The organism is Micromonospora sp. IBSANI012 (assembly GCF_052814045.1).
Window position 1 is genome coordinate 5553155 of record NZ_CP199933.1, and the last position, 55692, is coordinate 5608846.

Sequence of the window (55692 nt, forward strand, 5' to 3'; positions counted from 1 at the left end):
CCCCGAGGAGAAGGCGCCGGCCAAGGCCGCCCCCGCCGAGCCGGCCGGCCAGCCGGAGGCCGCCGCGACCGTGGCGCAGCCGGCCGCGCCCGCCAAGCCGGCCCCCGCCGCCAAGGCCCCCGCCAAGCCGGCGCCGGCCAAGGCCGCCCCGGCCAAGCCAGCCGCCAAGGCGCCGGCCGTGAGCGGTGCGGGCACCACCCCGCTGCGCGGCGTGGCCGCCAAGATCGTGCAGAACATGGACGCCTCGCTGGCGGTGCCGACCGCGACCAGCGTGCGCGCCGTCCCGGCCAAGCTGCTGGTCGACAACCGCATCGTGATCAACAACCACCTCGCCCGCGGGCGCGGTGGCAAGGTCAGCTTCACCCACCTGATCGGGTACGCGCTGGTCCGGGCGCTGGTCGAGCACCCCGAGATGAACAACTCCTTCGCCGAGGTCGACGGCAAGCCGGCGATGGTCCGCCCGGAGCACGTCAACCTGGGCATCGCCATCGACCTGGTCAAGCCGGACGGCTCCCGCAACCTGGTGGTGCCGTCCATCAAGGCCTGCGAGCAGATGGACTTCCGGCAGTTCTGGCAGGCGTACGAGGACGTGGTCCGGCGCGCCCGCCGCAATGAGCTGACCATGGAGGACTACGCCGGCACCACCATCTCGCTGACCAACCCGGGCGGCATCGGCACGGTGCACTCGATCCCCCGCCTGATGCAGGGCCAGAGCGCCATCATCGGCGTCGGCGCGATGGAGTACCCGGCGCCGTACCAGGGCATGAGCGAGGCCACCCTGGCCGAGCTGGCGGTCAGCAAGATCATCACGCTGACCAGCACGTACGACCACCGGATCATCCAGGGCGCGCAGTCCGGCGAGTTCCTCAAGGTGATGCACGAGCTGCTGCTCGGCGAGCGCGGCTTCTACGACCAGATCTTCACCTCGCTGCGCATCCCGTACGAGCCGGTGCGCTGGGTGCGCGACGTCGCGGTCGACTCCGAGGGCCAGATCAACAAGACCGCGCGGGTGCACGAGCTGATCCACGCGTACCGGGTGCGCGGCCACCTGATGGCCGACACCGACCCGCTGGAGTTCAAGATCCGGAAGCACCCGGACCTGGACGTCCTCCAGCACGGGCTGACCCTGTGGGACCTCGACCGGACCTTCCCGGTCAACGGCTTCGCCGGCAAGCAGCGGATGAAGCTGCGCGAGATCCTCGGCGTGCTGCGCGACTCGTACTGCCGCCGGGTCGGCATCGAGTACATGCACATCCAGGACCCGGAGGAGCGCCGCTGGATCCAGGAGCGGATCGAGCGCCGGTACGAGAAGCCGCCGGCCGACGAGCAGAAGCACGTGCTCAACCGGCTCAACGCCGCCGAGGCCTTCGAGACCTTCCTGCAGACCAAGTACGTCGGGCAGAAGCGCTTCTCGCTGGAGGGCGGCGAGTCCCTGATCCCCCTGCTCGGCGAGGTGCTGGAGGCCTCCGCCGAGGGCGGGCTGGACGAGGTCGTCATCGGCATGGCCCACCGTGGTCGGCTGAACGTGCTGGCCAACATCGTCGGCAAGCCGTACGAGAAGATCTTCTCCGAGTTCGAGGGCCACCTGGACCCGCGCTCGACCCAGGGCTCCGGCGACGTGAAGTACCACCTGGGCCAGAACGGCAAGTTCACCACCCCGGACGGCGACCACGCGGTCAAGGTCTCGCTGGTGGCGAACCCGTCGCACCTGGAGGCCGTGGACCCGGTGCTGGAAGGCATCGTCCGGGCCAAGCAGGACCGGATCGACCTCAAGCTGGAGGGCTACACCGTGCTGCCGCTGGCGGTGCACGGTGACGCCGCCTTCGCCGGCCAGGGCGTGGTCGCCGAGACGCTCAACCTCTCCCAGCTGCGCGGCTACCGCACCGGCGGCACCGTGCACGTGGTGGTCAACAACCAGGTCGGCTTCACCACCGCCCCGGAGTACAGCCGCTCCAGCCTCTACAGCACCGACGTGGCCCGGATGATCCAGGCGCCGATCTTCCACGTCAACGGCGACGACCCCGAGGCCGTCGTCCGGGTCGCCCGGCTGGCCTTCGAGTACCGGCAGGCGTTCAACAAGGACGTCGTGATCGACATGGTCTGCTACCGCCGGCGCGGGCACAACGAGGGCGACGACCCCTCGATGTCGAACCCGGAGATGTACAAGATCATCGACTCGAAGCGCTCGGTCCGCAAGCTCTACACCGAGGAGCTGATCGGGCGGGGTGACATCACCGTGGAGGACGCGGAGGAGCTGCTGCGCGACTACCAGGGGCAGCTGGAGCGGGTCTTCAAGGCGACCCGCGACGCCGCGACCACCCCGCGCCAGCTCAGCCGGCCGCGCCGCGAGGAGGAGCCGGAGCCGCAGGTGGAGACCGCCACCGACGCCGCCGTGGTCAAGGCGATCGGCGAGGCGCACGTCAACCTCCCCGAGGGCTTCACCCCGCACAAGCGGATCCAGCAGCTGCTCGACCGGCGGGCCAAGATGTCCGTCGAGGGCAACATCGACTGGGGCTACGGCGAGATCATCGCGTTGGGCGCGCTGCTGCACGACGGGGTCACCGTCCGGCTCGCCGGGCAGGACTCCCGCCGCGGCACCTTCGTCCAGCGGCACGCCTCGATCGTGGACGCCAAGACCGGCGACGACCACCTGCCGCTGAAGTCGCTCACCGGCGACGGCGAGCGGTCCCGGTTCTTCGTGCACGACTCGCTGCTGTCCGAGTACGCCGCGATGGGCTTCGAGTACGGCTACTCGGTGGAGAACGTCAACGCGCTGGTCTGCTGGGAGGCCCAGTTCGGTGACTTCGTCAACGGCGCCCAGTCGGTGATCGACGAGTTCATCTCCTCCGGCGAGGTGAAGTGGGGCCAGCGCTCCGCGGTCACCCTGCTGCTGCCGCACGGCCACGAGGGCCAGGGCCCGGACCACACGTCGGGTCGCCCGGAGCGGTTCCTCCAGCTCTGCGCGGAGGACAACATGCGGGTGTCCATCCCGACCACCCCGGCGAACTACTTCCACCTGCTGCGTCGCCAGGCCCTCTCGCCGAAGCGCAAGCCGCTGGTGGTGTTCACGCCGAAGTCGCTGCTGCGGCACAAGCTCTGCGTCTCCCCGGTGGAGGACTTCACCACCGGCACCTTCCAGCCGGTGCTGGCCGACACCGCCGCTCCGGCGCCGGAGCAGGTGAAGCGGGTGCTGCTCTGCTCGGGCAAGGTCTACTACGACCTGTTCCAGGCCCGGGCCGAGCGCGGCGTCACCGACACCGTGATCCTGCGGATGGAGCAGCTCTACCCGCTGCCGATCGAGGAGATCCGGGCCGCGCTGGCGCAGTACCCGAACGCGGAGGACTTCGCCTGGGTGCAGGAGGAGCCGGCCAACCAGGGTGCCTGGTCGTTCGTCGCGCTCAACCTGCTGGAGCACCTGGCCGACGTCCGGCTGCGGCGGATCTCCCGCCCGGCCGCGGCGGCCCCGGCGGTCGGCTCGGCCAAGATGCACGAGGTGGAGCAGACCGCGCTGATCGAGGCGGCCCTCCCCCGCCCGTGACCTGACCGCACCGCCGAGACCCGGGGCAGCACCGTCCGCCGACGGCGCTGCCCCGGTTCCGTCGGCACCCTCCCGACAAGGACGTACGGATGTACTTCACCGACCGTGGCATCGAGGAACTCGTCGAGCGCCGGGCCGACGAGCAGGTCAGCATCGAGTGGCTCGCCGAGCGCCTGCGCGACTTCGTCGACCTGAACCCCGAGTTCGAGACGCCCATCGAACGCTTCGCCACCTATCTGGCCCGCCTCGACGACGAGGACGACGAGTAGCCCCGGGGCCACCCCGGACAACCCCGGGACCACCCCGTCCGGCCCGGGTGGGTGGGACGGAGGTCCCGGGCGCGGGGGCGCGTGATCTCCTAGGGTGGGGGCGTGGCCCGCAGCGTCTACCTGACCAGCGTGGGGTCCGGCGGGGGGAAGTCGACCATCGCCCTCGGCCTCGCGGAACTCCTCTCCCGACAGGTCGAGCGGATCGGCGTGTTCCGGCCGCTGGTCGCCGACACCGGCGCCGATCCGATCCTCGCGCTGCTGATCGACCGCTACCGGGTGGACCTGCCGCAGCATGAGCTGACCGGCGCCACCTACGCCGAGGCGAGCGCCCTGGTCGCCGACGGCCGCCGGGAGGAGCTGATCTCCCGGATCGTCGAGCGCTACCGCAGCGTCGAGCGACGCTGCCCGGCCGTGGTCGTGGTGGGCAGCGACTTCGCCGACGGCGGCGACGGCGCGGGCCCCCGCGAGCTGGCCTTCAACGCCCGGCTGGCCACCGAGTTCGGCAGCGTGGTGGTGCCGGTGATCGACGGCTTCGGGCAGGAGCCGGAGGCGATCGCGGCGGCGGCGCGTGGGGCGTACCACGATCTGGAGGATCTGGGCGCGACAGTGCTGGCGGTGATCGCCAACCGGGTGCCCGGGCCGATGACCCTGCCGGAGCTGCCCGTCCCCGCGTACGCCATTCCGGAGGTGCCGACCGTGTCGGCGCCGACGGTGGCCGAGGTGGCGGCGGCGCTCGGCGCCACCCTGCTCGCCGGGGACGACGCCGCGCTCGACCGCGACGTGCTCGACTACGTGGTCGGCGCCGCGCACGTGCCCACCCTGCTCGACCACCTCACCGAGGGGGCGCTGGTGATCACCCCGGGCGACCGGGCGGATCTGCTGGTCGCGGCCAGCGCCGCGCACGTCGCCGGGCAGGTCTCGGTGGCCGGGCTGGTGCTCACCCTCGGCGAGCAGCCCGATCCCCGGGCGATGCGGCTGGTCGAGGGGCTCAACACCGGGCTGGCGGTGCTCTCGGTGCGCAGCGACAGCTACGACACGGTGGCCGCGTCCAGCCGGATCGAGGGGCGCCCGAGCCCGGCCAACCCGCGCAAGGTGGAGGCGGCGCTCGGCGCGTTCGAGGGCAACGTGGACACCGTCGACCTGGCCCGCCGGCTGCGGGTCAGCCGGTCCGAGCGGGTCACCCCGCTGATGTTCGAGTACGACCTGATCGACCGGGCCCGGGCCACCCGCCGCCGGCTGGTGCTGCCCGAGGGGGCCGAGGAGCGCATCCTGCGGGCGGCGGAGGTGCTGCTCCGGCGGGGCGTGGCCGACCTGACCCTGCTCGGCCGCCCGGACGACGTCGCCCGCCGCACCCGGGAGCTGGGCATCGACGTCACCGGCGCCGACGTCGTCGACCCGGTCACCAGCGCGTGGCGCGACGAGTTCGCCGTCGAGTACGCGCGGCTGCGCGGCCACCGCGGCGTCACGGTCGAGCTGGCGCACGACATCGTGGCCCGGCCCAACTACTTCGGCACGATGATGGTGGCCACCGGGCACGCCGACGGCATGGTCTCCGGGGCCACCCACACCACGGCGGCGACCATCCGGCCGGCGTTCGAGATCATCCGGACGGTGCCCGGCGTCTCGGTGGCCTCCAGTGTCTTCTTCATGCTGCTCGCCGACCGGGTGCTGGTCTACGGCGACTGCGCGGTCAACCCCGACCCGGACGCCGCCCAGCTCGCCGACATCGCCATGTCGTCGGCCGACACCGCCGCCCGGTTCGGCATCGAGCCCCGGGTGGCGATGCTGTCGTACTCCACCGGCGACTCGGGGGCCGGCGCGGACGTGGAGAAGGTCGCGGCGGCCACCAAGCTGGTCCGCGAGCGCCGCCCGGAGCTGCTGGTGGAGGGCCCGATCCAGTACGACGCGGCGATCGATCCGCAGGTCGCGGCGACGAAGCTGCCGCAGAGCACGGTGGCCGGCCGGGCGACGGTCTTCATCTTCCCGGACCTGAACACCGGCAACAACACGTACAAGGCGGTGCAGCGCTCGGCGGGCGCGGTCGCGGTCGGCCCGGTGATGCAGGGCCTGCGCCGGCCGGTCAACGACCTGTCCCGGGGCGCGACGGTCGCCGACATCGTCAACACCGTGGCGATCACCGCCATCCAGGCCGCCGCGGAGGCGTGATGACCGATCGGGTGCTGGTCCTCAACTGCGGTTCCTCGTCAGTGAAGTACCGGCTCTACGACGGCGAGACGGTCCGGGACTCCGGCACCGTGGAGCGGGTCGGCGAGCCGGGGGGCGGGCCGGCCGACCACGTCACCGCCGTCCGGCAGATCCTGGACCGGCTCGACCTGGACGGGCTGCGCGCGGTCGGGCATCGGGTGGTGCACGGCGGCCGGCGGTTCAGCGAACCGGTGCTGATCGACGACGCGGTCCTCACCGCGATCCGGGAGCTGGTGCCGCTCGCGCCGCTGCACAACCCGGCCAACCTGGCCGGTATCGAGGTGGCTCGGGAGGCGCTGCCCGACGTGCCGCAGGTCGCCGTCTTCGACACCGCCTTCCACCATTCGCTGCCCGAGGCCGCCGCCACCTACGCGATCGACCGGGACGTCGCCGAGCGCTACGGCGTCCGCCGGTACGGCTTCCACGGCACCTCGCACGCGTACGTCTCGCGGCGCACGGCGGAGCTGCTCGGCCGGCCGTACGAGGCGCTGCACACGATCACCCTGCACCTGGGCAACGGGGCCAGCGCCTGCGCGGTCTCCGGGGGGCGCAGCGTGGCCACCTCGATGGGCATGTCGCCGCTGGAGGGCCTGGTGATGGGCACCCGCAGCGGTGACCTGGACCCGACGGTCATCTTCCACCTGCGCCGGGAGGGCGGGCTGGGGGTGGACGAGATCGACGACCTGCTCAACCACCGCAGCGGGCTGTTCGGCCTGACCGGCGCGAACGACATGCGCGAGGTGCTCCAACGACGGGCCGCCGGGGACCCGGCCGCCGCGCTGGCCTTCGACGTCTACTGCCGCCGGATCACCGGGTACGTCGGGGCGTACTACGCGCTGCTCGGCCGGGTCGACGCGGTCACCTTCACCGCCGGCGTGGGAGAGCACGCCGCGGAGGTCCGGGCCGCGGCGCTGGCCGGGCTGGACCGGCTGGGCATCGCCGTGGACCCGGCGCGCAACGCCGGCGCCGGCGACCGGGTGATCTCACCCGACGGCGCCGAGGTCAGCGTCTGCGTGATCGACACCGACGAGGAGCGGGAGATCGCCCGGGAGACCCGCGCGGTGGGGGCGACCGCCGGCTGAGGGGAACCTGATCGGCTCCGGCTCAGCCCAGGGCCAGCCAGCCGGCGACGGCGACCAGCAGCACCGCGACCGCGGCCGCGCCGGCGATCAGCGGCAGGCGGGACGCCACCTCGGCGGGCGCGGCGGGCTCCGAGTGGGCGAAGGCGCGGAACTGCTCGGTGTTGCCGCTGGGGTCCACGTACTCGTCAGACATGCCGGAGACCCTAGCGAACCCGCGCACCCCGCACGATCCCGCCGAACCCAGGGTGACGCTTGCGATCCGAGCGGTGGACGGGAACCGGCCGGGCGGCGGGCGGCACCCGGGCCGGACGGTGGGGCCGGGGTGGGCCGCCGGCCCCCTACCGTGGAGGGATGGGGGTGCCGCGGCCGGTCGTCGCGCTGATCACGGCGCTGCTGGCGGGCTGCGCACCGGCCACCGCCGCGGTCGGCGGGCCGCCGCCGGCCGGGCACGCCCCGGACCGGCTCCACCCGGTCGCGGTACGCACCCTCACCATCGACCCGACCGGGCCCCGGCCGCTGCCGGTGACGCTCTGGTACCCGGCCGAGGACGGGCGGGTCGCCCCGGGGCGGTTCCCGGTGGTGGTCTACAGCCACGGCCTGTGGAGCCTGCCCGAGCTGCACGCCGGGCTCACCACCCGCTGGGCGGCGGCGGGGTTCGTGGTGGCCGCGCCGACCTACCCGCACACCAACCTGCGGGCCCGGACGTTCACCCGGGCCGACGTGAGGAACCAGCCGGCGGACGGCTGGCGGCTGGTGCGGCACCTGGCCCGGCTCGACGCGGGCCGGGGGGATCCGCTCGCCGGGCACCTGGACGTCGGCCGGGTCGCCGCTGCCGGCCACTCGGCGGGCGGCTTCACCACCGCCGGCATGTTCACCTCGGGGCACTCGGCCCGGCTCCGCGCCGGGATCGTGATCGCCGGCGGCGGGCTGGCCGGCAGCTTCGCCGGTCCGGCCGCTCCCCTGCTCTTCGTGCACGGCACCGCCGACCCGGTGGTGCCGCTGGGCGTCGGTCGGGCCGCGTACGACCGGGCCGGCGCGCCGGCGGCCTTCCTGAGCGTGCTCGGGCAGGGCCACGGCGAGTACCTGACCCCGGGCCGCCCCGGCTTCGACCAGGTGCTCGCCACCACCACGGACTTCCTCCGCTGGACGCTCTACGACGACCAAGAGGCCGCCCGACGCCTGCCGGCCGACGCCCTGCGGCCCGGCGTCACCGCCCTCGACGACCGCCTGCGTCCCTGAGCGCGGGCGCCCGGCGGCCCGGCCACCGGCGGTCCGCCGCAGGTCACACTGCGTCCAACAGTGGCCGGACACCCCGGTGACCGGGGCACAATCGGATTCATGTCCCGTCGCCCCACCCCGGTCCTGCTCGCCACCGCGCTGCTCTCCGTCGGCCTCGCCGGCTGCTCGGCGGCTCCCGCCCCGACCGCCCGGCCGGCCGTCGCGCCGCAGCCGCCGAAGGCCGCCACCCCGGCGCCGCGGGTACCCGCCGGCACCGCGCCGGCGCAGACCTTCGCCGTCGGCGTACGCCAGGTGAAGCTGAAGCGGGACGCTGACCGCCCGCTGCCGGTGACCCTCTGGTACCCGGCCCGGGGCGAGACCGGTGGCGCGCCGGAGCGGGGAGCGGACGTGGCGGACGGGCGGTTCCCCGTGGTGATGTTCAGCCACGGCCTGAACGGCCGGCCGGACGACTACGCGGAGCTGCTCACCCGCTGGGCGGCGGCCGGGTTCGTGGTGGCCGCGCCGACCTTCCCGCACACCAGCCGGGGCGCCGACGGCAACGTCCTCGACGTGCTCAACCAGCCCGCCGACGTCTCGTACGCGCTGGACAAGGTGCTCGCGCTGGACGGCAAGGCCGGCGACCCGCTGCGCGGCCGGCTCGCCACCGACCGGGTGGCCGCGGCTGGGCACTCGGCCGGCGGGGTGACCACCATCGGCCTCTTCACCGCCGGCCGGGACGAGCGCCTCGACGCCGGGGTGGTCTTCGCCGGGACCGCGCTCGGGGTCGGCACCGCCTTCGCCGGGGCCGCCGCCCCGCAGCTCTTCGTGCACGGCGAGGCCGACGAGGTGGTCGACTACGCCGCCGGCAAGGCGGTGTACGACGCGGTCCCCTGGCCGAAGGCGATGCTGAGCCTGCCGAAGGGCGACCACGGTCGGGCCCTGCTCAGCGACGGCGCGGCCCTGCGGGTGGTCTCCGACACCACGCTGGAGTTCCTCCGCTGGACCCTGTACGGCGACGCGGCGGCCCGGGACCGCCTCCCCGCCGACGCCGCCCGCGGCAACCTCGCCACCCTCGACGACCACCTCTGACCCCCGCCGCCGGCCGGCGCACCTTCCAGAGAAAGAGTGGCCATCCGACGCGGAATGGCCACTCTTTCTCGGAAACTGCCGGGATCTTGGGAGGTCAGGCGGTGTGGTCGATGACGACCTTGCCGAAGACGTCGCCGGAGTGCAGGCGGGCGAAGGCGTCCTCGACCTTGCTGAACGGCACCACGCTGTCCACCACCGGGCGCACCTCGTGCTCGGCGCAGAAGGCCAGCAGTTCGGTCAGCTCGTCCGGGGTACCCATGGAGGTGCCGAGGATCTCCAGCTGCATGGCGAAGACCCGGCGCAGGTTGATCTTCGGCTCGTGCCCGGCGGTCGCCCCGGAGACCACGATCCGGGCCAGCGGGGCGGCGGACTTCAGCGAGTGGTCGAAGGTGGCCGCGCCGACCGTCTCGATCACCACGTCGACCCGCTCGGGCAGGCGTACGCCGGGTTCCAGCGCGGTCGCCCCGAGGGCGGCGATCCGCTCCCGCTTGCCGGCGTCCCGGCTGGTCGCGTACACCCGCTTGCCGTGCCCCACGGCGAGCGCGACGGCCGCGGTGGCCACGCCGCCGCCCGCGCCCTGGACCAGCACCGACTCGGCGTCGTCGATCCGGCCCTTGGTGGTCAGCATCCGCCACGCGGTCAGCCAGGCCGTCGGCAGGCAGGCCGCGTCGGTCGCCGACAGGCCGGTCGGCAGCGGGATCAGGTTCACCCGGGGTACGGCCACCCGCTCGGCGAGGGTGCCGGCGAAGTGCTCGGAGAGGATGGAGACGCCACGCGGGTCGCCGGGGGTGGGCACCACCGGGTAGATGACCACCTCGTTGCCGTCCGGGTCGGTGCCGACCGCGTCGCAGCCCAGGATCATCGGCAGCTGGTCTGGGGTCAGGCCCACCCCGCGCAGGGACCACAGGTCGTGGTGGTTGAGCGAGCTGGCCCGCACCTGCACGGTCACCCAGTCTTCCTCCGGGTGGGTCGGCTCGGGACGCTCGCCGACGGTCAACGCGGCGAGCGGATTGTCGGTGTCGAAGCTCGAGGCATAGGCGGCACGCATGGTCGGCACCGTAACAAGCGGAGCCGCCCCCGACCCAGCGCCCGCGGCCACAACCCCACCGCAGGTGCGGCGAAACGGTGGCCTCCCGAGGTCGGGAGGCCACCGTTTCGAGACACCGCGCGGATCGTGGCGGCGGAGCGCGGACGGACCCGGGTCAGGCGCGGGTGACGCCGTCGCGGCGGGCCGCCTCGGCGACCGCCGCCGCCACCGCGGGAGCCACCCGGGGGTCGAGCGGGGAGGGCACGATCGCGTCGGCGGTGAGCGACTCGGCCACCACCCCGGCGATCGCGTCCGCCGCGGCCACCTTCATCCCGTCGGTGATCCGGGTGGCCCGGGCGTCCAGCGCACCCCGGAACACCCCGGGGAACGCCAGCACGTTGTTGATCTGGTTGGGGTAGTCGCTGCGGCCGGTCGCCACCACCGCGACGTGCCGGGCGGCCACCTCGGGGTGCACCTCGGGGGTGGGGTTGGCCAGCGCGAAGACGATGCCGCCGGGCGCCATGCCGGCGATCGCCGCCTCGGGGATCTGCCCGCCGGACACGCCGACCAGCACGTCCGCGCCGCGCAGCGCCTCGGTGATGTCACCCTGGCGGCCCTCGGCGTTGGTGGACTCCGCCAGCTCGGCCTTGGTGCCGGTCAGCCCGTCGCGGTGCCGGCCGATGATGCCCTTGGAGTCGCAGACCACCACCTGGTCGGGGTTCACGCCGCCGGCGACCAGCATCTTCGTCACCGCCACCCCGGCCGCGCCGGCGCCGCTGACCGCCACCCGCAGGTCGCCGAGCTTGCGGTTGAGCAGCGCCGCCGCATTGCGCAGCGCGGCCAGCACGACGATCGCGGTGCCGTGCTGGTCGTCGTGGAAGACCGGGATGGCCAGCGCCTCGTCCAGCCGGCGCTCCACCTCGAAGCAGCGGGGGGCGCTGATGTCCTCCAGGTTGATCCCGCCGAAGGAGGGGGCGAGCGCCGTCACCGTCGCCACGATCTCGTCCACGTCCTGGGTGTCCAGACAGATCGGTACCGCGTCCACGCCGGCGAACTGCTTGAACAGCACCGCCTTGCCCTCCATCACCGGCAGCGCGGCGCGCGGGCCGATGTTGCCGAGGCCGAGTACGGCCGAGCCGTCGGTGACGACCGCGACGGTGTGCGACACCCACGTGTAGTCGTCGGCCAGGGCCGGGTCGGCGGCGATCGCCTCGCAGACCCGGGCGACGCCCGGGGTGTAGGCGAGGGAGAGGTCCTCCCGGCTGGTCAGCGGGACCGTCGAGGTGACGGCCATCTTGCCGCCGACGTGCAACCGGAAGACGGGATCAGCGGGATCCACGGTGGACGCAGACATGGTGACTCCAGGATCTGTCGAGCAGACGGAGCGGCCGGCGCGGGCGCGAGGTGAGGCGCCTGGTGGCGGCACGCGGTGCGGGGGGTCACCCGGGCACTTTCCGAGCATAGTCACGCCAGGGGTGCGCCGATGTGAGCAGGGTCATAACGGGTCGCGTGGCAGCCGGCCGGGGCGGGGCCAGTAGCGGCACACCACCCGCCCGAGCACGTCGGCCACCCCGTATGCCCGGGAGTCGTCGGTGACGAGTTGGTTGTCGCCGCGTACCCACCAGCCGCCGTCCTGCCGACGGACCGCGCGCTTGACCACCAGCAGCTCCGGGCGGGTCCGGAAGACCGCGACCACGACGTCGCCCGGCCGCACCGGCCGGCCGCCCCGACGGACCAGTACGGCGTCCCCGTGCCGCAGCGTCGGCGCCATGGACGGACCGGTGACGCCGACGGCCGTGAGCCACCGGCGCAGCCGCGCCGGCGAGTCCGCCCCCTCGACCGTCACCAGGTTTCCCCTCCAGCCCTGCCGGGGACGCCCCCAGGAGTAATGTCGGCTTGGATCATCGCAAACATCCCGTGGAGGACCCAGATGCGACTTCCCCGCATCCTTACGCCCCGTCTGACCGCCAGCGCCCACTGCGACCTGCCGTGCGGCGTCTACGACCCGGCGCAGGCCCGGATCGAGGCCGAGTCGGTCAAAATGATCTGCGAGAAGTACCAGGCGAACACCGACCCGGAGTTCCGCACCCGAGCCATCATCATCAAGGAGCAGCGCGCCGAGCTGGTCAAGCACCACCTCTGGGTGCTGTGGACCGACTACTTCAAGCCGGCCCACTTCGAGAAGTACCCGCACCTGCACCAGCTCTTCAACGAGGCCACCAAGATGGCCGGTGCGGCCGGCGCCAAGGGCGGGACCGACCCGAGCAAGGCCGACGAGCTGCTGCAGAAGATCGACGAGATCTCGAAGATCTTCTGGGAGACCAAGAAGGCGTGACCCTGGCCTCCCCGGCACCGACGATCCGGCCGGCGCGTCCCGCGGACGTGCCGGCCGTCGTCGCGATGGTGCACGAACTCGCCGACTACGAGCGCGCCGCCGACCAGTGTCGGCTGACCGAGGAACAGCTCACCGCCGCCCTGTTCGCGACTGCTCCAGGTCGCGGCGCGGCGTCAGACGCGCCGAGCTGGAGCAGTCGTAGCCCCGCGCCGGCGTTGTTCGGGCACGTCGCGGTGGACGACCGGGACGAGCCGGTCGGGTTCGCGCTCTGGTTCCTCAACTTCTCCACCTGGGCCGGCGTGCACGGCGTCTACCTGGAGGACCTGTACGTCCGACCCGAGCACCGGGGCACCGGCGCCGGCCGGCTGCTGCTCGCCGCGCTCGCCGCCATCTGCGTGGAACGGGGCTACGAGCGGCTGGAGTGGTGGATGATCAACTGGAATCCGGCGGCCCGCTTCTACGCCTCCATCGGCGCGGTGCAGCTCGACGAGTGGGTGCCGTACCGGCTCAGCGGGCCGGCGCTGCACGGGCTCGCCGCCCAGTCGACCTCGGCCCCCGCCCGGTCGGACGCCTGAGGGGGTAGAGTCCCCGACCGGGGGGATGAGGCGTGACTCAACTGACCGGCCAGCCGACGACCGACGACGACGTCGTGCACCTCACGGTGCCCGCCGACGGCGGCTACCTCGGCGTGCTGCGCACCGCCACGGCGGGGCTCGCGGCCCGCCTCCAGTTCGCCCTCGACGAGATCGAGGACCTGCGCATCGCGGTCGACGAGGCCTGCGCCATGCTGCTCGCCATCGCCACCCGCGACGCCGAGCTGGAGTGCCGCTTCTCGGTTACCGAGGACGCGCTCACCGTCGAGGTGACCGTGCCGACCGTCCGGGGCGCCACGCTGCCGTCGGAGTCCTCGTTCGCCTGGAAGGTGCTCACCGCGCTGACCACCGCCGCCTTCGCGGACGCGGCCGACGGCCGGGCCACCATCTCGCTGCTGACCCGCCGCTCCTCCGGCTACTGAGCCGCCGGGCGCCGCCGGCCACCCGCCGGGCGGCCGGCGGCGGTCACTGGAAGCCCAGGGCGCGCGTCGTGGGCGGGCTGACCAGCAGCGCGCAGACCCCGACCCCGAGGACCATCAGCGGTACGCCGAGCCACCCCAGGCCGCCGGAGATCATGAACCAGCCGACCGGCAGCAGCATCAGCTGGAGCACCATGGCCGGCGCCCGGGCACCGGCCCGGCGACGGGCCAGCGCCGCGCCGAGAGCCCAGAGGGCGGCGGCGCCGGCGAACGCGAACCCGGTCACGAAGAGTGCCGACACCAGATCGGTCTTGGTGGCGGTCAGGTCGGCCCAGATCAGCCAGGCGGCCAGCAGCGCCAGCGCGACCGCCTCGCCGCGCAGCAGCCGTACCGCCCAGCGCAGCGTGTCGGGCACCGGGCCGGAGTCGATGGTCACGCGCGCCACGATACCCGTGACGGATCGGGGTACAGTGCCGCCCATGCGGGCCGTCCTGGTGGTCAATCCGAAGGCCACCACCACCAGCGAGCGCAGCCGGGACGTCCTGGTCCGGGCCCTGCGCAGCGAAGTAGACCTGTCGGTGCGGTACACCCGGCGACGGGGTCACGCCATGGACATCGCCCGGGAGGCGGTCGCCGAAGGGGTCGACGTCGTCGTCACGCTGGGTGGCGACGGGACGGTCAACGAGGTGGTGAACGGCCTGATGACGGCCGAGCCGCCGGCCACCCGCCCCGGGGGCACGCCCGCCGAGCGACTGCCCGCGCTGGCCACCGTGCCGGGCGGTTCGACCAACGTCTTCGCCCGCGCCCTGGGGCTGCCCCGGGAGTGGCCGGAGGGCACCAGCATGATCCTCGAAGGGCTGCGGCTGGGCCGCTCACGCACGATCGGGCTGGGCCGGGCCGACGACCGCTACTTCACCTTCTGCGCCGGCTTCGGGGTGGACGCGGCGGTGATCCACCGGGTGGAGCAGGCCCGCAAGCGCGGTCGCGTCTCCACCCCGGCGCTCTACTTCCGCTCCACGCTCAGCCAGTACTTCCTCGACTCCGACCGGCGACACCCGGCGATCATCCTGGAGCGCCCCGGTGAGGCGGCCGAGGCCGAGCTGGCGACGGTGATAATCCAGAACTGCGCCCCGTGGACGTACCTGGGCGACCGGGAGATCAACCCGAATCCGGAGGCCTCGTTCGACCTGGGGCTGGACGTGATGGCACTGCGTCAGCTCCGGGTGGCCAGCTCCACACGCACCGTGACGCAGTTCCTCTCCCGGCACCCCGATCCGCGCGGCAAGCAGGTGCTCCGGCTGCACGACGTGCCCGAGTTCACGCTGATCAGCGCTCGTCCGCAGGCGTTCCAGCTCGACGGCGACTACCTTGGCGAACGGGAGAAAGTTAGATTCACATCCATTCCCGACGCACTGAGAGTAATCTGCTAGGTCTCGGGTAACGCCCTAGGTCGACGGTCGTTACACCGCACGACGCGGTGGCCGCCACAACGAGGGGTGGTGCCGGAAATGTCAGCAATGTCACGCGGACTGTACTATATTGATCCTCGACTGTGGTACGCCGGGTAACCAGGGACGCCTGAAATCCGGACAAAGGGGTCGTGAGCTTGCTCACCGTGCGGAGTTTTTCCTCGCGGCACCCTTGACATCGACACCGTTCGTGAAAGTATTCACAAGCGAACTTGAGTTACCGGGACATTGCCTGGATATGCTCGGCAGGTTGAGCTGTTCCAGCAGGTCCAGGGACTGCACAAGCCTGCTCACGCACTGCCGAATAGTCGGACGCGAACCGTCACGACCGGCACTGCGGACGCATATAGAAAAGCACTAGCGTTATCTGCCACCCATCCAGAATGAGGAGTGTTGCCGCCATGGACTGGCGCCACGATGCCGTCTGCCGCGACGAGGACCCGGAGCTGTTCTTCCCGATCGGGACGTCCGGTCCGGCCCTCCTGCAGGTGGAGCAGGCCAAGGCCGTCTGCCGGCGCTGCCCGGTGACCGACCACTGCCTGCAGTGGGCGCTGGAGTCCGGTCAGGACGCCGGCGTCTGGGGCGGGATGAGCGAAGAGGAGCGCCGCGCGGTGAAGCGCCGCGGCGGCATCCGGGTGCTGCGCGCTCACTCCGCCTGACCGATCACACAGCAGAACGCCCCGGCCGGGTTCCACCGGCCGGGGCGTTCTGCTGTCCGGGAGCCGCACGGCTGCCCCGGTACCCGGACGGCGCCCGGTCCGATCATCGACGGGCCGGTGAACCCGATCACCACCGCTGCACCGCATCGACCCGCCGCAGCACCAGCTCGGCCAGCTCGGGCGCGTCGGTCAACGGCCCGCTGACCGCCACCGCGCCGGCCCGGCCGGCCGCCGTCACCACCCCGTCGTGGAAGAGCCCCGGCGCCAGGAAGTACGCCGCCACGGCCACCCGCCGGGCGCCGGCGGCGCGCAGCCGGGCCACCGCCACGTCGGTCGTCGGCGGCGCCGCCGAGGCGTACGAGACGGTGCAGGGAACCCGTAGTTCGGCGGCGAGCGCCGCGGCGACCCGGCCCACCGAGCCACGCGCCCGGGCGTCCCGGGTGCCCGCCGCCGCCAGCACCAGGGCGTCGAAGCCGTCCGGCTCCGTCTCCGCCAACCGCCGCTGCAGCCCGGCCAGCAGCCGGGCGTCGACCGTGCCGTCGGCGGGGCCGAGCACGTCGGTGACGCGTACCGCCAGCTCCGGCGCCGTGTCGCGGGCCGCCACCACCGCCGCCGGGATGTCCACCCGCCGGTGGTAGGCGGCGGTGAGCAGCAGCGGCACCAGCACCGCCCGGGTGTGCCCCGCCACGGCCAGCCCGCGCAGCACCGCCGTCGGGTCCGGTGCGGTGTGGTCCAGCCAGCTCGGCAGGACGGCCGTGCCGGGCCGGACCGCCTCGACCGCCCGGGCCAGCGCCCGGGTCGCCTCGGCCGCCCGGGGATCCCGGCTGCCGTGCGCCACCAGCACCACCGGCGGGCGACCGCCGCCCGGCGCCGGGCACGGCCGGATCCCCTGCGCCGGCCCCGAATGGTCGTCGACCGGCACGGCCGGTCCGCCGGCCCCCGGCGCGGTCTCCCCCGCGCCGGGAACCGGCCCGGTCAGACGTGCAGGCCGCACTCGGTCTTCTCGAACATGGCCCAGCGGCCGGCCCGCGGGTCCTCGCCCGCCTTGGTGCGTCGCGTGCACGGCCAGCAGCCGATCGAGCCGTAGCCGCGGCTGAACAGTTCGTTGACCGGGATGTCGTACCGGGAGATGTAGGAGTCCACGTCGGCCTGGGTCCAGGCCGCGATCGGGTTGACCTTCACCCTGCCGCGCCTGGCGTCGAAGGTCACCACCGGCGTGTTCGCCCGGGTGGGCGACTCGTCCCGGCGCAGCCCGGCGGCCCAGGCGTCGTACCCGGCCAGGGCCCGCTCCAGCGGCTCCACCTTGCGGAGCTGGCAGCAGTCGTCGGGCGAGCGGTTGAACAGCCGGGGGCCGTACTCGCCGTCCTGCTGGCCCACGGTGAGCCGGGGGCGGATCGAGCGGACGTTGACCGGCAGCCGGCGGGCCACCTCGTCGCGCACCTTCAGCGTCTCCGGGAAGTGCAGCCCGGTGTCGAGGAAGACCACGTCCACCCCGGGGGCGACCCGGGACACCAGGTGCGCCAGCACCGCGTCGGCCATCGAGCTGGTCACGCAGAACCGGTCGCCGAAGGTCTCGGCCGCCCAGCGGGCGATCTCCAGCGCCGGGGCGCCCTCCAGCTCCCGGCCGGCCCGCTCGGCCAGCGCGCGCAGCTCCTCCGGGTCACGCCGGGCCAGTTCGGCCGGCTTCGGGCCGCCGACGCCGACCAGGCCCAGGTTCGCGGCGGACACCAGGTTCATCGGGCCACCACCTTGGCGAGCAGGCCGGTGAACCGCACCGTGAAGACGCGGGCGCAGGCGTGGCACTCCCAGGCGCCGTGCCCGGCCTCGTTCGGCCGCAGGTCCTCCTCGCCGCAGTACGGGCAGTACAGCGGGGCGGAACGGGTTTCGCTACTCATCGAAGCTCCTCCTCGTCGACCCTGATCACCCAGTTGGCGAACGTCTCGCCCTCGCTCCGGCCGGCCAGGTAGCGGCGGGCCAGTCGTTCCACGTACTCCGGAAGCTCCTCGGCGGTGGTCTTCAGGCCGCGCAGCTTGCGGCCGAAGCCGGCGGTCTGCCCCTGGGCCATGCCCAGCCCACCGCCGAGGTGCACCTGGAAGCCCTCCACCTGCCGGCCGTCCGGGCCGACCACCAGCTGCCCCTTGAGGCCGATGTCGGCGACCTGGGTGCGGGCGCAGGCGTTCGGACAGCCGTTGAGGTGGATGGAGATGTCGGCGTCGAAGTCGCGCAGCCGCTCCTCCAGCCGGGCCACCAGCTCCTCGCCGCGTCGCTTGGTCTCGACGATGGCCAGCTTGCAGAACTCGATGCCGGTGCAGGCCATGGTGCCGCGCCGCCAGGCCGACGGCCGGGCCTCCAGGCCGATCCCGCGCAGCGCGTCGACCAGGGACTCCGTCCGCTCCGGCGGCACGTCGAGCACCAGCAGCTTCTGGTACGGGGTGAGCCGTACCCGGTCGCTGCCGTGCGCCTCGACCGCGTCGGCCAGCTGGGCGAGCTGACCGCCGGAGACCCGCCCGACCACCGGGGCGGCCCCGACGAAGTTGCGGCCGTCGCGCTGGCGGTGCACGCCGATGTGGTCGACCGGCTTGTCGGGCAGCTGCGGGGCCGGGCCGTCGAGCAGGGTCCGGCCCAGGTACTCCTTCTCCAGCACCTCGCGGAACTTCTCCACGCCCCAGTCCGCGACCAGGAACTTCAGCCGGGCCCGGTTGCGCAGCCGGCGGTACCCGTAGTCGCGGAAGATGCCGACCACGCCGGCCCACACGTCCGGCACCTCGTTCAGCGGCACCCAGACGCCCAGCCGCTTGGCCAGCATCGGGTTGGTGGAGAGGCCGCCGCCGACCCAGACGTCGAAGCCGGGGCCGTGCTCCGGGTGGTCGACCCCGAGGAAGGCGACGTCGTTCGCCTCGTACGGGGTGTCGACCAGCCAGGAGATCGTGGTCTTGAACTTACGCGGCAGGTTCGAGTACGCCTTGTCGCCGACGTACCGGCGGACGATCTCGTCGATCGCCGGGGTCGGGTCGAGCACCTCGTCGCGGGCCACCCCGGCGACCGGGCTGCCGAGCACGATGCGCGGGCAGTCGCCGCACGCCTCGGTGGTCTGCAGGCCGACCGACTCCAGCCGGCGCCAGATCTCCGGCATGTCCTCGACCCGGATCCAGTGGTACTGGATGTTCTGCCGATCGGTGATGTCGGCGGTGTCCCGGGCGAACTCGCGGGAGATGTCGGCGATCACCCGGAGCTGGGCCAGGTTGAGCTGGCCGCCGTCGACCCGCACCCGGAGCATGAAGAACTCGTCCTCCAGCTCGTGCGGCTCGAGCACGGCGGTGCGCCCGCCGTCGATGCCGGCCTTGCGCTGGGTGTAGAGGCCCCACCAGCGGAACCGGCCGCGGAGGTCCTGCGGGTCGATGGCGGCGAAGCCGCGGTGGGCGTAGATGTTCTCGATCCGGGCCCGGACGTTCAGCGGGTCGTCGTCCTTCTTGATCCGCTCGTTGGCGTTGAGCGGCTCGCGGTGGCCGAGCGCCCACTGCCCCTCACCGCGCGGACGACGGGCTGCCCGGGCGGCGGGCGCCGCCGGGGTCTCCGGGCGGGCCGGGGTGCTGCTGACCGCCATCGCGGCGTCCTCCGTTGTCTGCTGTGCCTCGGTGGGATACGCGGGCGCGGCGGCCGACCCGTGGGACGGGCCGAGGACAACGGTGTCGGAACGGCCGGCGCGCAGTACGCGCCCGAGACGGATGGGTCGGGCGTCGTCAGTGGGCCGGACAGATCGCGCTGCGCACGCGGCCGTAGTCGACGTGGCGACGGGCCACGAAGCGGCGGACGACAGCGGCGGTCATGGGGCCATGCTGCCACACCCCCGGGGGGCCGGCCAACGAGCGCGTGCGCCATCCCACATCACGGGCCGCGCCCCGGCCGTCATCGTCCCCCACGCTGCGACCGCCTCCGCCGGCCCTTCAACCTCCGCGATTGGGTTGCCCGGGCCGGGCCGGCATCTGCCCGGTGTTCCCTCACGCCCGGTGCTCTTTCACGCCCGACGGTTCTTCAGGCCCGGCGGTTCCTCGGGCCCGGCGGTTCCTCAGGCCCGGCGGTTCCTCAGGCCCGGTGGTTCCTCAGGCCCGACGGTTCTTCAGGCCCCGGTGGTCTGCACGCCCCCGTTGGTCGACACGGCCTCCCGCACTCCTCGGGCGGCCCGCGGTCGGCTCAGACCCCTGACACCGCCTGCCCTGTGCCGGCCCTTTCGAGCTGATGTCGTGAACGAATCAACGGCCGCCCGCCGGGTCCCTGCGGTCACGTCATCGCACCGGCCGAGCGGGGCCGGTCGGGGGGGCGGAGGGAGAGCGGCGCAGGCTGTTCGCCGCAGTGGTGAATCGTCTACGACATCGGCTCGAAAGGGCCCGCACGAGGCACCCAGCCACGCTTCCCAGGGCCAGCGCCGGGCTTCCGGCCAAGCTTCCCAGTGCCAGCACCAGGCGTCCGATCAAGCTACGGGCCAACGCTGGCATCCAGGCACGCTTGCCAGGGCCGACGCCGGGCGTCCGGCCAAACTCCCCAGGGCCAGCACCAGGCGTCCGGTCGAGCTGCGCCGGACAGCGGTGAAGCTCTGGCCGTGTTCGTGGGGATGGGCAGCACGGCGGCGGGGCCGCTGTGGCAGCGTGGCCCGGCGCGGTGTGGGACGCTCGGCGCGTGGGCAGTATGTCCGGAAAGCGGCATGCGGTGGAGGGGTGGGCGCGGCTCGTCTGGCTGCCGCCCCTGCTGGCCACGCTGGTCGTCGGGCTCTACGGCATCGGCCACGCCCAGCCCTGGCGGGACGAGCTGGCCACCTGGAGTGCCGCCACCCGGCCGCTGGGTGACCTGCTCCGGCTCACCGGAACCGTGGACGCCGCCACCGGGCCGTACTACCTGCTCATGCACGGCTGGGTCCGGATCTTCGGGGACTCGGCGACGGCGCTGCGGCTGCCCTCGGCGCTGGCCATGGCCGGGGCGGCCGGGCTCACCGCCGTACTCGGCAGGTGGCTGCTGGGGACGCGGGCCGGCCTGCTCGCCGGCCTGCTCTTCGCGGTCCTTCCCGGCACCTCCCGGTACGCCCAGGAGGCCCGCCCCTATGCGTTGGCCAGCCTCTTCGCGGTGCTGGCCACCCTGCTGCTGGTCGCGGCGCTGCGCCGGCCCGGGTGGACCCGCTGGGCCGGATACGCGGCCGCCGTCGCCGCGCTCGGCCCGACCCACCTGCTGGCGCTCACCCTGCTGGCCGCGCACGCCGCGGTGGTGCTGGTCGCCTGGTGGCGTGGGCCCGCGGCGGCCGGCCTCGCCCCACCGCCCGCACCAGCGCCCGGCCTCGACCCGCCGCCCGCCGGCCCGGCGGACCAGGGCCCGACCGACGTCCCACCCGCCCCGGCCCACGATCAGAACGGGACGGCGGACCGCCGGAACGGGACGGCGCCCGAGCAGAACGGGACGGCGCACGGCCCGAGCGGGACGGTGCACGACCGGAACGGGACGGCGCACGGCGCGAACGAAACGGTGCACGACCGGAACGGAACGGCGGACGGTCGGGACGGGCGGTTGCCGGTGCGCTGGGTGCTCGCCGTGCTGCCGGCGCTCGCCCTGCTCACCCCGCTGCTGCTCACCGCCCGGGGGCAGCGCTCCCGCCAGCTCGACTGGGTCGAACCGGCGCGGCTGGCCGACCTGGCGGCGCTGCCCGGCGGGGTGGCGCAGAGTTCGGTGGTGGGTGGCCTGCTGGTCGGGCTGGCCGCCCTCGGCGCGGTCCGGGCAGGTCGCCGGGCGCTGCTGCCCGGGCTCTGCGTGCTCCTGCCGGTGCTGCTGGTCTTCGTCGGCGCGCTGGTGGTGGCCCTCTGGGTGCCCCGCTACCTGGTCTTCACGGTGCCCTTCGCGAGCGTGCTCGCCGGCGCGGCGCTGGCCAGCGCACCGACAGCCGACCCGCCGGCAGAGCAGCGCGGGCCGGACGCGTCGGCCCGGGCCACGGCCGCCGGCCCAGCGGCATCGGCGTCGGCGTCGGCGGCATGGGCGTCGGTGCCGGCAGCGTTGGCGTCGGTGTCGGGGGCGCTCGCGGTCGTGGTGCTCGCCGGGCTGCTCGGCATGCCCGACCAGGCGGCGCTGCGGCAGACGCACGGCTGGCCGCGCAGCGCGACCGTCGACTACCGGGGTGCGGCGCGGATCGTCGCGGCCGGCCAGCAGCCCGGCGACGCGGTCGTCGTCCACCCCCGGGACGGCTGGCTCTTCCTCGACCTCGGGCTGGCGTACCACCTGGGCGAAGCGCGGCCGCGCGACGTGCTGGTGGTCCGCGACCAGCGGCAGCGCGCGGACCTCTGGGCCACCGAGTGCGCCCGGCCGGCCGAGTGCCTGGCCGGGGTACGGCGGGTGTGGCTGGTGGTCGCCGGCCGGCGACCCGATCCACTGGCGGCGGTGCCCGGCGCCAAGGGGGACGCGCTGCGGGCGGGCTTCACCGTCGGCCAGGTGTGGCAGCGGCCCGGCGTCACCGTCGCCCTGCTCACCGCCCGCGGCTAGCCGCGGGCCGAGGGCACGACCAGCACGCGGCTAGCCGCGCTCCCCGCGGGCCAGGGGCACGACCAGCACGGCCTCGGTGCCGCCGGCCACGCCGGGCCGCAGCTCGATGCTGCCGCGCAGCTCCCCGGTGACGAGCGCCCGGACGATCTGCAGGCCCAGCCGGCCACCGCGCTCGGCGTCGAACTCGGCTGGCAGGCCGCGCCCGTTGTCGGCGACCGAGACGTGCAACTGCTTGCGGAACCGGTGCGCGGTGACCACCACCTGCGGCGCGGCGCCGCCCTCCGGGCCGGCGGCGCCGTCCTCACCGGCCGGCGGGAAGCCGTGCTCCACGGCGTTGAGCAGCAGCTCGTTGAGGACCATCACCAGCGAGGTGGCGATCTCGGCGGGCAGGACGCCGAAGCTGCCCTTGCGGCGCATGCCGACGCTCACCTCGGTCGCCGCGACCTCGGTGGCGGCGCTGGCCACCCGGTCGACGATTCCGTCGAACTCGACCGCCTCGTCGCTGGACATGGAGAGCGTCTCGTGGACGAGGGCGATCGAGGCGACCCGGCGTACTGACTCCTCCAGCGCCACCCGGGCCTCGGGCATGGACACCCGGCGGGCCTGGAGGCGCAGCAGCGCGGCGACGGTCTGGAGGTTGTTCTTCACCCGGTGGTGGATCTCCCGGATGGTGGCGTCCTTGGTGATCAGCGCCCGGTCGCGGCGGCGTACCTCGGTGATGTCGCGGACCAGCACCAGCGCGCCGATCGGCACGCCGGCCGGCATCAGCGGCAGCGACCGGGTGAGCATGGTGGCGCCCCGGGCGTCGATCTCCCGCCGGGGCGGGGCCTCGCCACGCAGCGCGGCGAGCACGCCGTTGGCCGCGTCGGTCCCCTCCAGCGGGTCGCTGGCCAGCCGCCGGTGCAGCTTGGCCAGGTCCTCCCCCACCAGGTGGGAGGCGTAGCCCAGCCGCCGGTACGCCGACTGCGCGTTCGGGCTGGCGTAGGTGACCTTGCCATTGGCGTCCAGCCGGACCAGGCCGTCGCCGACCCGGGGCGCCGAGGTGGTCTCACCCGGGTGCCGGGGCGGCGGGAAGGTGCCGTCGGCGGTCATCTGGGCCAGGTCGTCGGCGGTGGTGAGGTAGTTCAGCTCCAGCTGGCTGGGCGTACGGGCGGTGGAGAGGTTGGTGTCCCGGCCCACCACGGCGACCACCTCACCGGACTCACCGTCGGCGGCGCGCAGCCGGACCGGGATCGCCTCGTGCCGGGCGGGCACGTCGCCGTACCAGACCGGGTCGCCCTCCCGCCAGATCCGGCCCTGCCGGTAGGCGACCTCCAGGTGCGCCACCTCCGGCCCGCCGACGATCCGCCCCACCTGGTCGTCGAGGTACGCGGTGGGGGCGGTCGTCGGGCGGACCTGGGCCACGCAGAGGAACGTCCCGTCGCCGTCCACCGGCACCCACAGCAGCAGGTCGGCGAAGGAGAGGTCGGACAGCAGCTGCCAGTCCCCCGCGATCCGGTGCAGGTGGTCGATGTCGGCCGGCCGGAGCTGGGTGTGCTCCTCGGCGAGGTCGCGCAGCGTGGACACGAGACACAGCGTGCCACGCCGAGCCTCACCTCGTCGCGGTGACCTTCTTCAGCCCGCGCGGGGCGTCCGGGTCCTCGCCCCGGGCCAGCGCCAGCGACAGCGCCAGCCGCTGCAGGGGCAGGATGTCCAGCAGCGGGGCGTACCGCTCGTCGACCTCGGGCACGGCCATCCGGGTGGCCCCCTCGACCGCGGCGGAGCCGACCACCACCACGTCGGCGCGGCGCTCGCCGAGCCGGGGCAGCACCTCCTCCATCGACCGGCCGCCGGGGCCGGAGCCGACCACGGCCAGCACCGGCACGTCCGGGTCGGTCATCGCCAGCGGGCCGTGCAGCAGGTCGGCGCCGGAGAAGGCGAGCGCGGGCAGGTAGGAGGTCTCCATCAGCTTCAGCGCGGCCTCCCGGGCGGTGGGGTACGCGTACCCCCGGCCGGTGGTGACGAGCTGCCCGGCGAAGCGGTAGCGCGGCGCGAGCTGGGCCGGGGTGGGGTCGGTCAGGGTGCGCTCGGCCAGCCCGGGCAGGGCGTCCAGCGCGGCCCGCTCGTCGGCGGGGAGCACCCCGTCGCCGGCCCGGACGCCCTCGACCAGCATCAGCAGGGCCAGCAGCTCGGCGGTGTACGTCTTGGTCGCGGCGACCGCCCGCTCGTGCCCGGCGGCGATGTCGACGGAGAGCTCGGCGGTCTCGGCCAGCGGCGAGCCGGGGGCGTTGGTGACCGCCAGGGTGAGCGCCCCGGCGTCGCGGGCGGCGCGCAGCACCTCGGTGAGGTCGGGCGACCCGCCGCTCTGGCTGACCCCGACGACCAGGGCGTCGGAGAGGTCGGGGCGCGCCCCGTAGAGGGTGACCACGCTCGGCGAGGCGAGTCCGGCCGGCAGACCGAGCCGGATCTCGGTCAGGTACGCCCCGTAGAGCGCGGCGTGGTCGGAGGTGCCCCGGGCGGTGAAGACCACGTGCCGGGGCCGCCGCTGCGCGATCACCGCCGCGACGCGGGCGATCGCCCCGGCGTGCTCGGCGGTGAGCAACCGGGCGTAACCGGCCGGCTGCTCGTCGATGTCGGCGGCCATCCCGGCCCCTGGACGCGTCACGGAAGCTCCTCCCACTGCGCGATTGCCGCGCGTTTCATGCTCAGTCTTGCACTATTGCTCGCGTCTGAGCAATCGCACGAGCAGGAATGCGCAGTGGATCACCAGATCGGCGCGTCATCCCCTAGGCTTGCCCAGCCCTGGAACTGCGAGCGAGAGGCCGACGTGTCGGAGGGACCTGACGAACCCGTGCTGTCCGCCGCGGAGGAGCTCGCGCTGGCCCGGCTGGCGCTCGACGAGGGCGACCTGCCGCACGCCGCCGGTCACCTCGCCGCCGCCATCGTCCAGGCCCCGACCCTGCCCGAGGTGCACGAGACGCTGGCCCGCATCGCGGCGGCCTCCGGCGGCGACCTGGAGCTCTTCCCGCTCGGCCAGCGGGTCTTCGTCGGCGCGGTGGTGGCCCGCGCCCACCTGCTCGCCGCCGCCGGGCGCCCGGCCGAGGGGCTCGACCTGCTGGTCGCCGCCACCGGGCACGCACCCGGCGTCGACTGGGCCGGCGTGCCCTGGGTGAGCGCCCCCGAACTGGCACGACGGCTCGACCCGGAACGCGCCGCCCGGATCCTGATGCAGGTCTGCGCCGCCGTGCCCGACCCGGTGCCCCGGCCCGGCCGGCCGCCGCTGCTGCCGTACCTCACCCTGGCCCGCAACGCGGTGGCCGCGCATCCGCGCCACGCGCTGCTGCTGGGCGCAGCGTCCGCGCTGGCCCGGCGCCTCGGCGAGGTCCCCCTCGCCGTCACCTGGGCCAGCCGGGGGGTACGCGCCGAGCCGACCAAACTCGGCGAGGTGTGGCTCGGGTACGCGTACCGCAGCGCGGGCCGGACCCGGGACGCCCTGGCCGCCCTGGAACGGGCCGTCGACCACGATCCCGACGACCTCGCCGTGTACGCGGACATCGCCGGCACCTTGGCCGACACCGGCCGGCTGGACGCGGCGCTGGAGTGGATCGACCGGGCCCTGGCCCGCGACCCGACGTTCGACTGCGCCGTGCACACCGCGCACCGGCTGCGCTACCTGCGCGACGGGGACGTGGCGCACCTGGTCGCCCTCGCCGACTTCGTCCGGGACCATCCCGACGACAGCCACGAGCACGGCGACCTGGCCGAGTGCTGCCGGGGCCGGCCCTGGCTCGGGCAGGTCACCCCGGCGGCCGGCGCGATGGTCGACGCGCTCCGCCGCGCCCTGGCCGCCGACGGCACGCCCGGCGCCTCGGTACGGCTGGCCGCCGTCGAGCCGCCGAGCGCGATGCGTACCGTGGCGGCGGCCGTGCCGGGCCTCGACGTCGAGGTCACCGGCGTCGCCGACCCGGATCCGCGGGAGCCTCGCCGGGCCACCACCTGCCAGCTCTGGCGCTACGACGGCAGCACCGCCGCGCCCACCCTGCCGGTCCCCTCCGCCGACGCGGCGGACCGGGTCCGCCACCTGGCGCATCCCGCCTGGCCCCACCCACCGGCCGCGTACGACGCCGCGGTGGGGCTGGCCACCCTGGAGCTGGGCGACCTGCTGGGGCTGCTGGTGCATCCGCCCGAGGCGCCCGCGACCGCGCTGGGGCGGGTGCTGACCGGGCAGGACCCGTCGCTCTGGGTGCGGTGCGTGCAGGTCTGGGCCTGCCTCGGCCTGCTGCATCACCGCACCGACGAGCCGTGGGCGGACTCGACCCGGCGCCGGGTGCTGGTCGAGCTGGTCTGGGGTGTGGAGGACTGGATCACCGAGGCGGCACTGTTCGCCCTGGTGACCGCCGCCTGGGTCGACCCCGCGGTACGCCCCGACGTGGCCCAGGTCGTCGCCGAGCGGCTCGCGGACGCGGCGGAGGTGGCCCGGGACCGGCCGGTGCCGATCGCCACCTCGCTGGCCCACCTGGCGCTGGCCACCCCGGCCCTGGACGAGGCGACCACCGTGCTCGCCGAGCGGATCGTCGCCGCCGCGACGGTGCCACCGTCGCGCCGCCCGGGGCTGCTGGCCCGCCTCCGCGCCCGCCTGGCCCGCGCCTTCCGCCGCCCCTGACCCCACCCGGGCGGGGTCGGGAAAGCGGCGCGGCCGCGTCGTACCCCGGGAAGGGGACGACGCGGCCGCGACGGAGCGGGTCAGGCCACCGGGGCCTTGCCGAGGGCGGTCTCGGCCTGCTCCTCCGGGGTCGCGGCCGGCGGGGCGTCGTTGGACGACCGCAGCGGAACCTCCTTGATGAACCAGGCGAGCACCGGCACCACGACGGTGAAGAGCACCGCCCACAGGAACACGTGGGAGATCGCGCCGGAGAGGCCGCCGAGCACCAGCTCGCGCGCCTGGGCCGGGAGCTCCTTGAGCTTCTCCAGGTCCATCCCCCCGCCCTCGCCGGTGCCGGCGCTGAACGCGCTGCCTGCGGCGGAGTCGGCGAGCCGGTTGGCGAAGATGGCGCCGAAGAGCGAGATGCCGAACGAGCCGCCGATGGAGCGGAAGAAGGTGGCCGCGCCGCTGGCCGCGCCGAGGTCCTTCTGCTCGACGCTGTTCTGCGCGATCAGCATCGAGGTCTGCATCAGGAAGCCCATGCCGACGCCGAGCACGACCATGTAGAGCGAGGACTCGGCCTTGCCGGTGTCCACGTCGAGACGGCTGAGCAGGAACATGCCGGCGGTCATCACCACGCCGCCGACGATCGGGAAGATCCGGTACCGGCCGGTCTTGGTGATCGCCCGGCCGACCACCAGCGAGACCACCAGCATGCCGAACATCAGCGGGAGCAGCAGCAGGCCGCTGTTGGTGGCCGAGGCGCCCTGCACGGTCTGCTGGTAGAGCGGCAGGAAGTTCATCGCGCCGAACATCGCGAAGCCGAGCAGGAAGCCGATCACCGAGATCAGCGCGAAGTTGCGGTTGGCGAAGAGCCCCAGCGGCAGGATGGGCTCGGGAACCCGGCGCTCGACGAGGCCGAAGGCGACCAGCGCCACCGCGGCGAGCACCGCCAGGCCGAGGATCTGCGGGGAGGCCCAGTCGTACTCGTTGCCACCCCAGGTGGTGAGCAGGACGATCGCGGTGATGCCGACCGAGAGCAGGGCGGCGCCCAGCCAGTCGATCTTGTGCTCGGTCCGGTACTTCGGCAGGTGCATGGTGGTGGCCAGCACCAGCAGCGCGACACCGCCCAGCGGCAGGTTGACGTAGAACGCCCAGCGCCAGGAGAGGTTGTCGGTGATGAAGCCGCCGACCAGCGGGCCGGCCACCATGGCGATGGCCATGATGCCGGCGATCATGCCCTGGTAGCGGCCGCGCTCGCGGGGCGGCACCAGGTCACCGATGATCGCCATCACGCCGACCATCAGGCCACCCGCGCCCAGGCCCTGCACCGCGCGGAACGCGATCAGCTCGACCATGCCGTCACCGGGGCCGCCGAGCATGTCCGAGCCGGCCATCCCGCAGAGCGCGGAGCCGACCAGGAAGATGACCACCGAGGTCAGGAAGACCGCCTTGCGCCCGTACAGGTCGCCGAGCTTGCCCCAGATCGGGGTGGAGACCGTCGTGCCCAGGACGTACGCGGTGACGACCCAGGTGAAGTGGTCGAGGCCGCCGAACTCGCCGACGATCCGCGGCAGCGCGGTGCTGACGATCATGTTGTCGAGCATCGCGAGCATCATCGCGATCATCAGGCCGAACAGCACGACCCTGATGTTGGGTCTCGCCGCCGTCTGGCTTTCCTGACTCATGGGTAAGCTCCCCCGGAGAAGTGACGCACTTACTTGCCGCCCGGCTAGTTACCTTACTAGCCGCACGGTAAGTTGGACAGCGAGAGACCGTCAAGCGAGTTGGGTGGTGCAGGTGAGGGAGAGCACAGGCGGCACGCGCGAGCGTATCCAGGCCGTCGCGCTGGAGCTCTTCACCGAGCAGGGGTACGAGCGGACCTCGCTTCGGGAGATCGCCGAGCGGCTCAACGTCACCAAGGCGGCGCTGTACTACCACTTCAAGAGCAAGGACGAGATCGTCAACAGCCTGGTCGAGGACCGCGTGCGGCGGATCGACGAGCTGATCGCCTGGGCCCGGTCGCAGCCGCCCACCCGGGCCACCCGGCGGGCGCTGCTGAACAAGTACGCCGACATGATGTTCGCCAGCGAGCAGCCCTCGGTGATGCGGTTCTTCGAGCAGAACCAGACCGTGCTGAAGAGCCTCTCCGCCGGCATGCAGATGCGCGAGCGGATGCTGGGCCTCGCCGACCAGCTGTGCCAGGGCGACAAGTCACCCGCCGCGCAGCTGCGCGCGGCCCTGACCCTCTTCGCGGTGCACAGCAGCTGGTTCGCCGTGCGCACCCCGCACATCACCGACCAGGAGCGCAAGAGGATCGCGCTGGAGGTCGCCGACGAGCTGCTCGCCGGGATCGGTGAGCCGGAGCCGGACGCGGCTCAGGACTGACCGGTCAGCTCCAGCCGCAGGCCCAGCAGGTCCACCCCGGGCACCGGCGACCAGTCCTTCTCGCGCAGCCGGACGAAGCCCATCCGCTCGTAGAGCCGGTGCGCCGGCGCGGCGAACCCACCGCGTACGCAGATCACCACCGCCGCGCAGCCCAGCGCGGCGGCCCGGTCGACGCAGGCCCGGGCCAGCGCCGCCCCGGCACCCCGACCCTGGGCCGCCGGATCCACGGCGAGCATCCGGAACTCCGCCTCGCCGGGACCGGAGAGCTCCGCGTACGGGCTGCCGGGCAGCACGAAGGTCACCGAGCCGAGCACCTCGCCGGTCGCCTCGTCCACGGCCACCAGCACCTCGCCGTGGGTCGCCCGGTGCGTCACGTCGGCGAGCACCTCGGCGTACCCGTGCTCGCCCTTGAGCTGCCCGTCCGCCTCGTACGCGGCCACCGTCAGCCGGGCGACCGCGGCGAAGTCGGCCGGGGTCGCCGGGCGGACCAGCAGGCCGGTCAATCGATCACCGCGATCAGGTCACCGTCCTGCACGACGTCGCCCTCGTTGACGGCGAGCTGCTTGACCACGCCGTCGGACTCGGCGACGACGGGGATCTCCATCTTCATCGACTCCAGGATCACGAGCGTGTCCCCCTCGGACACGGTGTCCCCGGCCGACGCGACGACCTTCCAGACGTTGGCCACCATCTCGGCACGGATCTCCTCGGCCATCTCCCGGCCCTCCCTCTCGCGATTGCCTGCGGACGTATCCAATCACGCGGCGGCACGCGATGGGCGGGGAGCGGGCGGCGCCACGTCCACGACCGGAAACGCCGCGCGCTCCGGCCGCCCCGGCGGAGGATGGCGGGTACCGGCCGCACTAGCATCAGCGGGTCGGACCCTGGCGCCGGGAGGACCGGTGCGTGCACCGGCGCCGAGGGTCGCCGCAGCAGGGATCCGACCATCACGAGGAGGTTCACCATGGCGAAGAAGGCCCGCAAGAAGAAGGCCCGTAAGAAGAGCGGCGCGAACCACGGCAAGCGCCCCAACTCCTGATCACGCCCGGCGGGCAGCCGCCGTCGCGATCAGCTCCGCCGGCCCACCGGGGCCGGACAGACCGGTGGCCCGGGTCGAATCGACCCGGGCCACCGTCGTGTTCCGCGTACGTTCAGTCGGCCAGTTCGCGCGACTCGGTCGTCTCGAAGACCACCAGCTCGGTCAGGCGGATCCGCAGCCGCTCGCGCAGCTGGTCGGGGGCGGTCTCGTTGCCGCAGCAGCGGGCGACGAGCGCCTTCACCTCCTGCTCGATGCCGTACTCGCGCAGGCAGGGCCCGCACTCGTCGAGGTGGTGGCGGATCAGCGTGCGCCGTTCCTCCCCGCACTCCAGGTCGAGGTAGAGGTAGACCTCCGCGAGTACCTCACGGCAGTCCGTCTCGTGCGGCTCTCCACAGCTCACGTCACACCTCCCGGCCGGCAGCGGCGGTCGAGCCCTTCGAGGACTGCGCGGAGCTGAAACCGCGCTCCGCGGCGTAGCGCTCGAGCAGCTTCCGCAGATTACGACGACCCCGGTGCAGCCGGGACATCACGGTGCCGATCGGCGTACCCATGATGTCGGCGACCTCCTTGTAGGAGAACCCCTCGACGTCGGTCAGGTAGACCGCCAGGCGGAACTCCTCCGGCAGCTGCTGGAGGGCCTCCTTGACGTCGCTGTCCGGCAGCCGGTCCAGCGCCTCGGTCTCGGCCGACCGCAGACCGCTGGAGGTGTGCGACTCGGCCTCGGCGAGCTGCCAGTCGGTGATCTCGTCGGTGGGCGCCTGGATGGGCTGGCGCTGCCGCTTGCGGTAGGAGTTGATGTAGGTGTTGGTCAGGATCCGGTAGAGCCAGGCCTTCAGGTTCGTGCCCTGCTCGAACTGGTGGAAGGCGGCGTACGCCTTCAGGTATGTCTCCTGGACCAGGTCCTCGGCATCCGCGGGGTTGCGTGTCATCCGCAACCCGGCAGCGTAGAGCTGGTCGACGAAGGGCATCGCGTCCCGCTCGAAGCGGGCCCTGCGCTCGTCCGTCTTCTCGGTGGTCAACCGCACATCCCCTCGCGTCGGATGCTTCCCCGCCGAGGATACGCGTCCGGACCTGCCGGCAGATTCGGTTCCGCCGGGTGTGCCCGCCCTCACCACCGCCGTGCCGCCCACCGTCGCGGGCCAGTCCGGTCCGCCCAGCAGCTGCCGGAGCTGCCGCGCTTCCCGTTCGTCCCGTTCCCGGCTCCGTGTCTCGGTCGGCACCGGTCACCCCCCTCGCCAGATGTGTCGCTCCGGTGGTGGTAACGCCCGGTCGGGGTCCGGACATTCCGCCGGCCGCCCCCGTTCCTGGTCCCGGCCTCGGCGAAGACCGACGCTGGGACCAGGAAGGGCCTGGGAGGGAGGTGCCGTCGCCCGGATCGGGCGGCCGGCACCATCCGATGCAACGACCCTGCGCCGCGCCGGTCACGCTCGCCGGGCGGGGCGGCTACCCGCCGTGGCTCAGGGCAGCGCCCAGCCCCGCTCGCGGAGCCAGGCCAGCACGGCCGTGGCCACGGCCGCCGGGTCCTTGCGCAGGTCGTGACGCTCGCCGGGGCGGACCACCACGCGGACCGAGGCGTCGGCGTCGGGCACGCCGAAGGGATCGCGGTCGCCGTTGACCACCAGGGTGGGCAGCCCGGTCAGCAGCTCCGCCGCGCGGGACCGCTCCGGCCGGCCCGGCGGGTGCAGCGGGAAGGCCAGCGCGACGACCCCGGTCGCACCCACGGCCGTCGCGGTACGGCAGGCCACCCGGGCACCGCTGGACCGCCCGCCGACCAGCAGCGGCACGTCCGGATGCCCGGTACGCAGCCCGGCGACCACCGCCGTCCACGCCTCGTCGAGGTGCCCGGCCGGTGCCGGCGCCCGCCGCCCGGCCACCCGGTACGGCTGGGTCACCCGCGCCACCGCCACCCCCGCGCCGACGGCCGCGTCCCGGACCGCGAGCAGGTCGGGGGCGTCCACGTCGCCGCCCGCCCCGTGCCCGAGCACGAGCAGGGCGACCGGCGGGCCGGCCGGCAGGTCGGTCTCGACCCGGGCCGGGCCCCGTGGAGTGTCGATCTCGTCGCGGTGCGGCACCGGCCCATTCTGCGCCGCCGGCTCGCCGGGCACGGCGACCAGGCCGGCAAAGACGCCCGGCACGGCGGCCAGGCCGGCCTGGCCGGCCGGGACGCCCGACGGTGGGCGATCCCGGCCGGCTCAGTCGACGAGCGGTGCCGTGGCGGGCGGGTGCGGGCTCAGCTCAGCGGCACCAGCGTGAGCAGGCGGTCGCGCACCGGCGGGCCGGCGTCGTCCGCGGCGTCCGGATCCGGCTGCACCTCGCTGCGCCAGGCGACCAGCATGGCCCGCCGCTCGCGCGGCGTGGTGCCACCCCAGACACCGTGGCAGTCGCCGACCTCCAGCGCCCAGGCCAGGCACGAGCCCTGCACGTCGCAACTGCGGCAGAGCGCGACGGCGGCGTCGGCCGGTTCGTTGGGCGCCGGAAAGAACGTTTCCGGATCGACGCTCTGGCAGGTTCCTCTGGTCCGCCAGGCCTCGTCCTGGCGGCGTTCGCGCAACGCCCGCAACAGTCGCGGATCTCGTCGTGCGGCGGCCACCTCGTGCGGTCGGGGCATACGCGCCCGGGTCATCACACCCACCTCCCCCGTGGGACCGGCAAGATCGACGGGCATCGTTCGCACCGCGCGAAGACGCTCCCAGTGCCGGCGCTGTGTTCTATCGCACCCGTGGACGCGGAGACAAGGGGCTGTGCACAAAGATGACTGAAGATCCGAGCGAAATTTCGCCCGGAACTCTGGCAATTCGTACGCGACAATGTCGCGAATCGCGTTCAGAAAAGCGTCATTTCCCCCTCGACCCGCTCCTCGGGCAGCGGCACCCGCTCGATCAACCCCGGCCCGTCGTTGCGCACGTCGCCCACCGCCGGACCCACCGGCCGGATCTCCAGACCGGCGAGCCAGTCGACCGGCGGCGGGGCGAGCAGCGTGGCCGGGTCGTCGACCGGCCCGAGCCAGGCCGCCCAGCGGTCGGCGGGCAGCAGCAGCGGCATCCGGTCGTGCACCTCGGCCAGCTCCCCCACCGCCGCGGTGGTGAGCACGCTGAAGGTGAGCAGCGACTCCCAGCGCGACCAGATGCCGGCGAACGCCAGCACGGAGCCGTCGCGGGGGGTCATGTAGTAGGGCTGCTTGCCGCCGGCGGGGCGGCGCACCCACTCGTACCAGCCGTCGGCGGGGACCAGGCAGCGCCGGCGGGCGAACGGGTCGGCGTACGCGCGGCTGGTGGCGACCGTTTCGACCCGGGCGTTGATCATGCGGGCGGCGCCGGCCGCCGAGCGGGACCAGTGCGGCACCAGGCCCCAGCGCCCGGCCGACAGCACCCGGCCGGCCTCGGCGTCCATCCGCACGACCGGCACCGGGTCGGTCGGCGCGACGTTGTGGTCGGGCGCGAGCCGGCCGTCGGTGTCGTCGTACGACTCGAACAGCGCGCTCAGGTCACCGGCGCTCCGGGTCGTGGCGTACCTCCCGCACATGGCGCACACGCTAACGCCCCGCCGGCTTCCCGGCTGTCCCGCCAACCGGGAGTAGGACCGACGGCCGGCTCCACCGGCCGGCGAGCTTGGCAGAATGTAACCGTGGGGAATCCGACCGCGACCCGGCCACCGCAGCCGTGGACCGCACCGACCGCCAGCGATCCGGTTGCCGCGACGCTGCGCCTGCCCGGCTCCAAGTCGATGACCGCCCGGGCGCTGGTGCTCAGTGCCCTGGCCAGTGGTCCGTCGACCCTGCACGGGCCGCTGCGCGCGCGGGACACCGAGCTGATGGCCGGCGGGCTGCGGGCGATGGGCGCGCACATGTCGATCTCCGACGACGAGCGCTGGCTGGTCCGGCCGCACCGGCTGGTCGGTCCGGCCCACGTCGACGTCGGGCTGGCCGGCACGGTGATGCGCTTCGCGCCGCCGGTCGCCGGCCTGGCCGAGGGACGGGTCACCTTCGACGGCGACCCGCAGGCCCGGGTCCGCCCGCTCGGCCCGCTGATCGGCGCGCTGCGCTCGCTCGGCGTACGCGTCGAGGCCCCGGCCGCCGGCAGCCTGCCGCTGACGGTGCAGGGCACCGGCCGGGTCGCCGGCGGCGAGGTGGTGATCGACGCCTCCGCCTCCAGCCAGCTCGTCTCCGGCCTGCTGCTCGCCGGCGCGCGCTTCGACCGGGGCGTGGTGGTGCGCCACCAGGGCCCGCCCGTTCCCTCCGCGCCGCACCTGCGGATGACCGTGCAGATGCTGCGGGCGGCCGGCGCCGCGGTCGACGACAGCGTCCCGGACGTCTGGGTGGTCGAGCCCGGCCCGCTGGCCGGGCGCGGCTGGGAGATCGAGCCGGACCTCTCCGGCGCGGTCCCGTTCTTCGCCGCCGCGCTGGTCACCGGCGGTGAGGTGACGTTGCAGGGCTGGCCGCGCAGCAGCGCGCAGCCGGTCGAGCAGCTCCGCTCGCTGCTGCACCGGATGGGCGGCGAGGTGACGCTCGGCACCGCCGGGCTGACCGTGCGCGGCACCGGCACGGTGCACGGCCTGGAGGCCGACCTCTCCGACGTCAGCGAGCTGACCCCGGCGCTGACCGCGCTGGCCATGCTGGCCGACTCCCCGTCCCGGTTCACCGGCATCGCGCACATCCGCGGCCACGAGACCGACCGGATCGCCGCCCTGGCCCGCGAGTTCGCCTCGCTCGGCGCCGACCTGACCGAGTCCTCCGACGGTCTGGAGATCCGGCCCCGCCCGCTGCGCGGCGGCACGTTCCGCACCTACGCCGACCACCGGATGGCGCACGCCGCCGCGGTGGCCGGGCTGGCCGTTCCCGGCATCGAGGTGGACGACGTGGCGTGTACCTCCAAGACCATGCCCGAGTTCCCGGCACTATGGTCGGCAATGGTGACCGGCAAGAGCTGAGGCGTAGAGGGGGCGGTCCTGGCGACCAGACGGCGGGAGTACGACGAGGACGACGTACGGGTCCGGCCCGGAAAATCCTCGCGTCCACGCACCCGCACCCGGCCCCGGCACGCCGACGCGGTCGACGGCTTCGTGATCGCCGTCGACCGGGGCCGCTACACCTGCGTGCTGGCCGGCGCCGACGCCGACGACACGGTGACCGCGATGCGGGCCCGGGAGCTGGGGCGCAAGTCGGTGGTGGTGGGCGACCAGGTGGGCCTGGTCGGGGACACCTCCGGGGCGGCCGGCGCGCTGGCCCGGATCGTCCGGATCGCCGAGCGGCGCTCGGTGCTGCGGCGGACCGCCGAGGACGACGCGACCACCGCCGAGGGGCGGCTGGAACGGGTCGTGGTCGCCAACGCCGACCAGCTGGTGATCGTCAGCGCGCTGGCCGACCCGCCACCGCGCACCGGCTTCATCGACCGCTGCCTGGTGGCCGCGTACGACGCCGGCATCGAGCCGCTGCTCTGCCTGACCAAGGCCGACCTGGCCGGACCCGAGCAGGTGCTCGGCTACTACACCGAGCTGGAACTGCCGTACGTGCTGGTCCGCCCGGACTCCGACCTCGACGCGCTGCGGGCGCTGCTCGCCGGCCGGGTCTCGGTCATGGTCGGGCACTCCGGGGTGGGCAAGTCGACGCTGGTCAACCGCCTGGTGCCGGAGGCCGCCCGGGCCGTCGGCGTGGTCAGCGCGATCGGCCGGGGCCGGCACACCTCCACCAGCGCCGTGGCGCTGCGGCTACCGCCCGCGCCGGGCGTCGACGGCGACCCCGGCTGGATCATCGACACCCCCGGGGTACGCAGCTTCGGGCTCGCCCACGTCTCGGCGGAGAGCCTGCTGCACGGCTTCGCCGACCTGGTCGAGGCGACGGTGGACTGCCCGCCGAACTGCCCGCACACCGCCGAGGCGCCGGACTGCGCGCTGGACGCCTGGGTGGCCGCCGGCAAGGCCGATCCGCGCCGGCTGGCGTCGTACCGTCGGCTGTTGTCCTCCCGGTCCGGGGAGGGTGACCCGCGCGGCGAGGCCGACCAGCGGAATCCGGGCGACCCGCTCGCCGGGTCCTGAACCCGGCGTGGCTACCGTTCCTGCCATGACCGGGTACGCCGACGACATCGCCCTCGCCCACCAGCTCGCGGACGCCGCCGACGCCATCTCCACGGCCCGCTTCCGCGCGCTCGACCTGCGGGTCGAGGCCAAGCCGGACCTCACCCCGGTCTCCGACGCGGACACCGCCGTGGAGCGGGAGATCCGCGCGCTGCTGGCCGACCGCCGTCCCGGCGACGGCCTGCTCGGCGAGGAGTACGGCGAGCAGCCGGCCGCCGGGCCGGGGGGTCGGCGCTGGGTGGTCGACCCGATCGACGGCACCAAGAACTTCGTCCGGGGGGTGCCGGTCTGGGCCACCCTGATCGCGCTGCTGGAGGGGGACCGTCCCGTGGTCGGGCTGGTCTCCGCCCCGGCGCTGGGCCGCCGCTGGTGGGGCGCGCTCGGCGAGGGCGCGTACGCCGGGCCGGACGCCGCCTCCGGCGCGCCGATCCGGGTCTCCGCCGTCGGCGACCTGGCCGACGCGAGCTTCTGCTACTCCTCGCTCAGCGGGTGGGAGGAGGCGGGCCGGCTGGACGGGATGCTCCAGCTGATGCGGGACACCTGGCGCAGCCGCGCGTACGGCGACTTCTACGGTTACATGCTGCTGGCCGAGGGTGCACTGGACGTCATGGTGGAGCCCGAGTTGTCGCTCTGGGACGTCGCCGCGCTGGTGCCGGTGGTGACCGAGGCCGGGGGCGTGTTCACCGATCTGTCCGGCCGTGGAGTCCCTGCTGGGGCCGGTTCCGGAGAGCACAGCGCGGTGGCCAGCAACGGGTTGCTGCACGCCGACATCCTCGCCCGGCTGGGTCGGCCAACCGCGCGCTGACCCCCGGGCACCCTCTATCCTCGCCAGGTGGTGTCCTCCGGTTGGTGCTTCCTCGCGGCCATGATCGTCGCGTACGGCTTCGCCAACATGCTGCAGTCGGTCGCCGCCGCCCGGACGACCGTGCACCACACCTTCGATCCGGGGCTGCTGCTGAAGCTGGCCGTGCACCGCACCTACCTGGTCGGTCTGCTCTGCCAGGTGACCGGGTTCGTGCTGGCCTTCCTGGCCCGCCGGGACCTGCCGTTGTTCCTGGTGCAGGCCAGCGTGGCCGCCGGGCTGGGGGTCACCGCCGTGCTGGGCGTGGTGGTGCTCAAGTGGCGGCTGCCGAAGGCGGAGGTGGCCCTGCTGGTGCTGCTGTTCGGCGGGATCACCGCGCTGGTGCTCTCCGCCCAGCCGGCGCCGTCGAAATCCCTCGGCACCGCCGGCCTGATCGCCCTCGCGGTGGCGCTGGGCGGCATCGGGGTGCTCGGCTTCTTCGCCGTCCGCCTGCACGGGCCGCCCGGGTCGGTGGCGCTCGGCTCGCTGGCCGGGATGGCGTTCTCCGCCGCCGCGGTGGCCGCCCGCCCGCTGGCGTCCGCGCCGACGGTCGAGGCGTTCGTCCAGGACCCGCTGCTCTACCTGCTGATCGCCCACTCGCTGGTCGGGCAGCTGCTGCTCGGGCTGGCGATGCAGCGCGGCTCCACCACGGCCGCCGTCGCCGCGATGGACGCCGCCGGGGCGGTGCCGGCCGCGATCGTCGGCCTGCTGCTGCTCAACGACCGGATCTGGCCGGGCCGGGAGTGGCTGGCCGCGGTCGGCTTCCTGGTCACCCTCGCCGCGGTCATCGGGCTCACCCGGTACGCCGAACCACAGCACCACCATGCCGTCGTCCGGCGGCGGGAACGGATCGCGGTCGGCGCCGGCTCCGGCCGACCACCGCTCTAGACCGGCGGTCAGGCTTCGACCGGCTTGCGCCGGAGCACCACCCGCTCGTAGAGCCGCTCCAGGGCGCTGGCGGTGCGTTCCCAGGTGTAGCTGCACCGCACCCGGTCCACCGCCGCGTGCCCGTACGCGAACCGCCCGGCGTTGTCGGCCAGCAGCCGGCGCAGCGTCACGCCCAGCGTGCGGACGTCGCCCGGGGGCACCAGCCGCCCGGTGACCTCATCGACCACCGCGTCGGCGATGCCGCCCATCGCGTACCCGACCACCGGCACGCCGCAGGCCATCGCCTCCAGCGACACGCGGCCGGCGGAGGAGTAGTGCGGGGTGCAGGCGACCACGTCGGCCGAGCGGTACCAGGTGGCCATCTGGTCGTGCGGTACCGCCCCGACCAGCTTCACCTGGTCGGCGACCCCGGTCCGCTCGGCCAGCTCGCGCAGCCGGCGGGCCTCGGCGTGGGTGGCCAGCTCCTCCGGCGGCGGGCCGCCGGCGATGACCAGCTCGGCGTCGCCCACCAGGCGCATCGCCCGGATCAGGTCCTCCTGGCCGTGACCGGGCGACAGCCCGCCGACGGAGAGGATGCGGGCCCGCTGGTCGCGGGGGGCCGCCTCGCCGTCGGGGTGGAACCGCTCGATGTCCACCCCGGCCGGGACCATCGCCACCGACGTGCGCTGCAGGCCCATCCGGGTCAGTTCGTCCACCTCGTCGTTGCACTGGGCGACCGCGATGTCCACCGCCCGGGTCAGCGCCCGCTCCAGCGGGATCCGCTCCCCCGGGCCGTCGTACTGCTGGCCGAGGTGGCGCAGCTGCTCGACGCCGAGGGAGTGGAAGGTCTGCACGACCGGGATGTCCGTCTCGCGTACCGCGTGGGCGGCGGCCAGGCCACCGATCCAGTAGTGCCCGTGCACCACCTCGGGGGTCCACTCCGCGGCCCAGCGGTCGGCCAGCCACCGGCCGAACTCCGACACGTACGGCACCAGCTCGGCGGTGGGCGTGATCCTGGCCGGCCCGACGGGCACCCGTTCGAGGCGGTAGCCGTCCACCTCGACGACCTCCGGCAGGGCGGGGTCGTCCCGGCGCTCGTAGACCCGTACGTCGTGGCCGCGCCCGGCCAGCTCGGCGGCGACCCGGGCGATGTGCTCGTGGGTGCCGACGGTGGGGGCGTCCGCATGCCGGGCCGAGCCGGCGTGCGCGCAGACGAGGCCGACGCGCATGGTCACCTCCATGCGATTCGTGAGGGATGGTCCTCCGGTCAGAGGGTCCCATTAACCCGGCCCCGGCGAGCCGAAACCTGGCAGATCGGGAGCAGTCGGAACGCTGCCGGCCAGCCGTTCCGGGCACCCGGCCAGCGAGCCGTCGGCAGGCCCCCGCCACCGGACTTTCCGCAGGTCCCAGGCGCCTTCGCGGCGGGTCTGGCGGGGCGGACGGAGGCCCGTACCCGGCCGTCCGGGGTGATCGGTTTACGCCATCGTCCAGCGGGGTGCCCGAAAGGCCGGATTGGCCCGGGATCACCCCCGGGCAGTGTCGGGGCGGGACGGCCCGACCCCGGCCTCCCGCCGACCGCCGGTGCGGCCGACCCGGCCCGGTGCCGATCCGTGCCGACCCGCCCGCATGACCCAGTCTGGTCGGGGTACCGACGAAGAATGCCGCTAACCCGCAGTCTCTCGGACGCCGTCGTGGTGGTCACCGGCGCCTCGAGCGGCATCGGCACCGCCACGGCCTACGCGCTGGCCCGCCGGGGCGCGGACATCGTCCTCGCCGCCCGCAGCGAGCCCGCCCTGGAGGACGTCGCCCGGCGCTGCCGGGAACTGGGCGGGCGGGCGCTGGCGGTGCCCACCGACGTGACCGACCCGGTGGCGGTCGAGGAACTGGCCGCCCGCGCCGCGGCCGAGTACGGCCGGATCGACGGCTGGGTGAACAACGCGGCGGTCAGCGCGGTCGGGCTCTTCGACGAGATCCCGGTGTCGGAGTTCCGCCGGGTGCTGGAGGTCAACCTGCTGGGCGCCGCCTACGGCATCCGTGCCGCGCTGCCCTGGTTGAGCCTCTCCGGCGGCGGGGTCGTGGTCAACAACGCCTCGGTGCTGGCCGAGGTGGCGATGCCCTACCAGTCGGCGTACAACGCCACCAAGCACGGCATCCGCGGGCTGGCCGACACGGTCCGGCAGGAACTGCGGGTCACCGGCCGGGGCAACATCTCGATCTGCACCGTGCTGCCGGCCACCATCGACACCCCGTTCTTCCGGCACGCCGGCAACCACACCGGGCGCGAGCTGGTCCCGCCGCCGCCGGTGTACCCGCCCGAGATGGTGGCGGAGACCATCGTCCGGCTGCTGCGCCGCCCGCGCCGGGAGGCGTACGCCGGCGGCGCGGCCCGGCTGATCGGCCTGCAGTGGCGGCTCGCGCCGGTCCTGGCCGAGCGGGTCCTCGGCTGGTACGCCCACCGGACGCAGTTCGGGCCGTCGGGCGCGGCGGACAGCACCGGCAACGTCTTCCGCGCCGACGCCGAGGCGCAGCGCGAGGGCGGCTGGCACGGCCGACGTCGGCAGGTGGTGCGGGTGACCGCCGCGTTCGGGCTGGCCGCCGCCGGCACCGCGGTCGGCACGATGGCCGCGATGACCCGCCGCTCCCGGGCGGAACGGCGATGACCGGCACGGGGCGGCCGGGTGCGCGCCCGGCCGCCGGCATGCACAATGGGACGATCATGCCGACGGACGCGCGATGCCTGGTGGAGGCGGACGAGTCGTCCGCGACCGTGCGGCTGAGCGGCGTGCTGGAGCCCGCCGCCGCCGAGCGGGTCCGCGACGCCCTGCTGGCGCGACTGAGCGACCGGCCCGGCCCGATCGTGGTCGACGTGGCGCGGCTCCGCTCCACCGACGGCAGCGCCGCGCGACTGCTGGCCGAGGTCCGCCGCGCGGTCGCCGACTGGCCCGCCGCCGACCTGCTGGTGCTCGATCCGGCCGGCACGGTCACCGGCGCCGACGCGACCGGGCTGCCGGTGTACGCGACCACCGACGAGGCGACCGCCGCGCTGGCCCGTACCCCGATGGCGGCGCTGCTCGCCGCGGACCTCGCGCCCACGGTGGGTGCCGCCCGGCAGGCCCGGGCGATGATCGCCGACGGCTGCGCCCGCTGGGGCGTGCCGCAGCTGACCGAGCCGGCGTCCATCGCGATGACCGAGATGGTCAACAACGTGGTGGCCCACGCCCGGACGCCGATGACGGTCCGGCTCGCGCCGCGGGACAGCTCGCTGCACCTCGCGGTCCGCGACCACTCCCCCGGACAGCCCGCGTACGCCGGCCTGGCTCCGCTCACCTCGACCGGCGGCCGTGGCCTGCTGCTGATCGACACGGTGGCCCGACGCTGGGGCAGCACCCCGGTGCCGAACGGCAAGGTGGTCTGGTGCGTCCTCCACGCCGAGGACGAAGCCGCGCGCCAGGGCTGACTTCTCCCCTTTCGTCCCGATTGCGGGGTCCGGCTCCGGTTACCCAGGGCATGGCAGTGGGTAGTGATCAGTCATGCGCGACGACGAGTACCCGACCCCCCTCTCCGACCCTGAGGCGGAGGGTCTGCCGCAGACCGCCGACGACGACTCCACCGCCAACGACGACGTCCTCACCGGCCGCGAGGCCGACGGCCCGGAGCCGGCCCAGTTGCCCGGCGACCGCACACCGGTCGCGGTCGACAGCTTCGGCACCACCGCCGAGGAGCAGCTCGACGGGGAGTCGCTGGACTACAAGCTCCAGCGGGAGCAGTACGAGCGCCCCGCCGACGACCCGCTGGCCGGCTCGGTCGACCCGGACATCGCCGCCGAGGCGGACAGCGACGAGGCCGCCGCCGAGGCGCAGCTCGACGCCGACGTGATGAACCCCGGTCCCACCTCGGACCCGCACTCCCCGGTCTCCATCTACGACCACGGCAAGCTGGGCACCATCGCCGACTCTCAGGTGGGCCGGCTGGTCGAACCGGACGAGGGGGCGCACACCGACCAGGAGACCGACTCGGTCGCCTACGACGCGGGCTCAGCCGGCGGCGGGGCCACCGCCGAGGAGCTGGCGATCCACGAGACCCGGCCGCCGGAGTCGCACTGACTCAGTCGTCGTCGAGCCCGCGCTCGATCGCGTAGCGCGTCAGTTCGACCCGGTTGTGCAACTGGAGCTTGCCCAGCGTGTTCTGGACGTGGTTCTGCACGGTGCGGTGCGAGAGCCCCAGCCGCTCGGCGATCTGCCGGTACGACAGCCCCTTGGCGACCAGGCGCAGTACCTCGGTCTCCCGCTCGGTGAGCCGGGGTGCCGCGTCGTCCCGGCCCGGCCGGGCCCCGCCGTCGGTGGCGCCGGCCAGCCGGCGGTACTCGCCGAGCACCAGTCCCGCCAGGCCGGGCGTGAAGACCGGCTCCCCGGCGGCGGTGCGGCGCACCGCGTCCAGGAACTCGGCCGGCGCGGCGGACTTCACCAGGTAGCCGGTGGCGCCGGCCTTCACCGCGTCCAGGACGCTCTGCTGCTCGCCGCTGGCCGAGAGCATCAGCACCCGCACCTCGGGCAGCACGGCCCGCAGGCCCCGGATCACCTCGACTCCGGAGATGTCGGGCAGCTGGAGGTCGAGCACCACCAGGTCGGGCCGGGCCGCGGCGGCCACCCGGACCGCCTGCCGCCCCTCGCCACTGGTCGCCACCACCCGGTGGCCGGCCTCGGTGAGGTCGCGGGCCACCCCCTCCCGCCACATCGGGTGGTCATCGACCACCATCACCCGTACCCCGGTCACCCGTCCTCCCTCGGTACCACCAGCTCCACCTCGGTGCCCTCCCCGGGCGCGGATACGATCCGCACCTCGCCGCCGAGGTCGGCGATCCGGCCCCGGATCGACTGGCTCATGCCCAGCCGCCCCTGCCGGGCGGCCTCGACCAGCCGGCCCTCCGGGATGCCCGGGCCGGCGTCGCGCACCGACACCGTCACCGTCTCCCCCTCGTCCTCGACCAGCACCCAGGCGCGCCCGTCGGCGTGCCGCCGCACGTTGTCCAGCGCCGCGGCGGTGGCGGCGGCCAGTTCCCGGGCCACCGGTGCGGGCAGCGGGACCGGGGTGGCCGGGGCGGAGACGGAGACCGTCGCCGAGGCGTACCGGCCGAGCAGGGCACGCAGGTCCAGGGTGCCGGTCGGCTCGTCGGCGGCGGGCGCCGGGTCGACCCCGGCGATCAGGGCGCGCAGCGCCGCCTCCTGCTCGCCGGCGAGCCGGGCCAGCTCACCGGCCTCGCCATCGAGGTGGGCGCCGCGCCGCTGCACCAGGGCCAGCACCTGGAGCACCGAGTCGTGGATGCCCCGGGCCAGCCGCTCCCGCTCCCGGGTGGCCGCCTCCAGCTGCACCGCCCGGTGCAGCCGCTCCTCGGCGGTCACCGCCAGCCGCGCGACGTGCCCGACGATCACCCCGGCGAGCAGCAGCAGGATCACCCCGGTGAGCGAGGACGGGCCGACCCGCCCCCGGCTGGCAAGGTCCGCCGCGCCGAGCGCCAGCGCCGCGACCGCGCCGCGCCGCCGCCCGCCGGAGACCGCCCAGGCCAGCACCGGGCCGGCCAGCCAGACCACGGCCAGGGTCGGCACCCCGGCGGCCAGCGCCGGGCGGCCGACCACCCACGGGGAGACGGCGAGGACGACGAGCACGACGCCCAGGTCGGCCAGGAGCAGCGGCCAGTGCCGGTTCGCCGGCCGGGCGTAGCCCGCGGCGGTCGCCCCGGACCAGGCCAGCATCGCCAGCAGGACGGCGCCGGCGGCGAGCGGGTGGGCGTACCGGTCGGCGTCGCGGAGCACCAGCAGGCAGACGTACCCCAGGGCGGCGAAGCGGAAGACGGCGATGGAACGCCACAGCGGCACCTCGAGACCACCCGGCGGCGACGGCATGGCCGTCACGATGCCACAGCCGCCGGCCGGCTCGGCGGCACCGCCGGTCGCGGGACGGAGAACCCTGACGTACGGTGGAAATGCCGCGAAACTCCGAGACCGGCTGTCGGGACAGGGCCATGACGAACGCAGATCCGCCCCCGCCGCGTACGGTTGTGCCCATCGAATCTTCCGTTCTCATCGCCGAGGCCTTCGAGCAGGCCCAGGTGACCGAGCTGCGACACTCGGTCACCTCCTGCGCGCACGCCTCGGGGCTGAGCGGCCAGCGGCTGGACGACTTCGTCCTCGCCGTCAACGAGCTGATCACCAACGCGGTCCGGCACGGCGGCGGCCGGGGCTGGCTGCGGCTGTGGCAGCGGGCCGACGAGCTGGTCTGCGAGGTCTCCGACCACGGCGCGGGAATCAGCGCGCAGCGGCTCGGCGACCACAGCCGTCCCGCGCCGGACACCGCCGGCGGGTGGGGGCTCTGGCTGGCCCGGGAGCTGAGCGACGCCATGGAGGTCGAGACCAGCCCGGCCGGCACCACGGTACGGATCAGCGCCCTGACCCGGGCGCTGCGCCGCGCGGGCGGCCCGGCCGGCGACTGATCCGGCCCGACTCAGCCGAAGAGCGCGCTGACCGACTCGCCGTTGTGGATCCGCCGCATCGCCTCGGCCAACGCGGGCGCCACCGAGAGGATCTCCAGCTTCGGCACCCGCTTTTCCGCCGGGATCGGGACCGTGTTGGTGCAGACGATCTCCAGCACCCCGTCCTCCCCGCTGAGCCGCTCCAGCGCGCCGCTGGAGAAGAGCCCGTGCGTGCAGGCGAGCCGGATCGAGCGCACGTTCCGCTCGCGCAGGTGCGCCATCAGCTCGATCACCGTGCTGCCCTTGGCGATCTCGTCGTCGAGGACGATCACGTCCCGGTCGGCCACGTCGCCGATCACCGTACTGATCTTGACCCGATCGTCGCTGAACCGCTGCTTCGCTCCGGCCGCCACCGGCGTGCCGAGCATCCGGGCGAAGGCGGCGGCCTCCTTGGCGTTGCCCAGGTCCGGCGAGACCACCACGGTGTCGGTCAGGTCGTAGCGCCGGAAGTGGCCGGCCAGCTCGCGCAGCGCGTGCAGGTGGTCGACCGGGACGCTGAAGAAGCCGTGCACCTGCGGCGAGTGCAGGGTCATCGCCAGTACCCGGTGCGCCCCGGCCGAGGTGAGCAGGTCGGCGACGAGCCGCCCGCCGATCGAGATCCGCGGGGCGTCCTTCTTGTCCGACCGGGCGTATGCGTAGTGCGGCAGCACCACGGTGATCCGGCCGGCGGACGCGCCCCGGGCCGCGTCGATCATGAGCAGCAGCTCGACCAGGTGCTCCTGGACCGGCGGCACCAGCGGCTGGATCAGGAAGACGTCGCGCTCCCGGCAGTTCGCCTGCAACTGCACCTCCAGGCAGTCGTTGGCGAACCGGGAGACCCGCACCGGGTGCAACGGGACGTCGAGGTGGGCACAGATCTCGGCGGCGAGTTCGGGATGGGCGGTTCCGCTGAACACGGCGATGTCGCGCACGGTCCAGATCGTACGGACGCCGCCGACCGGACGACGCGTGGGCGACGGCGGGTTGTCTCTTTGGGTACGGTGCCGCAATGACTGGGTCGAGTGACTACGCCCAGCGGTTGCCGGTGAGCCTCTCGTAAACGTCGACGTAGCGGGCCCGGGTCACCTCGACCACCTCGGCCGGCACCTCGGGGGCCGGGCCCTGCTTGTCCCAGCCGCTGTCGGTCGCCCAGTCCCGGACGTACTGCTTGTCGTAGGAGAACTGCACCCGGCCCGGCTGGTACGACTCGGCCGGCCAGAACCGGGACGAGTCGGAGGTCAGCAGCTCGTCGCCGAGCATCAGGGTGCCGTCCGGCGTCCAGCCCAGTTCGAGCTTGGTGTCGGCGACCAGGATGCCCCGGTCGGCGGCCAGCTCGGCGCCGCGCCGGTAGACGTCGATGGTGATCTGGCGCAGCCGCTCGGCGGTCTCCGTGCCGACCTTGTCCACCACCTCGGCGAAGGTGATCGGCTCGTCGTGCTCCCCCACCGGCGCCTTGGTCGACGGGGTGAAGATCGGCTCGGGCAGGATCGACGCCTCGACCAGGCCGCGCGGCAGCGCCACGCCGGAGACGGCGCCGGTGCGCTGGTACTCCTTCAGGCCGCCGCCGGTCAGGTAGCCGCGGGCGACGCACTCCACCGGGACCATCTCCAGCCGCCGGCAGCGGATCGCCCGGCCGGCGAACTCGGCGGGCACGTCGGTGGTCGAGATGACGTGGTTCGGCACCAGGTCGGCGAGCTGCTCGAACCACCAGACGGAGAGGGCGGTGAGCAGTCGACCCTTGTCCGGGATCGGCGTCGGCAGCACCACGTCGTAGATCGAGATGCGGTCGGAGGCGACCAGGATCAGGTCGTCGCCGTCGGCGTAGACGTCCCTGACCTTGCCCGAGTGCAGAAGTTCCACGCGCCCTAGTACATCAGACGACGTCGGGACGCCCGGTGCGGCCACCGGCCGTCCCGAGGCCGGCGGGCCCGGGACGGCTCGGCGCGTATCGATGCCGGTCAGCGCCCGGGCGGCCGTCCCCGCCGCCGCCGACCGCCCGGCGTTGACACCCGGGCGCACCGCCTGCGTGAATGGTCCGGCCCGCACCGCCGCGCACCAGGAGCCCCCCGTGCCCGCTGCCCGCCCTCCGCGCCCCCGGCCCGGCGCCGACCCGGACCGGCGGCGGCTGCTCGGCGCGCTGCTGGCCGTGCCGGCGCTCGCCACCGGCGGCCTCGCCGGGTGCAGCGACGGCCCGGCCGCCCCGGTCGACGAGAACGGGCCGATCGAGTTGTCGGTCTTCTGGTGGGGCAACACCCGGCGCGCACAGGCCACCGAGCGGGCGCTGCGGGTCTACTCCTCGCGCAACCCCCGGGTCACCTTCCGGGTCACCTGGCAGGCCGCCGGCGGCTACTACGACCGGCTCGCCACCCAGGCCGGCGGCGGCAACGTGCCGGACCTGTTCCAGGTCGACGACACAGTGCTGACCGAGTACGCGCAGCGCGCCATCGCCCTGGACCTCAGCCCGTACGCCGCGGACGGCCGGCTCGACCTCGGCGGCCTGCCGCCCGGGCTGGCCGACTACGGCCGGGTGGACGGCCGGCTGTACGGCGTCCCGGCCGCGCAGACGCACGCCGCCGTGGTCTACAACAAGGACCTGCTGCGCCGGCTCGGGGTACCCGCCCCGACGAACATGCCGTGGGCCGACTACCTGGCCTGGGCCGCGCGGGTCACCCAGGCCAGCGGCGGGCGGGTGGCCGGCACCATGGACCCGTCCGGCGACCACCGGGCGCTCTGGCTCTGGCTGCGCGGCCAGGGCGGCAAGTTCTACCAGGGGCGGCAGCTCGGGTTCAGCTCGGCGGCCCTGGTCGACTGGTTCGAACTCTGGCAGCGGGCCCGCAACGACCGGGCGACCCCGGCCGCGGCGCTGGTGGACCGGGCCGACGGCGGCGAACCGGCGCGACAGCTCGTGGTGACCGGCCACACCGCCGCCTCGTTCGCCTGGTCGCACCAGCTACCCGAACTCCAGCGCTACAGCGACGACGAGCTGGGGCTGGCCTTCTTTCCCGGGCCCCCGGCCGCCCAGTGGGACCGGGCCTCGATGTACTGGGCCGGCTTCCACGGCACCCGGCACCCGGGCGTGGTGGCCGACGTCGTCAACTTCCTCACCACCAACGTCGAGGTGAACCGGATCCTCGGCACCGACCGCGGGCTGCCCGCCGACCTGGCCGTACGGCAGGCCGTCACCCAGGCGTCCGACGATCCGGTGGTCAAGCGCGTCGCCACCCTCAGCACCGCCCTGAACGACCTGGTCGGGCCCGCCCCGGCCCCGCCGCCACGGGGGCACGCCCGGGTGCGCGCGCTGCTCTCGGCGGCGGCCCAGGACGTCCGGTCGGGCCGGGTGGGAGCGCGGGCCACGACGTCGAAGTTCATGGCGCAGGCGCAGGGGGCGCTGGCCGAGTGACCCCGGCCGGCGTCTGCCGGCCGGGGCCGACCGGATCAGCTCGGCGGACGGTTGCGGCGGTTACGCATCAGCCGCAGCACCAGGAACACGATCAACCCCACCACGACGAGGCAGCACAGCAGGCCCAGGATGCCGCCACCGCCCCGGGACCTGCGCCGTGCCGCCTCCACCACCAGCTCGCCCTGGCCCGTGGACGCCCAGGCCGCGACCGGCACGAAGACCGAGAGCACGACCGCACCGAGGACCGCGCTCAGCCGGCCCCACCACCTGTTCCAAGATGACATGACCCCATCCTGACCGAGGCGGGCAAGCGGGGCACGCCGGACGGATGGGAAACCCCCGGCGGGCGGAAACGGCGAAGGCCCCGGAGCTGGGCTCCGGGGCCTTCGAACGAGTAGCGGGGACAGGATTTGAACCTGCGACCTCTGGGTTATGAGCCCAGCGAGCTACCGAGCTGCTCCACCCCGCGTCGACTCCATAAGCCTAGCGCATCCCCGGGACCGAGATCAGCCGGGTCCCGGATCGGCCACCGGGGCCGCACCGGCGCCGGCCACCGGGGCCGTTCGGGTGGGGAACCACCGGAGCCGCTCGGGCGCGGAAAAGGCGAACGGCCCGAGGATCAGATCCTCGGGCCGTTCGTCGTGGTAGCGGGGACAGGATTTGAACCTGCGACCTCTGGGTTATGAGCCCAGCGAGCTACCGAGCTGCTCCACCCCGCGTCGGCTCGTTAACCGTAGCGTACGGGGCCCCGGACCCGCAAAACGGGCCCGGGGCGCACTCAGCGCAACCAGTTGCGGATCGCCAGCACCGCCCGCCGGCTGTCCGCGTCGACCTGCGGCTTCGGGCTGGAACTGCCCTCCCAGCCCTGCTCCCAGAGCACCGTCACCACGCTCCCGATCCGGATGGCCCGGATCAGCCGGACCTCCTCGTCGCCGGTCGGCTGGTCGTTGACGTCGAGGAAGGGCTTGCGCATCTCGAACAGCACCGACTCGTCGCCGTAGCCGCCGCTGGGCAGCAGCTTCTGCCGGGACGTCACGTTGCCGACCGGCTGCTCGGGGCAGTTACGCACCGCGTCGCGCAGTTCGTCGAGCGCGGCGGCGGCCTTACCGTCGCGGTAGATGGTGATGCTGTGCCGGTAGACACCGTCCGGGATGTTCCCCTCCGGCGTGCCGGCCAGCTTGAACGGCACCGTCCGGACGCGCTGCCGCACCGTCCCCGACGCGCCCGGCTCCGCCCCGCAGAGCGCGGGCAGCACCTGACCCTCGCCGAACCGGGACCCTGCCCCGGTGTCGTTCGCCGCCGCCAGCGCGAAGAAGGCCGAATCGGGGATCGAGGTCGGCGTCCGGACCGGCGGCGGGACGCCGACGCGCGTCGGTGACGTCGACGTCGGCTGCCCCGACGCCGACCCGCTCGGGCCGGGCGAGGTCGCCGACGGGGTGGGCGTCGGGTCCGCCGGCACAGGCGAGGGCGGGGCCGGGGTGTCGGCGGGCGGCCCGACCCGGGTGTCCGGGCCGGCCACGAGGACGAACTGGGCGCCGACGGCCGTCCCGCCGACCAGCGCCGCCGCGGTCAGCACCCCCAGCGCGGCCCGGGTCCGCGCCCGGCGGTCGGCGTACCGGCGCACCAGGTCGGGCGCCGCCAGGCCGCGTGGGTCGGTGTCCTCGGCGAGTGAGCGGTAGAAACCGGTCAGTTCACGCGACATCGTTGACCTCCAGCTCCTCGGACGCGACCCCGGGCAGCAGCTCGGCCAGCCTCGTCCTGCCCCGGGACAGCCAGGACTTCACGGTGCCGGTGGGCACCCGCGTCTCGCGGGCGATCTCCGCCACCGGCATGTCGAACAGGTAGTGCAGGGCCAGCGCCTGCCGTTGGTTCGCCGGCAACTGCCGCAGGGCCGCGACCAGCAGGACGGTGTCCTCGCCCGGTGGCCGTACGTCCTCGGGTAAGCCGGTGCGGCTGACCGCCGTGCGCCAGCCGCGCAGCCGGCGGAACCGGTCGGTGGCCAGGCGGCTGACCACCAGCCGCAGCCACGCCTCCGGCGCCGGGTGGGTGGCCAGGTTGCCCCACTGCCGCCAGGCCCGGGCGTACGCCTCCTGCACGAGGTCCTGCGCCTCGCCGTGGTCACCCGCCACCGCGTGGCCGTACCGCAGCGTCCGCCCGGACGTGCTCCGGTAGAACTCGTCGAAGCTCTGCGCATCCCTCATGCTCACACCACGTCTCCCCGTTTCCCCACCTGCTGACAAGACGGTGGACGGGGCCGATCGGTTGCGGGCAACGGGTCGGAAAAGCGACAAGCCCGCGACCGGAGGACCGGCAGGTCCTCGGGTCGCGGGCCGGTCGGGTCGCCCGCGCTGCGGCTCAGCCGCTCGGCGTCGGTGACGGCGCGGACGGGCTGCCGCTCGGCGTCGGGGCCGGCCCGGCGGTCTGCTGCGCCTGCTGGAAGGCGGTCATCGCCTCGTCCAGCGCCTTGAGCGCCCGGCCGTACCGCTCGAAGTCGCCGGACGTCTGCGCGGCCTTGACCTCGACGATCGCCGTCTGCACCCGCTCCGCCGCGGCGGCCAGCTCACCGGTCAGCGGCGGCGGGGTGCCGCCCGGGGGCGGCGGCGGGGTGCCGCCGGGCGGCGGCGTCGTGCCCTGCCCGGCCCGTTTGCCCTGGTCGACGAGCTGCTTGATGCCGTCGGTGAGGTTGTCGGCCAGCGCCACGTAGGAACCGCCGTCGCCGTACGAGAGCAGCACCTTCTGCAGCAGCGGGTACGCGTCCTGCTGGTTGCTCTTCACGTAGACCGGCTCGACGTAGAGCATCCCGTCGCCGAACGGCAGCGACAGCAGGTTGCCGTACTGCACCTGGGCCTGGTTGGAGGAGAGCAGGTTGAGCTGCTGCCGGATATTGGCGTTGTTGGTCATCTGCTGGTGCACCTGGACCGGCCCGGAGACCCGGGTCTGGTCCGGCAGCTCCCACACCTCCAGCTTGGGCTGACCGTCGATGTACGACCCGGAGATCAGCGCGGCGAGGTTCTGCCGCCCGTTCGGGGTGACCGCCGCGGTGATCTGGAAGCGCGGCTCCACCTGCCCGGGGAACTGGGTGAACAGGTAGTACGGCGGCTGCTTCTGCCCGCTGTCCGGCGCGTCCGGCACATTCGGCACCTGCCAGAAGTCCTGGCCGGAGTAGAAGTCGCCGGGGTCGGTCACGTGGAACTTGGTGAGCAGGTTCCGCTGCACCTTGAACATGTCGGCCGGGTAGCGGAAGTGCTCGGCCAGCTCCGCCGGGATGGCGTTCTTCGGCAGCACCAGGTCCCCGCCGAACGCCTTGTTCCAGGCCTTGAGCACCGGGTCGGTCTCGTCGAACTCGTAGAGCCGCACCGTGCCGTCGTACGCGTCGACGGTGGCCTTCACCGAGTTGCGCATGTAGTTGACGTTCTCCCGGGCCAGCTGGAACGTGCCCCGGTTGGTCAGCTCGTCGGCGGTCTCGGTCTGCAGGTTGACCCGCTCGGCGTACGGGTACGTCGCCGCGGTGGTGTAGCCGTCGACGATCCACTGGATCCGGCCGCCCACCACCGCCGGGTACGGGTCGCCGTCGAGGGTGAGGAAGGGGGCGACCTTCTCCACCCGGTCGCGCGGGTTGCGCACGTACAGCAGCCGCGAGTTGTCGTTGACCGCCTCGGAGAGCAGGAAGTTCGACTCCTGCTCCTTGATGGAGTAGAGCAGCCGGCGGGTGAACGAGCCGATCTCGACGCCGCCCTCACCGGTGTAGGTGTAGTACTGCTCGCCGCCGGTGGTCGGGGTGGGCCGGTCGAACTCGGCGTTGCGGGTCTTGTCGGCCTGCCCGACGATCGCGTAGTCGTCCTCCTCCATCCGCTCGCCGTAGTAGATCCGCGGCTGGGTGGCCGGGATCTGCTCGGCCTGCGAGGAGCACGCCTCCTGCGCCTTCTCACCGAGGAAGCCGGAGACGAAGTACGGCTGGCCGCCGCAGACCACCTGGTTGGCCGGGGCCGCGACGAGGCCGTACCCGTGGGTGAAGACGGTGTGCCGGTTGATCCAGTTGTTCTGGGTCAGTTCGCCGTAGTTGATCTCACGGACGCCGACCACGTAGTCGGAGGTCTTGTTCGCCACCGAGTACCGGTCGATGTCGAGCTTCGGCCCGAAGTCGTAGAAGCCGCGGACCTGCTGGAGCTGCGTGTACGTCTCGGAGACCAGCTGCGGGTCGAGCAGCCGGACGTTCGGCACCACCGAGGTGTCGGTGGCCAGGCTCGCCGGTGGGGTGAGGTTGTTCGCCGCGTACCCGGTGGTCTTCGTGTCGCCCAACCCGAACGCGGCCCGGGTGGCCCCGATGCTGCGTTCGATGTACGGCGCCTCCTTGTCCCGGGCGCTCGGCTTGACCTCGAAGGTCTGCACCGCCCACGGGTAGATGCCGCCGATCGCGACGGCGGAGACGCCGAGCAGGGCCAGCGCGATGCCCGGCCAGACCAGGTTCCGCATCACCGCGTTGGAGAAGACGATGATGGCGATCGCCACCACCACCGAGATGTACGCCAGGATCTCCTTGGCCGGCAGCAGCGCGTTGACGTCGGCGTAGCCGGCGCCGTAGAGCTTGGCGCCCTCGTTGTACTCCAGCAGCATCGCCCGCCGGTCCAGCACGTACGCGATGGCCTTGAGCAGCACGAAGACGGCGACCAGCGTGCTGAGGTGGGCCCGCGCGGCGTTGGTCATCCGGTCACCGACGCCCTGCAGCCGCACGCCGCCGAAGATGTAGTGCACGGCCAGCGCGCCGAGCAGCGCCAGCACCACCGCGGTGAAGCCGACGCCGAGCAGGTACCGCCAGAAGGGCAGCTGGAAGACGTAGAAGCCGACGTCGACGCCGAACTCCGGGTCCTTGACGCCGAAGTCGCCGCCGTTGCGGAAGAGCAGCCACTGGTTCCACCGGCTCTGCGCGGAGAGGCCGGCGAAGAGCCCGAGCACGGCCGCGGTCAGGCTGATCCAGGTGCCGATCCGGGGCGTGAGCAGCAGCCGGTAGCGCTCCAGGGTGGCCTGCTCCAGCGAGTGCGGCCGCAGCGCCGGTCGCAGCCGGTACGCCAGCCAGAGGTTGCCGCCCACGAAGAGCGCCAACCCCACGCCGATGGTGAGGAAGAGCAGCAGCCGAGTGACCAGCACGCCGGTGAAGACCTGGGTGTAGCGGACCTCTTCGAACCAGAGCCAGTCCGTCCAGGCCTGGACACCCCAGCCGAGCAGGGTGAAGAGCACGAACACCCCGACCAGAACGCCGATGGTGACGCGTCCGCGCCGGCTCATCCTCGGCAGGGGGCTGCTACGCATGACCACTGTTGGCTCCGCACGCTCGATGTGATCGGCTCCGGACAGGCACCCAGAGTACGGGGTGTTCCTGAACGTGGCGGTCCAAGGTCACGGCGGGCTGTCGCGGCGTCCGGGATCAGCAGTGGATCGGCTGCCCGCCCGACCGCAGCGTCTCCAGCGCCGTCAATGCCTCGTCGAGCGAGCCGACCTTGATCAGGGGCAGGTCGGGCTGCGGATTGCGGACCGCCTCGGCGCAGTTGTCCGCCGGCACCAGGAAAACCTTCGCCCCGGCCTTCTTCGCCCCGACGAGCTTCTGCGCGATCCCGCCGATCGGACCGACCCGGCCCTCGTCGTCGATGGTGCCGGTGCCGGCGATGACCTTCCCGCCGGTCAGGTCGGCCGGTTCGAGCTTGTCCACGATGCCGAGGGCGAACATCAGCCCGGCGCTCGGTCCGCCGATGTTGGCCAGGTCGATCTTCAGCGTGAACGGGTGCGGCTGCCGCTGCTCCGGCACCAGCCCGACGCGCGGCCGGCCGTCCTGCTCCCGGCTGGTCACCGTGGCCGTGCCGGCCACGCCGTCGCGGGTGTAGCCGATCCGCAGCGCGGTGCCGGCCGGCTTCGCCCGGACCAGCTCCACCAGCTTGGTCGCCGTGGTCACCTTGACCCCGTCGACCGTGGTGATCACGTCGCCGGCCTTGAGCACGCCCGCCGACGGCCCGTCGGAGGCGACCTCCTTGGCCACCACCTGCACCGGGTAGCCGAGTTCCACCAGCGCGGCGGTCTCGGCGCTGGTCTGCGAGTTCTGGAAGTCCTCGGCGTTGCGCTTCTCCACCTCCTCCTGGCTCTCGTTCGGCGGGTAGACCAGCTCGCGCGGCACCACCGCCTCGTCCGCGGAGAGCCAGCCGGCGATCGCCGCACGCAGCTTGACCGAGGGCTGCACCCCCACCGTGGTCATCCGCAGCTGGCCGGCGGAGTTGGACGTCGACCGGCCGGTGACCTGGATGACCTCCTTGCCGTCGGAGGTGCCGAGGGTGTTCACGGTCGGCCCCGGGCCGAGCACCACGTACGGGATGGGCGCGCCGAGCACGCCGATGCTGAGCAGAGTGGTGAGCAGAGCACCGAGGAGGACGGTCACGCCGCGACGTCTCATGCGGCAGAGCGTACCGATTCAGGTGGTGCCGCCCGGTCGGCCGAGGCCGACTTCGCCCTCAGCGCAACGACAGCGAGGGCGACCTGGGGCGCGGCGCGCGTACCGTAGACGTCGTGCCTGATATTCCGTTCGGTTTCGCGCTCCCGGGTGGGCAACCACCAGACCCCAACGATCCCGCGCAGATGCAGCAGTTCATGTCGCAGTTGCAGCACCTGCTCTCCGCGTCGGGCAGCGGGCCGGTCAACTGGGACCTGGCCCGGCAGGTGGCCGCCAGCCAGCTCGCCGCCGCGGGCGACCCGGCGGTGTCGCCGTACGAGCGGCACGCGGTGGAGGAGGCGCTGCGCATCGCCGACCTCTGGCTGGAGCCGGCCTCCGCGCTGCCGTCCGGCATCCGCACCTCGGTCGCGTGGAACCGCAACGAGTGGATCTACAAGACCCTCGACGTCTGGCGCAAGCTCTGCGACCCGGTGGCCAGCCGGATGGTCGGCGCGATGGGCGACCTGGTGCCGCCGGAGGCGCGGGCCCAGCTCGGCCCGATGCAGTCGATGGTGGCGACGCTGGGCGGGGCGCTCTTCGGCGGGCAGCTCGGCCAGGCGCTCGGCTCGCTCGCCGCCGAGGTGCTCTCGGCCGGCGACATCGGCCTGCCGCTGGGCCCGGCCGGCACCGCCGCGCTCGTCCCGGCCAACATCCGGGCGTACGGCGAGGGCCTGGAGCTGCCCGAGGACGAGGTACGCCTCTACGTCGCCCTGCGCGAGGCCGCCCACCAGCGGCTCTTCGAGCACGTCCCGTGGCTGCGCGGGCACGTGCTGACCGCGGTCGAGAACTACGCCTCCGGCATCCGGGTCAACCGGGAGGCGATCGAGGAGGCGATGGGCCGGGTCGACCCGACCGACCCGGAGTCGATGCAGGCCATCGCCCTGGAGGGCATCTTCACGCCGGAGGACACCCCGGCGCAGAAGGCGTCCCTGGCCCGCCTGGAGACGGTGCTCGCGCTGGTCGAGGGCTGGGTCTGCCACGTCGTCGACAACGCCGCCGGCGAGCGGCTGCCCAACGTGGTCCGCCTCGGCGAGGCGTTCCGTCGCCGCCGGGCCGCCGGCGGTCCGGCCGAGC

The 55692-nt window shown here is 73.9% G+C and carries 54 protein-coding genes and 2 tRNA genes (2 of these 56 only partly in view); 25 read left to right on the forward strand and 31 right to left on the reverse strand.

What is annotated here, in order from left to right:
- From ACTWM8_RS25630 to ACTWM8_RS25645, 4 genes are all read left to right on the forward strand, one after another.
- A protein-coding gene (locus ACTWM8_RS25630; RefSeq protein WP_446211232.1) for a multifunctional oxoglutarate decarboxylase/oxoglutarate dehydrogenase thiamine pyrophosphate-binding subunit/dihydrolipoyllysine-residue succinyltransferase subunit crosses the window boundary here: on the forward strand, positions 1–3538 show its 3' portion. It extends 170 nt beyond the left edge of the window; 3538 of the gene's 3708 nt are visible here — the last part of the coding sequence; the start codon falls outside the window, past its left edge; the stop codon is at positions 3536–3538.
- Positions 3539–3627: 89 nt separating this feature from the next.
- Complete coding sequence (locus tag ACTWM8_RS25635; RefSeq protein WP_088960493.1) at positions 3628–3807, forward strand: DUF6104 family protein; 180 nt, start codon at positions 3628–3630, stop codon at positions 3805–3807.
- 102 nt (positions 3808–3909) lie between these two features.
- Entirely contained in the window at positions 3910–5973 is a 2064-nt protein-coding gene (gene pta / locus ACTWM8_RS25640; RefSeq protein ID WP_446211233.1) for a phosphate acetyltransferase, read from the forward strand.
- Positions 5973–7094 (forward strand): acetate/propionate family kinase, encoded by a 1122-nt coding sequence (locus tag ACTWM8_RS25645; RefSeq protein WP_446211234.1) that lies wholly within the window; start codon positions 5973–5975, stop codon positions 7092–7094. The genes pta and ACTWM8_RS25645 overlap by 1 nt, the downstream gene beginning before the upstream one ends.
- A gap of 22 nt (positions 7095–7116) precedes the next feature.
- Here ACTWM8_RS25645 and ACTWM8_RS25650 read toward each other — a convergent pair whose 3' ends face one another.
- Positions 7117–7287, reverse strand: a complete 171-nt coding sequence (locus tag ACTWM8_RS25650; RefSeq protein WP_280835921.1) for a hypothetical protein — start codon at positions 7285–7287, stop codon at positions 7117–7119.
- 158 nt (positions 7288–7445) lie between these two features.
- On the opposite strand from ACTWM8_RS25650, the gene ACTWM8_RS25655 reads away from it, so the two are divergent.
- Positions 7446–8333, forward strand: coding sequence for an alpha/beta hydrolase family protein (locus ACTWM8_RS25655; RefSeq protein ID WP_446211235.1), 888 nt, complete (start codon positions 7446–7448; stop codon positions 8331–8333).
- A gap of 99 nt (positions 8334–8432) precedes the next feature.
- Positions 8433–9401, forward strand: a complete 969-nt coding sequence (locus ACTWM8_RS25660; RefSeq protein WP_446211236.1) for an alpha/beta hydrolase family protein — start codon at positions 8433–8435, stop codon at positions 9399–9401.
- A 94-nt stretch (positions 9402–9495) separates the two neighbouring features.
- On the opposite strand, the gene ACTWM8_RS25665 is transcribed toward ACTWM8_RS25660, so the two are convergent.
- The 3 genes from ACTWM8_RS25665 to ACTWM8_RS25675 form a co-directional block, all read right to left on the reverse strand.
- On the reverse strand, positions 9496–10458 hold the full coding sequence (locus ACTWM8_RS25665) for a zinc-binding dehydrogenase (protein ID WP_446211237.1): 963 nt from the start codon (positions 10456–10458) through the stop codon (positions 9496–9498).
- Between the two features lie 145 nt (positions 10459–10603).
- Complete coding sequence (locus ACTWM8_RS25670; RefSeq protein ID WP_154942190.1) at positions 10604–11782, reverse strand: NAD(P)-dependent malic enzyme; 1179 nt, start codon at positions 11780–11782, stop codon at positions 10604–10606.
- A 141-nt stretch (positions 11783–11923) separates the two neighbouring features.
- Complete coding sequence (locus ACTWM8_RS25675) at positions 11924–12199, reverse strand: S26 family signal peptidase (protein ID WP_446214675.1); 276 nt, start codon at positions 12197–12199, stop codon at positions 11924–11926.
- Between the two features lie 159 nt (positions 12200–12358).
- Between ACTWM8_RS25675 and sodN the strand changes: the two genes are divergently transcribed.
- The 3 genes from sodN to ACTWM8_RS25690 all read left to right on the forward strand — a co-directional run bounded on the left by sodN (position 12359) and on the right by ACTWM8_RS25690 (position 13778).
- Positions 12359–12763, forward strand: a complete 405-nt coding sequence (gene sodN, locus ACTWM8_RS25680; RefSeq protein WP_334569111.1) for a superoxide dismutase, Ni — start codon at positions 12359–12361, stop codon at positions 12761–12763.
- Positions 12764–12828: 65 nt separating this feature from the next.
- The gene (locus ACTWM8_RS25685; protein ID WP_446214676.1) at positions 12829–13338 is read left to right on the forward strand and encodes an N-acetyltransferase family protein; all 510 of its coding nucleotides are present in this window, start codon (positions 12829–12831) and stop codon (positions 13336–13338) included.
- Positions 13339–13370: 32 nt separating this feature from the next.
- Positions 13371–13778 (forward strand): ATP-binding protein, encoded by a 408-nt coding sequence (locus ACTWM8_RS25690; protein WP_154942188.1) that lies wholly within the window; start codon positions 13371–13373, stop codon positions 13776–13778.
- A gap of 43 nt (positions 13779–13821) precedes the next feature.
- Here the strand turns inward: ACTWM8_RS25690 and ACTWM8_RS25695 are convergent, their stop codons facing one another.
- A complete protein-coding gene (locus ACTWM8_RS25695) occupies positions 13822–14211 on the reverse strand; it encodes a hypothetical protein (RefSeq protein ID WP_179801682.1) in 390 nt (129 codons plus the stop codon).
- A gap of 43 nt (positions 14212–14254) precedes the next feature.
- On the opposite strand from ACTWM8_RS25695, the gene ACTWM8_RS25700 reads away from it, so the two are divergent.
- Together ACTWM8_RS25700 and ACTWM8_RS25705 are read left to right on the forward strand one after the other, a co-directional pair.
- Positions 14255–15205, forward strand: a complete 951-nt coding sequence (locus tag ACTWM8_RS25700; protein WP_446211238.1) for a diacylglycerol/lipid kinase family protein — start codon at positions 14255–14257, stop codon at positions 15203–15205.
- A gap of 440 nt (positions 15206–15645) precedes the next feature.
- Positions 15646–15903, forward strand: a complete 258-nt coding sequence (locus tag ACTWM8_RS25705) for a WhiB family transcriptional regulator (RefSeq protein WP_088960482.1) — start codon at positions 15646–15648, stop codon at positions 15901–15903.
- A 127-nt stretch (positions 15904–16030) separates the two neighbouring features.
- Here the strand turns inward: ACTWM8_RS25705 and ACTWM8_RS25710 are convergent, their stop codons facing one another.
- The 4 genes from ACTWM8_RS25710 to ACTWM8_RS25725 all read right to left on the reverse strand — a co-directional run bounded on the left by ACTWM8_RS25710 (position 16031) and on the right by ACTWM8_RS25725 (position 19507).
- Complete coding sequence (locus ACTWM8_RS25710; RefSeq protein WP_446214677.1) at positions 16031–16789, reverse strand: sirohydrochlorin chelatase; 759 nt, start codon at positions 16787–16789, stop codon at positions 16031–16033.
- Positions 16790–16878: 89 nt separating this feature from the next.
- Complete coding sequence (locus tag ACTWM8_RS25715; protein ID WP_446211239.1) at positions 16879–17640, reverse strand: phosphoadenylyl-sulfate reductase; 762 nt, start codon at positions 17638–17640, stop codon at positions 16879–16881.
- Positions 17637–17798, reverse strand: a complete 162-nt coding sequence (locus tag ACTWM8_RS25720; RefSeq protein WP_170285433.1) for a hypothetical protein — start codon at positions 17796–17798, stop codon at positions 17637–17639. Before ACTWM8_RS25720 ends, ACTWM8_RS25715 begins: the two co-directional genes overlap by 4 nt.
- Positions 17795–19507, reverse strand: coding sequence for a nitrite/sulfite reductase (locus ACTWM8_RS25725; RefSeq protein ID WP_446211240.1), 1713 nt, complete (start codon positions 19505–19507; stop codon positions 17795–17797). The genes ACTWM8_RS25720 and ACTWM8_RS25725 overlap by 4 nt, the downstream gene beginning before the upstream one ends.
- A 1079-nt stretch (positions 19508–20586) precedes the next feature.
- Here ACTWM8_RS25725 and ACTWM8_RS25730 point away from each other — a divergent pair.
- A complete protein-coding gene (locus ACTWM8_RS25730; protein ID WP_446214678.1) occupies positions 20587–22416 on the forward strand; it encodes a glycosyltransferase family 39 protein in 1830 nt (609 codons plus the stop codon).
- 30 nt (positions 22417–22446) lie between these two features.
- Here ACTWM8_RS25730 and ACTWM8_RS25735 read toward each other — a convergent pair whose 3' ends face one another.
- Both ACTWM8_RS25735 and ACTWM8_RS25740 read right to left on the reverse strand, forming a co-directional pair.
- On the reverse strand, positions 22447–23982 hold the full coding sequence (locus ACTWM8_RS25735) for a PAS domain-containing sensor histidine kinase (RefSeq protein ID WP_280835905.1): 1536 nt from the start codon (positions 23980–23982) through the stop codon (positions 22447–22449).
- Between the two features lie 25 nt (positions 23983–24007).
- On the reverse strand, positions 24008–25039 hold the full coding sequence (locus ACTWM8_RS25740) for an SIS domain-containing protein (protein ID WP_446214679.1): 1032 nt from the start codon (positions 25037–25039) through the stop codon (positions 24008–24010).
- Between the two features lie 183 nt (positions 25040–25222).
- Between ACTWM8_RS25740 and ACTWM8_RS25745 the strand changes: the two genes are divergently transcribed.
- A complete protein-coding gene (locus ACTWM8_RS25745; protein ID WP_446211241.1) occupies positions 25223–27058 on the forward strand; it encodes a tetratricopeptide repeat protein in 1836 nt (611 codons plus the stop codon).
- Positions 27059–27138: 80 nt separating this feature from the next.
- Here ACTWM8_RS25745 and ACTWM8_RS25750 read toward each other — a convergent pair whose 3' ends face one another.
- Positions 27139–28725, reverse strand: a complete 1587-nt coding sequence (locus tag ACTWM8_RS25750) for an MDR family MFS transporter (protein WP_446211242.1) — start codon at positions 28723–28725, stop codon at positions 27139–27141.
- A 106-nt stretch (positions 28726–28831) separates the two neighbouring features.
- On the opposite strand from ACTWM8_RS25750, the gene ACTWM8_RS25755 reads away from it, so the two are divergent.
- Positions 28832–29425 carry a TetR/AcrR family transcriptional regulator gene (locus ACTWM8_RS25755; protein WP_446211243.1) on the forward strand — a complete coding sequence of 198 codons (594 nt, stop codon included), beginning with the start codon at positions 28832–28834 and terminating at the stop codon, positions 29423–29425.
- Here ACTWM8_RS25755 and ACTWM8_RS25760 read toward each other — a convergent pair.
- A complete protein-coding gene (locus ACTWM8_RS25760) occupies positions 29416–29928 on the reverse strand; it encodes a GNAT family N-acetyltransferase (protein WP_446211244.1) in 513 nt (170 codons plus the stop codon). The two genes, ACTWM8_RS25755 and ACTWM8_RS25760, sit on opposite strands and share 10 nt — an antisense overlap.
- Complete coding sequence (locus ACTWM8_RS25765; protein ID WP_088973021.1) at positions 29925–30140, reverse strand: biotin/lipoyl-binding carrier protein; 216 nt, start codon at positions 30138–30140, stop codon at positions 29925–29927. The genes ACTWM8_RS25760 and ACTWM8_RS25765 overlap by 4 nt, the downstream gene beginning before the upstream one ends.
- Before the next feature lie 249 nt (positions 30141–30389).
- Between ACTWM8_RS25765 and ACTWM8_RS25770 the strand changes: the two genes are divergently transcribed.
- On the forward strand, positions 30390–30464 hold the full coding sequence (locus ACTWM8_RS25770) for a 50S ribosomal protein bL37 (RefSeq protein WP_369700219.1): 75 nt from the start codon (positions 30390–30392) through the stop codon (positions 30462–30464).
- Positions 30465–30576: 112 nt separating this feature from the next.
- Here ACTWM8_RS25770 and rsrA read toward each other — a convergent pair whose 3' ends face one another.
- The 5 genes from rsrA to ACTWM8_RS25795 all read right to left on the reverse strand — a co-directional run bounded on the left by rsrA (position 30577) and on the right by ACTWM8_RS25795 (position 33986).
- Positions 30577–30864, reverse strand: coding sequence for a mycothiol system anti-sigma-R factor (gene rsrA, locus ACTWM8_RS25775; protein ID WP_088960472.1), 288 nt, complete (start codon positions 30862–30864; stop codon positions 30577–30579).
- A 1-nt stretch (position 30865) separates the two neighbouring features.
- Positions 30866–31684, reverse strand: a complete 819-nt coding sequence (locus ACTWM8_RS25780; RefSeq protein ID WP_446211245.1) for a sigma-70 family RNA polymerase sigma factor — start codon at positions 31682–31684, stop codon at positions 30866–30868.
- A gap of 237 nt (positions 31685–31921) precedes the next feature.
- Positions 31922–32536, reverse strand: coding sequence for an alpha/beta hydrolase family protein (locus ACTWM8_RS25785; protein WP_446214680.1), 615 nt, complete (start codon positions 32534–32536; stop codon positions 31922–31924).
- Positions 32537–32694: 158 nt separating this feature from the next.
- Positions 32695–33087 (reverse strand): WhiB family transcriptional regulator, encoded by a 393-nt coding sequence (locus ACTWM8_RS25790; protein WP_088979381.1) that lies wholly within the window; start codon positions 33085–33087, stop codon positions 32695–32697.
- A gap of 200 nt (positions 33088–33287) precedes the next feature.
- Positions 33288–33986, reverse strand: a complete 699-nt coding sequence (locus ACTWM8_RS25795; protein WP_446211246.1) for an SOS response-associated peptidase — start codon at positions 33984–33986, stop codon at positions 33288–33290.
- 102 nt (positions 33987–34088) lie between these two features.
- On the opposite strand from ACTWM8_RS25795, the gene aroA reads away from it, so the two are divergent.
- Genes aroA through ACTWM8_RS25815 form a run of 4 tightly spaced genes read left to right on the forward strand, consistent with a single transcriptional unit; the run spans position 34089 to position 38262 of the window.
- Positions 34089–35390, forward strand: a complete 1302-nt coding sequence (gene aroA, locus ACTWM8_RS25800) for a 3-phosphoshikimate 1-carboxyvinyltransferase (RefSeq protein WP_446211247.1) — start codon at positions 34089–34091, stop codon at positions 35388–35390.
- A gap of 18 nt (positions 35391–35408) precedes the next feature.
- Complete coding sequence (gene rsgA / locus ACTWM8_RS25805; protein ID WP_446214681.1) at positions 35409–36494, forward strand: ribosome small subunit-dependent GTPase A; 1086 nt, start codon at positions 35409–35411, stop codon at positions 36492–36494.
- A gap of 25 nt (positions 36495–36519) precedes the next feature.
- The gene (hisN, locus tag ACTWM8_RS25810) at positions 36520–37338 is read left to right on the forward strand and encodes a histidinol-phosphatase (protein WP_446211248.1); all 819 of its coding nucleotides are present in this window, start codon (positions 36520–36522) and stop codon (positions 37336–37338) included.
- A gap of 60 nt (positions 37339–37398) precedes the next feature.
- Entirely contained in the window at positions 37399–38262 is an 864-nt protein-coding gene (locus ACTWM8_RS25815; RefSeq protein WP_446214682.1) for a hypothetical protein, read from the forward strand.
- 8 nt (positions 38263–38270) lie between these two features.
- On the opposite strand, the gene ACTWM8_RS25820 is transcribed toward ACTWM8_RS25815, so the two are convergent.
- The gene (locus tag ACTWM8_RS25820; protein ID WP_446211249.1) at positions 38271–39470 is read right to left on the reverse strand and encodes a glycosyltransferase; all 1200 of its coding nucleotides are present in this window, start codon (positions 39468–39470) and stop codon (positions 38271–38273) included.
- A gap of 429 nt (positions 39471–39899) precedes the next feature.
- Between ACTWM8_RS25820 and ACTWM8_RS25825 the strand changes: the two genes are divergently transcribed.
- The 3 genes from ACTWM8_RS25825 to ACTWM8_RS25835 all read left to right on the forward strand — a co-directional run bounded on the left by ACTWM8_RS25825 (position 39900) and on the right by ACTWM8_RS25835 (position 42344).
- Positions 39900–40901, forward strand: a complete 1002-nt coding sequence (locus tag ACTWM8_RS25825; RefSeq protein WP_446211250.1) for an SDR family oxidoreductase — start codon at positions 39900–39902, stop codon at positions 40899–40901.
- A 56-nt stretch (positions 40902–40957) separates the two neighbouring features.
- Positions 40958–41698: an ATP-binding protein gene (locus ACTWM8_RS25830; protein WP_446211251.1), complete on the forward strand. Its 741-nt coding sequence runs from the start codon at positions 40958–40960 to the stop codon at positions 41696–41698.
- 73 nt (positions 41699–41771) lie between these two features.
- Positions 41772–42344: a DUF5709 domain-containing protein gene (locus ACTWM8_RS25835; protein ID WP_446211252.1), complete on the forward strand. Its 573-nt coding sequence runs from the start codon at positions 41772–41774 to the stop codon at positions 42342–42344.
- 1 nt (position 42345) lies between these two features.
- On the opposite strand, the gene ACTWM8_RS25840 is transcribed toward ACTWM8_RS25835, so the two are convergent.
- Complete coding sequence (locus ACTWM8_RS25840; protein ID WP_446214683.1) at positions 42346–42996, reverse strand: response regulator; 651 nt, start codon at positions 42994–42996, stop codon at positions 42346–42348.
- A 14-nt stretch (positions 42997–43010) separates the two neighbouring features.
- On the reverse strand, positions 43011–44141 hold the full coding sequence (macS, locus tag ACTWM8_RS25845) for a MacS family sensor histidine kinase (RefSeq protein WP_446211253.1): 1131 nt from the start codon (positions 44139–44141) through the stop codon (positions 43011–43013).
- A 119-nt stretch (positions 44142–44260) separates the two neighbouring features.
- On the opposite strand from macS, the gene ACTWM8_RS25850 reads away from it, so the two are divergent.
- The gene (locus tag ACTWM8_RS25850; RefSeq protein WP_446211254.1) at positions 44261–44728 is read left to right on the forward strand and encodes an ATP-binding protein; all 468 of its coding nucleotides are present in this window, start codon (positions 44261–44263) and stop codon (positions 44726–44728) included.
- A gap of 11 nt (positions 44729–44739) precedes the next feature.
- On the opposite strand, the gene ACTWM8_RS25855 is transcribed toward ACTWM8_RS25850, so the two are convergent.
- Entirely contained in the window at positions 44740–45678 is a 939-nt protein-coding gene (locus tag ACTWM8_RS25855) for a ribose-phosphate diphosphokinase (RefSeq protein WP_446211255.1), read from the reverse strand.
- Positions 45679–45772: 94 nt separating this feature from the next.
- Positions 45773–46606 carry a phosphoribosylaminoimidazolesuccinocarboxamide synthase gene (locus ACTWM8_RS25860; RefSeq protein ID WP_446211256.1) on the reverse strand — a complete coding sequence of 278 codons (834 nt, stop codon included), beginning with the start codon at positions 46604–46606 and terminating at the stop codon, positions 45773–45775.
- A 208-nt stretch (positions 46607–46814) separates the two neighbouring features.
- On the opposite strand from ACTWM8_RS25860, the gene ACTWM8_RS25865 reads away from it, so the two are divergent.
- On the forward strand, positions 46815–48146 hold the full coding sequence (locus ACTWM8_RS25865) for an ABC transporter substrate-binding protein (protein ID WP_446211257.1): 1332 nt from the start codon (positions 46815–46817) through the stop codon (positions 48144–48146).
- Between the two features lie 35 nt (positions 48147–48181).
- On the opposite strand, the gene ACTWM8_RS25870 is transcribed toward ACTWM8_RS25865, so the two are convergent.
- From ACTWM8_RS25870 to ACTWM8_RS25900, 7 genes are all read right to left on the reverse strand, one after another.
- Positions 48182–48430, reverse strand: a complete 249-nt coding sequence (locus tag ACTWM8_RS25870) for a hypothetical protein (protein ID WP_088960458.1) — start codon at positions 48428–48430, stop codon at positions 48182–48184.
- A gap of 111 nt (positions 48431–48541) precedes the next feature.
- Positions 48542–48615 (reverse strand) — tRNA-Met (locus ACTWM8_RS25875).
- A gap of 173 nt (positions 48616–48788) precedes the next feature.
- Positions 48789–48865, reverse strand: a tRNA-Met gene (locus ACTWM8_RS25880).
- Positions 48866–48924: 59 nt separating this feature from the next.
- Positions 48925–49848 carry a hypothetical protein gene (locus ACTWM8_RS25885; RefSeq protein WP_446211258.1) on the reverse strand — a complete coding sequence of 308 codons (924 nt, stop codon included), beginning with the start codon at positions 49846–49848 and terminating at the stop codon, positions 48925–48927.
- A complete protein-coding gene (locus tag ACTWM8_RS25890; protein ID WP_446211259.1) occupies positions 49838–50347 on the reverse strand; it encodes a SigE family RNA polymerase sigma factor in 510 nt (169 codons plus the stop codon). The genes ACTWM8_RS25885 and ACTWM8_RS25890 overlap by 11 nt, the downstream gene beginning before the upstream one ends.
- 154 nt (positions 50348–50501) lie before the next feature.
- A complete protein-coding gene (locus ACTWM8_RS25895; protein ID WP_446211260.1) occupies positions 50502–53453 on the reverse strand; it encodes a UPF0182 family membrane protein in 2952 nt (983 codons plus the stop codon).
- A 115-nt stretch (positions 53454–53568) separates the two neighbouring features.
- Positions 53569–54582 carry a YlbL family protein gene (locus ACTWM8_RS25900; RefSeq protein WP_446211261.1) on the reverse strand — a complete coding sequence of 338 codons (1014 nt, stop codon included), beginning with the start codon at positions 54580–54582 and terminating at the stop codon, positions 53569–53571.
- A 182-nt stretch (positions 54583–54764) separates the two neighbouring features.
- On the opposite strand from ACTWM8_RS25900, the gene ACTWM8_RS25905 reads away from it, so the two are divergent.
- On the forward strand, positions 54765–55692 hold the 5' portion of the coding sequence (locus ACTWM8_RS25905; protein WP_446211262.1) for a zinc-dependent metalloprotease. 308 nt of this gene lie beyond the right edge of the window; only the first 928 of its 1236 coding nucleotides appear in the window; its start codon is at positions 54765–54767; its stop codon lies beyond the right edge, outside the window.

Excerpts from the sequence above, each read along its gene's own strand:
- ACTWM8_RS25790 (WP_088979381.1), bottom strand. The coding sequence starts at position 33,087 with ATGACCCGGGCGCGTATGCCCCGACCGCACGAGGTGGCCGCCGCACGA.
- ACTWM8_RS25670 (WP_154942190.1), bottom strand. The coding sequence starts at position 11,782 with ATGTCTGCGTCCACCGTGGATCCCGCTGATCCCGTCTTCCGGTTGCAC.
- ACTWM8_RS25700 (WP_446211238.1), top strand. The coding sequence starts at position 14,255 with ATGCGGGCCGTCCTGGTGGTCAATCCGAAGGCCACCACCACCAGCGAG.
- ACTWM8_RS25820 (WP_446211249.1), bottom strand. The coding sequence starts at position 39,470 with ATGCGCGTCGGCCTCGTCTGCGCGCACGCCGGCTCGGCCCGGCATGCG.
- ACTWM8_RS25890 (WP_446211259.1), bottom strand. The coding sequence starts at position 50,347 with ATGAGGGATGCGCAGAGCTTCGACGAGTTCTACCGGAGCACGTCCGGG.
- ACTWM8_RS25885 (WP_446211258.1), bottom strand. The coding sequence starts at position 49,848 with ATGTCGCGTGAACTGACCGGTTTCTACCGCTCACTCGCCGAGGACACC.
- ACTWM8_RS25730 (WP_446214678.1), top strand. The coding sequence starts at position 20,587 with ATGTCCGGAAAGCGGCATGCGGTGGAGGGGTGGGCGCGGCTCGTCTGG.
- ACTWM8_RS25645 (WP_446211234.1), top strand. The coding sequence starts at position 5,973 with ATGACCGATCGGGTGCTGGTCCTCAACTGCGGTTCCTCGTCAGTGAAG.
- ACTWM8_RS25740 (WP_446214679.1), bottom strand. The coding sequence starts at position 25,039 with ATGGCCGCCGACATCGACGAGCAGCCGGCCGGTTACGCCCGGTTGCTC.
- ACTWM8_RS25850 (WP_446211254.1), top strand. The coding sequence starts at position 44,261 with ATGACGAACGCAGATCCGCCCCCGCCGCGTACGGTTGTGCCCATCGAA.
- macS (WP_446211253.1), bottom strand. The coding sequence starts at position 44,141 with ATGCCGTCGCCGCCGGGTGGTCTCGAGGTGCCGCTGTGGCGTTCCATC.
- ACTWM8_RS25720 (WP_170285433.1), bottom strand. The coding sequence starts at position 17,798 with ATGAGTAGCGAAACCCGTTCCGCCCCGCTGTACTGCCCGTACTGCGGC.
- ACTWM8_RS25830 (WP_446211251.1), top strand. The coding sequence starts at position 40,958 with ATGCCGACGGACGCGCGATGCCTGGTGGAGGCGGACGAGTCGTCCGCG.
- ACTWM8_RS25895 (WP_446211260.1), bottom strand. The coding sequence starts at position 53,453 with ATGCGTAGCAGCCCCCTGCCGAGGATGAGCCGGCGCGGACGCGTCACC.
- sodN (WP_334569111.1), top strand. The coding sequence starts at position 12,359 with ATGCGACTTCCCCGCATCCTTACGCCCCGTCTGACCGCCAGCGCCCAC.
- ACTWM8_RS25715 (WP_446211239.1), bottom strand. The coding sequence starts at position 17,640 with ATGAACCTGGTGTCCGCCGCGAACCTGGGCCTGGTCGGCGTCGGCGGC.
- ACTWM8_RS25650 (WP_280835921.1), bottom strand. The coding sequence starts at position 7,287 with ATGTCTGACGAGTACGTGGACCCCAGCGGCAACACCGAGCAGTTCCGC.
- ACTWM8_RS25750 (WP_446211242.1), bottom strand. The coding sequence starts at position 28,725 with ATGAGTCAGGAAAGCCAGACGGCGGCGAGACCCAACATCAGGGTCGTG.
- ACTWM8_RS25870 (WP_088960458.1), bottom strand. The coding sequence starts at position 48,430 with ATGTCATCTTGGAACAGGTGGTGGGGCCGGCTGAGCGCGGTCCTCGGT.
- ACTWM8_RS25765 (WP_088973021.1), bottom strand. The coding sequence starts at position 30,140 with ATGGCCGAGGAGATCCGTGCCGAGATGGTGGCCAACGTCTGGAAGGTC.
- ACTWM8_RS25795 (WP_446211246.1), bottom strand. The coding sequence starts at position 33,986 with ATGTGCGGGAGGTACGCCACGACCCGGAGCGCCGGTGACCTGAGCGCG.
- ACTWM8_RS25840 (WP_446214683.1), bottom strand. The coding sequence starts at position 42,996 with ATGGTGGTCGATGACCACCCGATGTGGCGGGAGGGGGTGGCCCGCGAC.
- ACTWM8_RS25685 (WP_446214676.1), top strand. The coding sequence starts at position 12,829 with ATGGTGCACGAACTCGCCGACTACGAGCGCGCCGCCGACCAGTGTCGG.
- ACTWM8_RS25675 (WP_446214675.1), bottom strand. The coding sequence starts at position 12,199 with ATGGCGCCGACGCTGCGGCACGGGGACGCCGTACTGGTCCGTCGGGGC.
- ACTWM8_RS25635 (WP_088960493.1), top strand. The coding sequence starts at position 3,628 with ATGTACTTCACCGACCGTGGCATCGAGGAACTCGTCGAGCGCCGGGCC.
- ACTWM8_RS25900 (WP_446211261.1), bottom strand. The coding sequence starts at position 54,582 with ATGAGACGTCGCGGCGTGACCGTCCTCCTCGGTGCTCTGCTCACCACT.
- ACTWM8_RS25815 (WP_446214682.1), top strand. The coding sequence starts at position 37,399 with ATGATCGTCGCGTACGGCTTCGCCAACATGCTGCAGTCGGTCGCCGCC.
- ACTWM8_RS25835 (WP_446211252.1), top strand. The coding sequence starts at position 41,772 with ATGCGCGACGACGAGTACCCGACCCCCCTCTCCGACCCTGAGGCGGAG.
- ACTWM8_RS25655 (WP_446211235.1), top strand. The coding sequence starts at position 7,446 with ATGGGGGTGCCGCGGCCGGTCGTCGCGCTGATCACGGCGCTGCTGGCG.
- ACTWM8_RS25725 (WP_446211240.1), bottom strand. The coding sequence starts at position 19,507 with ATGGCGGTCAGCAGCACCCCGGCCCGCCCGGAGACCCCGGCGGCGCCC.
- hisN (WP_446211248.1), top strand. The coding sequence starts at position 36,520 with ATGACCGGGTACGCCGACGACATCGCCCTCGCCCACCAGCTCGCGGAC.
- ACTWM8_RS25705 (WP_088960482.1), top strand. The coding sequence starts at position 15,646 with ATGGACTGGCGCCACGATGCCGTCTGCCGCGACGAGGACCCGGAGCTG.
- ACTWM8_RS25660 (WP_446211236.1), top strand. The coding sequence starts at position 8,433 with ATGTCCCGTCGCCCCACCCCGGTCCTGCTCGCCACCGCGCTGCTCTCC.
- ACTWM8_RS25825 (WP_446211250.1), top strand. The coding sequence starts at position 39,900 with ATGCCGCTAACCCGCAGTCTCTCGGACGCCGTCGTGGTGGTCACCGGC.